Origin of the sequence: Marinococcus sp. PL1-022 (assembly GCF_033845285.1) — a bacterium.
Lineage (GTDB): Bacteria > Bacillota > Bacilli > Bacillales > Marinococcaceae > Marinococcus.
In genome coordinates, this window is record NZ_JAWXCX010000001.1 from 2,929,493 (window position 1) to 2,984,235 (window position 54,743).

The 54,743-nt window shown below is 47.6% G+C and carries 65 protein-coding genes (1 of these 65 cut by a window edge); 28 read left to right on the forward strand and 37 right to left on the reverse strand.

Annotated elements, in window-relative coordinates; translation table 11 throughout:
- Positions 1 to 261 carry the 3' portion of a sugar porter family MFS transporter gene (locus SIC45_RS14940; protein WP_319632768.1) on the forward strand. It extends 1,086 nt beyond the left edge of the window, so the window shows 261 of its 1,347 coding nt (coding positions 1,087-1,347); its start codon lies off the left edge, out of view; it ends in the stop codon at positions 259 to 261.
- A gap of 108 nt (positions 262 to 369) precedes the next feature.
- The gene (locus SIC45_RS14945) at positions 370 to 1,236 is read left to right on the forward strand and encodes an MBL fold metallo-hydrolase (protein WP_319632769.1); all 867 of its coding nucleotides are present in this window, start codon (positions 370 to 372) and stop codon (positions 1,234 to 1,236) included.
- A gap of 46 nt (positions 1,237 to 1,282) precedes the next feature.
- Here the strand turns inward: SIC45_RS14945 and pta are convergent, their stop codons facing one another.
- On the reverse strand, positions 1,283 to 2,287 hold the full coding sequence (gene pta / locus SIC45_RS14950) for a phosphate acetyltransferase (RefSeq protein WP_319632770.1): 1,005 nt from the start codon (positions 2,285 to 2,287) through the stop codon (positions 1,283 to 1,285).
- Positions 2,288 to 2,648: 361 nt separating this feature from the next.
- Between pta and hemQ the strand changes: the two genes are divergently transcribed.
- Complete coding sequence (gene hemQ / locus SIC45_RS14955; protein WP_298786614.1) at positions 2,649 to 3,398, forward strand: hydrogen peroxide-dependent heme synthase; 750 nt, start codon at positions 2,649 to 2,651, stop codon at positions 3,396 to 3,398.
- Between the two features lie 118 nt (positions 3,399 to 3,516).
- Here hemQ and SIC45_RS14960 read toward each other — a convergent pair whose 3' ends face one another.
- Both SIC45_RS14960 and kynU read right to left on the reverse strand, forming a co-directional pair.
- Positions 3,517 to 5,121: an FMN-binding glutamate synthase family protein gene (locus SIC45_RS14960; RefSeq protein ID WP_319632771.1), complete on the reverse strand. Its 1,605-nt coding sequence runs from the start codon at positions 5,119 to 5,121 to the stop codon at positions 3,517 to 3,519.
- Between the two features lie 36 nt (positions 5,122 to 5,157).
- Positions 5,158 to 6,429, reverse strand: coding sequence for a kynureninase (gene kynU, locus SIC45_RS14965; protein ID WP_319632772.1), 1,272 nt, complete (start codon positions 6,427 to 6,429; stop codon positions 5,158 to 5,160).
- Between the two features lie 256 nt (positions 6,430 to 6,685).
- On the opposite strand from kynU, the gene SIC45_RS14970 reads away from it, so the two are divergent.
- Positions 6,686 to 7,291: a trimeric intracellular cation channel family protein gene (locus SIC45_RS14970; protein WP_319632773.1), complete on the forward strand. Its 606-nt coding sequence runs from the start codon at positions 6,686 to 6,688 to the stop codon at positions 7,289 to 7,291.
- 30 nt (positions 7,292 to 7,321) lie between these two features.
- Here SIC45_RS14970 and SIC45_RS14975 read toward each other — a convergent pair whose 3' ends face one another.
- The 4 genes from SIC45_RS14975 to SIC45_RS14990 all read right to left on the reverse strand — a co-directional run bounded on the left by SIC45_RS14975 (position 7,322) and on the right by SIC45_RS14990 (position 10,022).
- Positions 7,322 to 7,651 (reverse strand): YnfA family protein, encoded by a 330-nt coding sequence (locus SIC45_RS14975; protein WP_298786622.1) that lies wholly within the window; start codon positions 7,649 to 7,651, stop codon positions 7,322 to 7,324.
- Between the two features lie 115 nt (positions 7,652 to 7,766).
- A complete protein-coding gene (locus SIC45_RS14980) occupies positions 7,767 to 8,924 on the reverse strand; it encodes a cation:proton antiporter (RefSeq protein ID WP_319632774.1) in 1,158 nt (385 codons plus the stop codon).
- Positions 8,925 to 8,929: 5 nt separating this feature from the next.
- Complete coding sequence (locus tag SIC45_RS14985) at positions 8,930 to 9,427, reverse strand: cation:proton antiporter regulatory subunit (RefSeq protein ID WP_298786626.1); 498 nt, start codon at positions 9,425 to 9,427, stop codon at positions 8,930 to 8,932.
- A gap of 28 nt (positions 9,428 to 9,455) precedes the next feature.
- Entirely contained in the window at positions 9,456 to 10,022 is a 567-nt protein-coding gene (locus SIC45_RS14990; protein ID WP_319632775.1) for an NADPH-dependent FMN reductase, read from the reverse strand.
- A 218-nt stretch (positions 10,023 to 10,240) separates the two neighbouring features.
- On the opposite strand from SIC45_RS14990, the gene SIC45_RS14995 reads away from it, so the two are divergent.
- Both SIC45_RS14995 and SIC45_RS15000 read left to right on the forward strand, forming a co-directional pair.
- Positions 10,241 to 11,539, forward strand: a complete 1,299-nt coding sequence (locus SIC45_RS14995) for an arsenic transporter (protein WP_319632776.1) — start codon at positions 10,241 to 10,243, stop codon at positions 11,537 to 11,539.
- A 262-nt stretch (positions 11,540 to 11,801) separates the two neighbouring features.
- The gene (locus tag SIC45_RS15000) at positions 11,802 to 12,083 is read left to right on the forward strand and encodes an iron-sulfur cluster biosynthesis family protein (protein WP_298786633.1); all 282 of its coding nucleotides are present in this window, start codon (positions 11,802 to 11,804) and stop codon (positions 12,081 to 12,083) included.
- Between the two features lie 276 nt (positions 12,084 to 12,359).
- Here the strand turns inward: SIC45_RS15000 and SIC45_RS15005 are convergent, their stop codons facing one another.
- The 4 genes from SIC45_RS15005 to SIC45_RS15020 all read right to left on the reverse strand — a co-directional run bounded on the left by SIC45_RS15005 (position 12,360) and on the right by SIC45_RS15020 (position 15,633).
- A complete protein-coding gene (locus SIC45_RS15005; protein WP_319632777.1) occupies positions 12,360 to 13,613 on the reverse strand; it encodes an MFS transporter in 1,254 nt (417 codons plus the stop codon).
- Positions 13,614 to 13,798: 185 nt separating this feature from the next.
- Positions 13,799 to 14,605 carry a ZIP family metal transporter gene (locus tag SIC45_RS15010; RefSeq protein WP_319632778.1) on the reverse strand — a complete coding sequence of 269 codons (807 nt, stop codon included), beginning with the start codon at positions 14,603 to 14,605 and terminating at the stop codon, positions 13,799 to 13,801.
- Between the two features lie 139 nt (positions 14,606 to 14,744).
- A complete protein-coding gene (locus SIC45_RS15015) occupies positions 14,745 to 15,092 on the reverse strand; it encodes a general stress protein (RefSeq protein ID WP_319632779.1) in 348 nt (115 codons plus the stop codon).
- A gap of 88 nt (positions 15,093 to 15,180) precedes the next feature.
- Positions 15,181 to 15,633 (reverse strand): hypothetical protein, encoded by a 453-nt coding sequence (locus SIC45_RS15020; protein WP_319632780.1) that lies wholly within the window; start codon positions 15,631 to 15,633, stop codon positions 15,181 to 15,183.
- A 283-nt stretch (positions 15,634 to 15,916) separates the two neighbouring features.
- Here SIC45_RS15020 and SIC45_RS16535 point away from each other — a divergent pair, with 283 nt between their 5' ends.
- Positions 15,917 to 16,237: an EAL domain-containing protein gene (locus SIC45_RS16535; protein WP_413645962.1), complete on the forward strand. Its 321-nt coding sequence runs from the start codon at positions 15,917 to 15,919 to the stop codon at positions 16,235 to 16,237.
- Between the two features lie 123 nt (positions 16,238 to 16,360).
- On the opposite strand, the gene SIC45_RS15025 is transcribed toward SIC45_RS16535, so the two are convergent.
- Complete coding sequence (locus SIC45_RS15025) at positions 16,361 to 16,621, reverse strand: metal-sensitive transcriptional regulator (protein ID WP_298786649.1); 261 nt, start codon at positions 16,619 to 16,621, stop codon at positions 16,361 to 16,363.
- Positions 16,622 to 16,832: 211 nt separating this feature from the next.
- Here SIC45_RS15025 and SIC45_RS15030 point away from each other — a divergent pair, with 211 nt between their 5' ends.
- A complete protein-coding gene (locus tag SIC45_RS15030) occupies positions 16,833 to 17,468 on the forward strand; it encodes a class I SAM-dependent methyltransferase (protein ID WP_319632781.1) in 636 nt (211 codons plus the stop codon).
- A gap of 19 nt (positions 17,469 to 17,487) precedes the next feature.
- Here the strand turns inward: SIC45_RS15030 and SIC45_RS15035 are convergent, their stop codons facing one another.
- The 9 genes from SIC45_RS15035 to SIC45_RS15070 all read right to left on the reverse strand — a co-directional run bounded on the left by SIC45_RS15035 (position 17,488) and on the right by SIC45_RS15070 (position 24,210).
- Positions 17,488 to 17,655, reverse strand: a complete 168-nt coding sequence (locus SIC45_RS15035; protein ID WP_319632782.1) for a hypothetical protein — start codon at positions 17,653 to 17,655, stop codon at positions 17,488 to 17,490.
- A 31-nt stretch (positions 17,656 to 17,686) separates the two neighbouring features.
- The gene (locus tag SIC45_RS15040; protein ID WP_319632783.1) at positions 17,687 to 18,235 is read right to left on the reverse strand and encodes a DUF2812 domain-containing protein; all 549 of its coding nucleotides are present in this window, start codon (positions 18,233 to 18,235) and stop codon (positions 17,687 to 17,689) included.
- A gap of 148 nt (positions 18,236 to 18,383) precedes the next feature.
- Positions 18,384 to 18,818, reverse strand: coding sequence for a MarR family transcriptional regulator (locus SIC45_RS15045; protein ID WP_319632784.1), 435 nt, complete (start codon positions 18,816 to 18,818; stop codon positions 18,384 to 18,386).
- A gap of 1 nt (position 18,819) precedes the next feature.
- Complete coding sequence (locus tag SIC45_RS15050) at positions 18,820 to 19,989, reverse strand: MFS transporter (protein WP_319632785.1); 1,170 nt, start codon at positions 19,987 to 19,989, stop codon at positions 18,820 to 18,822.
- A gap of 132 nt (positions 19,990 to 20,121) precedes the next feature.
- Positions 20,122 to 20,370: a hypothetical protein gene (locus SIC45_RS16540; RefSeq protein WP_413645964.1), complete on the reverse strand. Its 249-nt coding sequence runs from the start codon at positions 20,368 to 20,370 to the stop codon at positions 20,122 to 20,124.
- A 57-nt stretch (positions 20,371 to 20,427) separates the two neighbouring features.
- Positions 20,428 to 20,847 (reverse strand): DUF1992 domain-containing protein, encoded by a 420-nt coding sequence (locus tag SIC45_RS15055; protein ID WP_319632786.1) that lies wholly within the window; start codon positions 20,845 to 20,847, stop codon positions 20,428 to 20,430.
- 64 nt (positions 20,848 to 20,911) lie between these two features.
- Positions 20,912 to 21,979, reverse strand: coding sequence for an NAD(P)H-dependent flavin oxidoreductase (locus tag SIC45_RS15060; RefSeq protein ID WP_319632787.1), 1,068 nt, complete (start codon positions 21,977 to 21,979; stop codon positions 20,912 to 20,914).
- 156 nt (positions 21,980 to 22,135) lie between these two features.
- Positions 22,136 to 23,050, reverse strand: coding sequence for a methyl-accepting chemotaxis protein (locus tag SIC45_RS15065; RefSeq protein ID WP_319632788.1), 915 nt, complete (start codon positions 23,048 to 23,050; stop codon positions 22,136 to 22,138).
- A 131-nt stretch (positions 23,051 to 23,181) separates the two neighbouring features.
- Positions 23,182 to 24,210 carry a diguanylate cyclase gene (locus SIC45_RS15070; protein ID WP_319632789.1) on the reverse strand — a complete coding sequence of 343 codons (1,029 nt, stop codon included), beginning with the start codon at positions 24,208 to 24,210 and terminating at the stop codon, positions 23,182 to 23,184.
- Positions 24,211 to 24,456: 246 nt separating this feature from the next.
- Here SIC45_RS15070 and SIC45_RS15075 point away from each other — a divergent pair, with 246 nt between their 5' ends.
- The 10 genes from SIC45_RS15075 (at position 24,457) to SIC45_RS15120 (ending at position 31,471) form a co-directional block, all read left to right on the forward strand.
- Positions 24,457 to 24,987, forward strand: coding sequence for a TetR/AcrR family transcriptional regulator (locus tag SIC45_RS15075; RefSeq protein WP_319632790.1), 531 nt, complete (start codon positions 24,457 to 24,459; stop codon positions 24,985 to 24,987).
- The gene (locus SIC45_RS15080; RefSeq protein WP_319632791.1) at positions 24,987 to 25,298 is read left to right on the forward strand and encodes a multidrug efflux SMR transporter; all 312 of its coding nucleotides are present in this window, start codon (positions 24,987 to 24,989) and stop codon (positions 25,296 to 25,298) included. Before SIC45_RS15075 ends, SIC45_RS15080 begins: the two co-directional genes overlap by 1 nt.
- 15 nt (positions 25,299 to 25,313) lie before the next feature.
- Positions 25,314 to 25,679 (forward strand): multidrug efflux SMR transporter, encoded by a 366-nt coding sequence (locus SIC45_RS15085; protein WP_319632792.1) that lies wholly within the window; start codon positions 25,314 to 25,316, stop codon positions 25,677 to 25,679.
- A 202-nt stretch (positions 25,680 to 25,881) separates the two neighbouring features.
- Positions 25,882 to 26,886, forward strand: coding sequence for a DUF6612 family protein (locus SIC45_RS15090; RefSeq protein ID WP_319632793.1), 1,005 nt, complete (start codon positions 25,882 to 25,884; stop codon positions 26,884 to 26,886).
- A gap of 128 nt (positions 26,887 to 27,014) precedes the next feature.
- Entirely contained in the window at positions 27,015 to 27,755 is a 741-nt protein-coding gene (locus SIC45_RS15095) for a class D sortase (protein WP_319632794.1), read from the forward strand.
- 156 nt (positions 27,756 to 27,911) lie between these two features.
- A complete protein-coding gene (locus tag SIC45_RS15100; protein WP_298786682.1) occupies positions 27,912 to 28,217 on the forward strand; it encodes a PadR family transcriptional regulator in 306 nt (101 codons plus the stop codon).
- 17 nt (positions 28,218 to 28,234) lie between these two features.
- Positions 28,235 to 29,410, forward strand: a complete 1,176-nt coding sequence (gene chrA / locus SIC45_RS15105) for a chromate efflux transporter (RefSeq protein WP_319632795.1) — start codon at positions 28,235 to 28,237, stop codon at positions 29,408 to 29,410.
- Positions 29,411 to 29,534: 124 nt separating this feature from the next.
- On the forward strand, positions 29,535 to 30,461 hold the full coding sequence (locus SIC45_RS15110) for a prenyltransferase (RefSeq protein ID WP_319632796.1): 927 nt from the start codon (positions 29,535 to 29,537) through the stop codon (positions 30,459 to 30,461).
- 96 nt (positions 30,462 to 30,557) lie between these two features.
- Positions 30,558 to 30,749, forward strand: coding sequence for a YwbE family protein (locus SIC45_RS15115; protein ID WP_319632797.1), 192 nt, complete (start codon positions 30,558 to 30,560; stop codon positions 30,747 to 30,749).
- A 173-nt stretch (positions 30,750 to 30,922) separates the two neighbouring features.
- The gene (locus tag SIC45_RS15120) at positions 30,923 to 31,471 is read left to right on the forward strand and encodes a GNAT family N-acetyltransferase (protein WP_319632798.1); all 549 of its coding nucleotides are present in this window, start codon (positions 30,923 to 30,925) and stop codon (positions 31,469 to 31,471) included.
- Positions 31,472 to 31,606: 135 nt separating this feature from the next.
- On the opposite strand, the gene SIC45_RS15125 is transcribed toward SIC45_RS15120, so the two are convergent.
- On the reverse strand, positions 31,607 to 32,740 hold the full coding sequence (locus SIC45_RS15125; protein ID WP_319632799.1) for an alcohol dehydrogenase catalytic domain-containing protein: 1,134 nt from the start codon (positions 32,738 to 32,740) through the stop codon (positions 31,607 to 31,609).
- A gap of 92 nt (positions 32,741 to 32,832) precedes the next feature.
- Positions 32,833 to 33,891: a sulfotransferase gene (locus SIC45_RS15130; protein ID WP_319632800.1), complete on the reverse strand. Its 1,059-nt coding sequence runs from the start codon at positions 33,889 to 33,891 to the stop codon at positions 32,833 to 32,835.
- Between the two features lie 130 nt (positions 33,892 to 34,021).
- Here SIC45_RS15130 and SIC45_RS15135 point away from each other — a divergent pair, with 130 nt between their 5' ends.
- The 4 genes from SIC45_RS15135 to SIC45_RS15150 all read left to right on the forward strand — a co-directional run bounded on the left by SIC45_RS15135 (position 34,022) and on the right by SIC45_RS15150 (position 36,480).
- On the forward strand, positions 34,022 to 34,630 hold the full coding sequence (locus tag SIC45_RS15135) for a hypothetical protein (protein WP_319632801.1): 609 nt from the start codon (positions 34,022 to 34,024) through the stop codon (positions 34,628 to 34,630).
- A gap of 83 nt (positions 34,631 to 34,713) precedes the next feature.
- Positions 34,714 to 35,397 (forward strand): ribose-5-phosphate isomerase RpiA, encoded by a 684-nt coding sequence (gene rpiA, locus SIC45_RS15140; RefSeq protein WP_319632802.1) that lies wholly within the window; start codon positions 34,714 to 34,716, stop codon positions 35,395 to 35,397.
- A gap of 47 nt (positions 35,398 to 35,444) precedes the next feature.
- The gene (locus SIC45_RS15145; protein WP_319632803.1) at positions 35,445 to 35,981 is read left to right on the forward strand and encodes a macro domain-containing protein; all 537 of its coding nucleotides are present in this window, start codon (positions 35,445 to 35,447) and stop codon (positions 35,979 to 35,981) included.
- Between the two features lie 178 nt (positions 35,982 to 36,159).
- A complete protein-coding gene (locus SIC45_RS15150; protein WP_319632804.1) occupies positions 36,160 to 36,480 on the forward strand; it encodes a hypothetical protein in 321 nt (106 codons plus the stop codon).
- A 38-nt stretch (positions 36,481 to 36,518) separates the two neighbouring features.
- On the opposite strand, the gene SIC45_RS15155 is transcribed toward SIC45_RS15150, so the two are convergent.
- The 5 genes from SIC45_RS15155 to SIC45_RS15175 form a co-directional block, all read right to left on the reverse strand.
- The gene (locus tag SIC45_RS15155) at positions 36,519 to 37,418 is read right to left on the reverse strand and encodes a DUF5996 family protein (RefSeq protein ID WP_319632805.1); all 900 of its coding nucleotides are present in this window, start codon (positions 37,416 to 37,418) and stop codon (positions 36,519 to 36,521) included.
- 54 nt (positions 37,419 to 37,472) lie between these two features.
- Complete coding sequence (locus tag SIC45_RS15160) at positions 37,473 to 37,880, reverse strand: VOC family protein (RefSeq protein WP_319632806.1); 408 nt, start codon at positions 37,878 to 37,880, stop codon at positions 37,473 to 37,475.
- A gap of 22 nt (positions 37,881 to 37,902) precedes the next feature.
- Positions 37,903 to 38,328: a VOC family protein gene (locus SIC45_RS15165; RefSeq protein ID WP_319632807.1), complete on the reverse strand. Its 426-nt coding sequence runs from the start codon at positions 38,326 to 38,328 to the stop codon at positions 37,903 to 37,905.
- A gap of 55 nt (positions 38,329 to 38,383) precedes the next feature.
- Positions 38,384 to 39,184, reverse strand: a complete 801-nt coding sequence (locus tag SIC45_RS15170; RefSeq protein ID WP_319632808.1) for an AraC family transcriptional regulator — start codon at positions 39,182 to 39,184, stop codon at positions 38,384 to 38,386.
- A 159-nt stretch (positions 39,185 to 39,343) separates the two neighbouring features.
- A complete protein-coding gene (locus SIC45_RS15175; RefSeq protein WP_319632809.1) occupies positions 39,344 to 40,699 on the reverse strand; it encodes an aspartate aminotransferase family protein in 1,356 nt (451 codons plus the stop codon).
- A gap of 222 nt (positions 40,700 to 40,921) precedes the next feature.
- Between SIC45_RS15175 and SIC45_RS15180 the strand changes: the two genes are divergently transcribed.
- Complete coding sequence (locus SIC45_RS15180; protein WP_319632810.1) at positions 40,922 to 42,169, forward strand: MFS transporter; 1,248 nt, start codon at positions 40,922 to 40,924, stop codon at positions 42,167 to 42,169.
- On the opposite strand, the gene SIC45_RS15185 is transcribed toward SIC45_RS15180, so the two are convergent.
- The gene (locus SIC45_RS15185; RefSeq protein WP_319632811.1) at positions 42,157 to 42,462 is read right to left on the reverse strand and encodes a hypothetical protein; all 306 of its coding nucleotides are present in this window, start codon (positions 42,460 to 42,462) and stop codon (positions 42,157 to 42,159) included. The genes SIC45_RS15180 and SIC45_RS15185 overlap by 13 nt on opposite strands.
- A 399-nt stretch (positions 42,463 to 42,861) precedes the next feature.
- Between SIC45_RS15185 and SIC45_RS15190 the strand changes: the two genes are divergently transcribed.
- From SIC45_RS15190 to SIC45_RS15210, 5 genes are all read left to right on the forward strand, one after another.
- Entirely contained in the window at positions 42,862 to 45,042 is a 2,181-nt protein-coding gene (locus tag SIC45_RS15190; protein ID WP_319632981.1) for an ATP-dependent Clp protease ATP-binding subunit, read from the forward strand.
- A gap of 191 nt (positions 45,043 to 45,233) precedes the next feature.
- The gene (locus tag SIC45_RS15195; protein WP_298786718.1) at positions 45,234 to 46,283 is read left to right on the forward strand and encodes an NAD(P)/FAD-dependent oxidoreductase; all 1,050 of its coding nucleotides are present in this window, start codon (positions 45,234 to 45,236) and stop codon (positions 46,281 to 46,283) included.
- Positions 46,284 to 46,347: 64 nt separating this feature from the next.
- Positions 46,348 to 46,854 carry a GNAT family N-acetyltransferase gene (locus tag SIC45_RS15200; protein ID WP_319632812.1) on the forward strand — a complete coding sequence of 169 codons (507 nt, stop codon included), beginning with the start codon at positions 46,348 to 46,350 and terminating at the stop codon, positions 46,852 to 46,854.
- Positions 46,855 to 46,953: 99 nt separating this feature from the next.
- Positions 46,954 to 47,268, forward strand: coding sequence for a DUF3817 domain-containing protein (locus SIC45_RS15205; RefSeq protein WP_319632813.1), 315 nt, complete (start codon positions 46,954 to 46,956; stop codon positions 47,266 to 47,268).
- 144 nt (positions 47,269 to 47,412) lie between these two features.
- On the forward strand, positions 47,413 to 48,240 hold the full coding sequence (locus SIC45_RS15210) for a DUF368 domain-containing protein (RefSeq protein ID WP_319632814.1): 828 nt from the start codon (positions 47,413 to 47,415) through the stop codon (positions 48,238 to 48,240).
- A gap of 59 nt (positions 48,241 to 48,299) precedes the next feature.
- Here SIC45_RS15210 and SIC45_RS15215 read toward each other — a convergent pair whose 3' ends face one another.
- The 8 genes from SIC45_RS15215 to SIC45_RS15250 form a co-directional block, all read right to left on the reverse strand.
- A complete protein-coding gene (locus tag SIC45_RS15215) occupies positions 48,300 to 48,677 on the reverse strand; it encodes a DUF423 domain-containing protein (protein ID WP_298786726.1) in 378 nt (125 codons plus the stop codon).
- A gap of 19 nt (positions 48,678 to 48,696) precedes the next feature.
- A complete protein-coding gene (locus SIC45_RS15220) occupies positions 48,697 to 48,987 on the reverse strand; it encodes a DUF5327 family protein (protein WP_298786728.1) in 291 nt (96 codons plus the stop codon).
- A 180-nt stretch (positions 48,988 to 49,167) separates the two neighbouring features.
- Positions 49,168 to 50,637 carry a nicotinate phosphoribosyltransferase gene (locus tag SIC45_RS15225; RefSeq protein ID WP_319632815.1) on the reverse strand — a complete coding sequence of 490 codons (1,470 nt, stop codon included), beginning with the start codon at positions 50,635 to 50,637 and terminating at the stop codon, positions 49,168 to 49,170.
- Positions 50,638 to 50,815: 178 nt separating this feature from the next.
- The gene (locus tag SIC45_RS15230) at positions 50,816 to 51,001 is read right to left on the reverse strand and encodes a hypothetical protein (RefSeq protein WP_298786731.1); all 186 of its coding nucleotides are present in this window, start codon (positions 50,999 to 51,001) and stop codon (positions 50,816 to 50,818) included.
- A 117-nt stretch (positions 51,002 to 51,118) separates the two neighbouring features.
- Complete coding sequence (locus SIC45_RS15235; protein ID WP_022792987.1) at positions 51,119 to 51,376, reverse strand: MerR family transcriptional regulator; 258 nt, start codon at positions 51,374 to 51,376, stop codon at positions 51,119 to 51,121.
- Positions 51,377 to 51,420: 44 nt separating this feature from the next.
- On the reverse strand, positions 51,421 to 52,128 hold the full coding sequence (locus tag SIC45_RS15240) for an exonuclease domain-containing protein (protein ID WP_091615278.1): 708 nt from the start codon (positions 52,126 to 52,128) through the stop codon (positions 51,421 to 51,423).
- On the reverse strand, positions 52,129 to 53,142 hold the full coding sequence (locus SIC45_RS15245; RefSeq protein WP_319632816.1) for a DUF294 nucleotidyltransferase-like domain-containing protein: 1,014 nt from the start codon (positions 53,140 to 53,142) through the stop codon (positions 52,129 to 52,131). It lies immediately after the preceding gene.
- A 3-nt stretch (positions 53,143 to 53,145) separates the two neighbouring features.
- On the reverse strand, positions 53,146 to 54,426 hold the full coding sequence (locus SIC45_RS15250; RefSeq protein ID WP_319632817.1) for an ammonium transporter: 1,281 nt from the start codon (positions 54,424 to 54,426) through the stop codon (positions 53,146 to 53,148).
- Positions 54,427 to 54,743: the final 317 nt, after the last annotated feature.

Here is a 54,743-nt window from a genome sequence, read left to right on the forward strand (position 1 = left end):
CTTCCAGAGCTCTTCCCAATGAAAGCCCGCGGTGCAGCTACCGGCATTACAACGCTCGTACTGTCTCTGGCTAACTTAATTGTTTCCTTAACCTTCCCGATTTTATTAGGAGCCATAGGCATCAATTGGGTTTTCGTTATCTTCGCTTTCATGGGCGTGCTTGCCTTCTTATTCGTACTGCGGTTTATTCCGGAAACCAAAGGACGCAGTCTCGAAGATATCGAAAAAGATCTTCGCGGAGGATTATCCTCCAAATCGTAAAAGCTTTTTAGACGGGCGCTCCTCGGAGTGTCCGTCTTTTTTCTGGTTTTAATTATCAAGGGCACGGAAATACGTGTCATACATGCTTATTTCTGAAGGAGGAAAATGATGAGCGAAGAAACGAACGAAGAGCTGTATAATCCAATGGCGGACAAGTACCTGCCGATGACCTCGGTAAAAAGCGGCAAAGAGCATACCGTAGCCCAAGGAGTGCATGCTTATACAAATAAAATCGTTAATATCTGTACTATCGAACAGCATGATAATAATAACAACTGGGTGCTGGTTGATACCGGCATGCCTAAATCCTCGGATAAGGTGATTCAGGCTGTCGAGGATTTATACGGCACAAACAATAAACCAAACGCCATCATACTCACGCACGGTCATTTTGATCATGTGGGTACAGTGGTCGAGCTCGTTAAAAAATGGAATGTTCCCGTTTACGCCCACCCGGAGGAAATGCCTTATCTGACCGGAAAGAAAGCATATCCAAAGGCGGACAGCTCTGTAGACCGCGGACTCGTCGCGAAGATGTCGCCACGGTTTCCAAACGAGCCGGTCAACCTGGGAGATTTCGTGCAGCCGCTTCCGTCCGACGGTTCTGTCCCCGAGCTCGGCGAATGGAAATGGCTGCACACCCCCGGACACACGCCCGGGCACATTTCCCTGTTTCGTGAACACGACCGGACGCTCATTGCCGGTGATGCTTTTGTTACTGTAAAACAGGAGTCCCTTTCCCGTGTTACGACCCAAAAGCTTGAAATCCACGGCCCGCCGAAATATTTAACAATGGACTGGGTCGATGCTAAAAGCTCTGTTGAAAAATTAAACCAGCTCGAGCCAGCCGCTGCAATCACCGGCCATGGCATGCCGGTTCGCGGCAGCGCGCTGCAGGATGGACTGCAAAAGCTTGCAGATAACTTTGATACCGCAGCTGTACCAGAAACACAGACGCACGACACACGGCAGTAGCACAAAAAAGACCTTTCGGATGAATTCTCCGAAAGGTCTTTTTCATTTATGATTCTTTATTCGCTACTGCTTCGCGTTCGGTGATAGCCTGCTTGGCCGTAATAAGGGAAAGCTTGTACACATCGTCTATGCTGCACCCTCTTGAGAGATCATTCACCGGCTTATTCAGGCCCTGAAGAATCGGTCCGATAGCATCGTAGCCGCCGAGGCGCTGGGCGATCTTATAGCCAAGGTTTCCGGACTCCAGACTTGGGAAGATAAATATATTCGCCTCGCCGCGAAGCGGTGAATCCGGGGCTTTCTTTTGTGCTACCGCCGGCACAAACGCAGCATCAAACTGGAACTCTCCGTCAATGACGAGATCCGGGCGGGTCTGTTGGGCGGTTCTTGTCGCTTCGGATACCTTCTGCGTTTCCATGGAAGCAGCCGAACCCTTTGTAGAGAAGCTGAGCATCGCTACTTTTGGATCGATATCGAATGATTTTGCCGTTTCTGCAGTGGAAATGGCAATTTCTGCTAATTCATCAGCACTTGGAGATATATTAATGGCACAATCCGCAAATACGAACTTCTGATCCTCTTTCACCATAATAAATACACCAGACGTTTTTTGAATACCAGGCTTTGTTTTAATAATTTGAAGCGCCGGCCGCACGGTGTCGCCGGTAGAGTGAGCTGCACCACTGACAAGCCCGTCTGCAAAATCCATATATACAAGCATTGTGCCGAAGTAATTGACATCCGTCAGCTTTTCTTTGGCCGTCCGCTCTGTCTCTTTTCCTTTTCGGCGGGAGACAAAAGCGGCTACAAGCTCATCCATTTTTTCATACGTTTTCGGGTTGAAGATAGTAACGTTCTCGAGGGGGACGCCTAACCTCTGCGCCCTGGCTTCAATTTCCTGTTCGTCTCCGATAAGAATAGGGGTAATCACATTTCCTTCCCCGAGACGTGAGGCTGCCTGGACGACACGGTCATCATCGCCTTCCGGCAGTACGATAGAAGGATGTTCTTTTTTCACCTGATCATAGATGGACGCGAAAAGATCGCTCAACAAAATTCCTCCTCAAAATATTGTAAACAAGTGTATATCGTGTTGGTTTCATTGTAGTAGTTTTTCCGCGAATAAGCGAAGCACCTGCAGAGGGCCTTCGTCTATTCATTGTGAAAATAGCCGCACTGTTTTCATACATTAGCATACTCCTTCTGTCAGGAAAAATAAACCGGGACGAATAAATTCAATGATTTGTAAATTTTCACACTTTTGCCCCCCCTAACTCCTGACGCATAAGGGATAAACGTTTTTCGACAACGACCATCCACGTTTCACAAATTGCTCAATCATATTCGTTTTGGACACTTGTGTACTGTGGTATAGTGGGCAACGGAAGGTTTAGATGAAGGAGGTAATCATGATGAGCGAAGCTTCTAAAACACTGGACGGCTGGTATTGCCTGCATGACTTCCGCCACTTTAACTGGCATGCATGGAAGCAGGTGCCGAGCGAAGAGCGCGACCAGATGGTTAACGAATTCCATCGCATGATTGAAGAATTTCAGCAGGTGGAAGAGGCTGAACAGGGCAGCCATGCTTTATACACGATTGTCGGCCAAAAAGCCGATTTTGTTATCATGGTGCTCCGTGAAAGCATGAAAGAGATTCACGATATTGAACTTGCTTTCGATAAGTCCGGACTGGCAGCTTACACGACTCCTGCCTACTCCTACGTTTCCATCGTAGAGCTTGGAAACTATATGCCGCCGGAAGACGGAAGCGATCCTCTCGATAATCCATGGATCCGCGGCCGCATTTACCCTATCCTGCCAAAATGGGAGCATTTCTGCTTCTATCCAATGGATAAAAAGCGCGAAGGCGAAGACAACTGGTATTCGCTTCCGATTGATAAACGCCGCGAATTAATGAAAGCACATGGCATGACCGGCCGTCAGTACGCCGGAAAGGTAAAACAGATTATCACCGGGTCCACCGGCCTTGATGACTGGGAATGGGGAGTCACTTTATTTGCTCATGACGCCCTGCAGTTTAAAAAACTCGTATATGAAATGCGTTTTGACGAAGTCTCTGCCCGTTACGGCGATTTTGGAGCCTTTTATGTTGGAAACATTCTTGAGCCGGAAAAAATTCAGGCATACTTTTCTGTATAATAGAACAAACCGCCAAAGTGAGCATACACTTCGGCGGTTTTTTTAACTTTAAGCATGGGGCAGAAACCGTTTATTTCCCAGGAAATACTTCCACTCTCTGCGGAGCTTTAAAAATTTTTCAGGCTTTGCTTTGCGTTCTTTCTATTTTCCTCTCTACAATGTCTTCTACGGAATACGTACGACCATCCATATCTTTATAAATAAGGTTCTCCCGATTAAATTCCGTTGGCGAGTGAAGACCGGCCGCCACTGCTAAATTATGCATTCCTTCCCGCATGGAAATAATAAAATTGGTAACGCGGTAGGATTTTTCTTCAATATCAAGAGCCTCCTGCCGCTTCGGATCAGTCGTGGCCACCCCAACCGGGCACTCGTTTGAATGGCAAACCTGCGCCATGATACAGCCGACGCTGATCATAAATCCTCTCGCCACATGAATCAAATCCGCGCCAAGGGCTAGCGCTGTGACTGCCTTGTTCGGCGTTAACAGCTTCCCTGAGGCAATGATGGTGATTTTGTCTCTAATCCCCGCTTCAAGCAGCGCTTCCTCAAGCATCGGCAGCGCTGAAAAGAGCGGAAGGGCTACACTGTCCGCCATTTCCTTGTAGGAGGCTCCCGTGCCCCCCTCGCTCCCATCCAGCGTGATAAAATCGGGAAGAATTTCCGAGGTCCTCAGCTCCTCCGCCAGCTTGAAGGCATGCTGTCTTGAGCCGAGAGTGATTTTTATGCCGACCGGCTTTTCACTCAGCTGCCGCAGCTCTTCGAGAAAGGCCATCAGCTTTCCAGTGGTTTCAATATCTTTAAACCGGTTCGGGCTGTCTATCGTTTTCCACGGTTCCACATTCCGGACAGCGGCAATTTTTTCGGTAACCTTAGCTCCGTCCACGTGTCCGCCCCGCTGCTTAGCTCCCTGAGCCAGCTTGATCTCTACAGCTTTCACCTGGTCATAAGCTGCCTGTTCCTGAAACAGCTGCCGATTAAAATTACCGGCGCGGTCTCTTGCCCCGAACAGTCCCGGACCGATCTGCCACATAATGTCCGCTCCGCCCTTCAGATGGTAGTCCGACAGTCCACCTTCCCCTGTGTTCATCCAGGAGCCGGTAGCCCGGGCATTTCCCATGGACAATGCTTCAATCGCCCGGTCTCCGAGCGACCCATAGCTCATACCTGACTGGCCAATGAGCCCCTTCACGCGGAAGGGATGCCTGACGCCGCTATGTTTTCCAAGCGTAATTATGTCCTGCTCATCAAGCAGAAACGGATCGAACGATTCCTCCACCCGGTGCTCCTGCCTTGTAAACAGCCGTTCGTTGTCGATTTGGTATACTTTGGACGGAATGGCTTCCGCCTTCCGGTCCCGGCGCAGATCCTCTTCAAGCGTCGGATACATGTCGTTTACGATATAATAGCCATTCGTATTAAAGTCCTCTTTCGACCCGTAGCCAAGCATACGTGTTTTATATTTTCCGGCTTTTACTGTAGAAATGAACTGCTCTCTTGAAAAGGGTTTTCCCTCAAGATCGTTGTTAAACAAATACTGACGAAATTCCGGCCCCGTTTTTTCAATTAAATAACGCATTCTCCCGAGAACCGGGAAGTTTTTTAAAATAGCGTGCTGCCGCTGACTGCGGTCCTTAACATACATCCAGAGCACCAGTCCCGCCGGCACTAAAACGATAAAAGCAATTAACAGCCCCAATAGAACAATAATAGCTGTTTCCATTTCCGGACCTCCTCCCTTCACTTCCTCTGATCTTTGTCAGGCAATTGTCCCGCGTTCATTTGAAAACTGCAGGTACTCTTCATTATCTATGATTCTTTTCAGCGTCTCTACTGCCATCCGGACTTCTTCATACGTATTGTACAACGCCACCGGCGCAATCCGGATGTAGGCCGGCGCCCGGAAATCAGGCACGACGCCCTCCGCTTTCAACGCATTACAGATGCCGGCGGCATATTCATGCTTAAGAAGCACATGCCCGCCTCTTGCAGCCGGGTCTCTCGGACTTACCACCTTCAGGCCGATGCCAATACCAGCGTCAATCAAATCGATCATATATCCGGTTAACCGCAGAGACTTCGCCCGTATGCGTTCAATTCCTGCTTCCCCGAACATTTCCAGCGAACCGATCAGCGGAGCCATACTCAGTACATGCGGAGTCCCGATTTCGTAGGCCCCGGCTGATTCCTCCGGCTCGAGGGTATGCTTCATATCAAACTGCACGGCTTTTTTTGAACTGAACCAGCCAGCAAGCCCCGGCGATTCCCCGAAATGCTTTTCATGGACATAGAGCCCAGCAACAGCACCCGGTCCTCCGTTCAAATGCTTATAATTGCACCAAACAGCAAAATCAACGCCCCACTCGTGAAGCTCATGTGGTACAGATCCGACCGAGTGACAAAGATCGAGGCCGACCATAATGCCCCGGGCGTGTGCCTCTTTCGTTAACCGCTCCATATCGAGCACCTGGCCGCTGCGGTACAATACGCCCGGAAGAAACAATAGAGCCGTATCGTCACTCATTCTTTCAATAATCTCCTCTTCATCAAGCATTCCGTCCCGGTTCGGCACCAGAGCCAGTGCCTCTTCCCCCAGCCCCCGCAGATCCAGCTGGCTTTTTAATGCATAAATATCGGTAGGAAAAGCCGCATCATCCGCAAGTATTTTGTACCTTTTAGCAGTAGGCTGATAAAAGGTAGCAAGCATCTGGTGAATGTTTACGGTTGTCGAACCAGTGACAATCACCTCTGTCTCTTTAGCCCCTAGCAGCGGAGCCGAGGCTTGAGCCAGTTTTTCCGAGAGGTAGTACCAGGGATGGCTTCCGTTTGTCCATCCCTCAATACCCAGCTGTTTCCACATATCCATGATTTCCTGTACGCTTTTTTCCGCCCGCTCCGACAGCAGTCCGAGCGAATTTCCATCCAAATAAATCGTCTCTCCCATGTAGAATTCCCGGCGGTACTTTTGGAGTTCATCACCTTCATCCAGTTTTTTCGCGTAAGTCTTTGTATGTATGTTTTCTATATTCATAGCGTCCCTTCTTTTTATGTAAATGTTATTTTTCGCCTTTATTTTATATATGATTCCCCCGGCAGCTGAAACATTAACTGCTCTTTGCACCATTGTAACAGAAATATTCTGCCTCTCATTTTGTCAAAGCCACCGGGTTGCTATTTTTACAGTTACAGCTTATAATCATTCTCGGACTATAAGTGTACACACCGTCGCTGCCCTTCCGGCAGCGATTTTTGTATGAAGACGTATTAACCGGGAAAGGGGGAGCAGTATGACCTGGGATATGCTGACAGTGGTAGGCACCATCGCGTTTTCCATCAGTGGGGCAATTGTCGCTATGGAAGAAGACCTTGATATCTTTGGGGTTTTGTTTTTAGGATTTATCACAGCGTTTGGAGGAGGAGCGATTCGAAACATTCTGATCGGTGTCCCGGTATCGGAGCTGTGGAGCCAGGGGCTCTTTTTTCAGGTTTCCTTCTTTTCTATTCTGTTGTTTGTACTGTTTCCAAATATTTTAATGAAGCACTGGCACAGCTGGGGCTCCTTTTTTGACGCTATCGGCCTTGCTTCCTTTGCGATGCAGGGGGCCCTGTTTGCAGTAGAAATGGGACACCCGCTCAGCGCTGTCATCGTGGCAGCAGTACTCACAGGAAGTGGCGGCGGATTGATCCGTGACGTGCTGGCCAACCGAAAACCGATGGTGCTTCACTCGGAGGTCTACGCCCTGTGGGCGCTGGTCGGCGGCTTATTTATCGGTATGGGCTGGGTTACCGGCGGCTTTGGCCTGTTTTTGTTATTCGTTTTGCTCGTTTCCGGCCGGGTATGCTCCTACCGCTTTCAGTGGAAGCTCCCCCACCGTACAATTCCATCTATGTAAAGCTCTCCCGCCGGTCTCCGGCGGGCTTTTTTATGCTCCGCGGGGCGCCCAAAGCATAATACTTACGCCGACAATACAAAAAGCAGCCCCGACCCAATCGTATGTGTCCGGTCGCCAGCCATCGACCCACCAGCCCCAGAGCAGAGACATAATAATAAATATACCTCCATACGCTGCGTAAACTCTTCCAAACGCCGGAAACACCTGAAAAGCCGCAATGACCCCGTACATTACAAGCCCTGCTGCTCCGAACAGGCCGTAATAGACCGGGCGCGACTCTCTTATCCACTGCCACACCAGGTAGCCGCCGCCAATTTCCATTATTCCTGCCAGTATAAATAAAAGAATGCCTGTAAGCATATAAACCTCCTCCTTCTCCCGCTTTAACATACTGTAGAGATATTTAAAAATAAATGCACCGTAAAATTATGTAAAAAAAGACTGCTTTTCCGTGAGCAGCCCTTAAAGCTTCATTTTATACTGGTTTTTTGCCTCTTTTCTTTCCGTAAATGCTTGTGGCAAGTTCTGGTGCTTTCTGGAACAAATATACCCCCACCAGAGCCGAGAGAAGAATAAAGATACTGCTGAAGGTCCGCAGCGTACCTGTAGCAAGTGCCGCGACAATAATGGAGAACTCCCCGCGCTGGGTTAAAGATAAGCCTGCACGCAGCGCTACTTTGGATGACAGGCCGTACAGCTTTCCGCCCGCAAATCCGACGATAATTTTCGCAGCCACTGACCAGAAAAGCAGCACGAGAAGCATCGGAATCATCGGCACTCCTTCCCCGACCTCAATGGTAGTGCCGAAATAAACAAAAAACATTGGGAGCAGCAGATCCCGAAAGCGCACGACCAGACCTTCGAGTACATCGCTTCGTTTCACTTCAGCCAGGATAATTCCAGCCAGAAACGCGCCAAGTACCTCGGATAAATTCAGGTACAAAGCAATACCGCCGTACGTAAGCGCAATACCAAAAACGAAAAGAAGAAAAAAATCTTCATCCATATAGCGGTCCACAAATGAACGCAATTTTCGGAAAACAAATATACCAAGCAGGACCGCTCCTGCGACCAGTATAATAATTTGAACGAATGTCCATCCGAGCATGCCCAGAGTAACTCCACTGCCTACAGTCATGCTGACAAGCAATGCCACAAGCACCGGGGCGAATAAATCCTCGAAAATAAGAAGACCGAGTATGAATTCGGACTCGGGATTGACCATCCGCTTTGAATTCTCAAGCATTTTGGCTGTGATCGAGGAGCTTGTAGCATAGGCGACACCGCCTATGATTAGGGCTTCGAGCCACCCAAGCCCAAACGCCAGCGTTATACCTACGGTAACCCCGAAGCTGAGTATAATATCCAGAATCCCGGCCCGGAAAACCTTCGTTGCGACAAGGATAAGCTGCCGGACCGGAAACTCCATTCCCAGCATAAAAAACAGCAGGACAATACCAATTTCACCAGCAAAATACAGCAGGTGAGAATCTGCCAGCCAGCTGCTGACGACAATTCCAATTAATAGATAGATGATGACATCGGGGAACCGCATTTTAAAAGAGATCCATCCCCCGATAAAAAGTACGAGCAGCATCAATCCCGCAGCAAGCAGATCAGGCATTTCCGGCATAAGAATTATCCTTTCGCCTTACAAACTTCTTCAAAGCGCCCAATAATATCTTTTTTTCCGACAACGAGCAGGGTGTCCCCGGCCTGAATAATAAAATCATCCTCCGGCTTCGGAAGGATATCTTTATCCCTCATAATGCCGACAATAGAAACTCCTTCCGGTATCGACGTCTGGGCTTCTTCCACTGAGCGTGCATCCATCGGAGAGCCTTTTTTTACTTTGATCCAGTCAACAAGCATTTTCTTTCTTAACAGGCGGAAACGCTCAAAGCTTTCTTCATCCACCGGTTCATCATGAATACCAAGCAGACGGGCTCCCAGCTCCTTCGCTTCATCGGATGTGAATATAGTTGAAAAAAGCGCTTCGTCATCGTCCTCGTCTTCCACAAAATAAATCTCTCTTTTACCGCTGTGGTGTATGATCATGACCGTGGTAATGCCGTCCCGGTTTTCAAACGATACCCGTTTTCCTACCCCCGGCAGGTCATGTTCCCTGATTCTCATCTGTCATTCCTCCTGTGAGCCTTTTCTTTTATCCGTCAAAACGGTGCATCCAGCTATTAAACGCCTGCACAAACTGTTTTACGTGCCGCGTAGTTTTTTCATCCTCAAGCGTATCCAGCTCTTTGTTCATTTTTCCAGTCACCCCTGCCACCAGCATTTTCGGCCCGGGCATTACATAGGCCTCAGCGGCTGTAAGTGTCTGTCGGATCTGATACTGGGATAAGGCTGTGCCGCCGCCCCCGGGAGTCGCTCCGGCAAGCGCAAAGGCACGGTGAGTCAGAGCGGAATGAGCGGGCGGGCTCGACGCCCAGTCCAGCGCGTTCTTTACAACTCCCGGCATCCCATTATTGTATTCGGGAGTCACGATAATAACCCCGTCCGCGCGCATCATTGCGCGTTTTAATTCTACGACGGCTTCCGGGACTCCGGCTTCTTCTACATCGGCATCGTAAAGAGGGATGTAATGCAAAAATGCTTCTTCAACCTCCCAATGCTCCGGAAATTCCGCTTTCATTGAATCCATCAGCTTCCGGTTATAGGACTCCTTCCGCAGGCTCCCGCAGATCACCGTTACATTCATCTGTTTCTCTGTCATAAGCTTCACCGCCTTTGCCTTCATCTTCTAGCCTCATTATACATTTTTTCTGCTCTTTTACCCTAGCAATCACACTTTTTTCTAAAAGTATTGAATCGTGTTTTGACTTCTCTATATATTTATATTAGCATATGCTTATATAATAAATTCAGCAACTGCTCATTAAATTTAGAAAGAAACGGATGCCGCTTCTTTTTCGGCCCCGCCTGGAGGTATGTATGAACACTCTGCTCGCAGTTATTATTTTTCTTATCACACTCGTATTGGTTATTTGGCAGCCGAAAAATTTAAATATTGGCTGGTCTGCCTGCGGGGGAGCTATCATCGCTCTTATCGCAGGCGTGGTCAGCTTCGGGGATGTCGAAACCGTTATTGGAATTGTGTGGAATGCCACACTTGCCTTTGTTGCTATAATCATTATCAGCCTGATTCTCGACAAAATAGGGTTTTTTGAATGGGCTGCCCTGCACATGGCAAAAATTGCCGGAGGCAGCGGCCTGCGGATGTTTATTTACATAATTCTGCTCGGTGCCGTCGTCGCTGCACTTTTTGCCAATGACGGTGCCGCCCTTATACTGACACCTATCGTACTCGCAATGGTGAGAGCGCTCGAATTTAAGGAACGTATGATTCTCCCTTTCATTATGGCCAGTGGCTTTATCGCGGACACCGCTTCGCTGCCCCTGATTATCAGTAATCTCGTTAACATTGTTTCTGCCGACTTTTTCGGCATCGGCTTTGTTGAATACGCCACCCGGATGATTGTTCCGAATTTTTTCTCCATCGGGGCGAGTCTTCTCGTCCTCTATCTTTTTTTCCGCAAGGATCTTCCCGGGCGGTATGACGTCACAAAGGTTAAAAACCCGAAGGATGCGATCCAGGACATAAAAATGTTCCAGCTTTCCTGGGTGGTGCTCGCGGTTCTGCTCACCGGTTATTTTGTCAGCGAATTCGTAGCAGTCCCTGTCTCAGTTATTGCCGGTATTGTAGCCCTGTTCTTCCTATTGATGGCCCGCCGCAGCCCAGCTGTGGAAACGGGCAAAGTACTAAAAGGAGCCCCCTGGGATATTGTTTTCTTTTCGGTTGGAATGTATGTGGTAGTTTACGGCCTGCAGAACGCCGGGCTGACCGAGCAGCTGGCAGTCGTGATACAGGTTGCTGCTGATGAAGGGCTATTTGTCGGTACCCTTTCGATGGGCTTTATCGCCGCTCTCTTATCTTCTGTGATGAATAACATGCCAACCGTGATGATCGACGCTCTGGCTATTTCAGAAACGACTGTCTCCGGCACCATACGCGAAGGCCTTATTTACGCCAATGTGATCGGAAGCGATCTGGGGCCGAAAATCACACCGATCGGCTCACTGGCCACCCTGCTGTGGCTTCATGTGCTGCGGCAGTTCGGCTTCCATATTTCCTGGGCGTATTACTTTAAGGTCGGTATCATTCTGACCATTCCAACGCTTTTTATTACTCTTACCGGTCTGTATGTATGGCTGTTAATCATTGGCGGCTGAGCGGAACCGGCCCGTCATTTCCCGGGAAATATGGAACCTTCTGCATTCGGGACATTGGTACCGCCAGGCTTCCTGTATGAATTAGTTGAATAACAGTCATATTGTTGTTACCCTTGGCAGAGTTGCAAATGATAATTATCCAGCGCCCGGCTCCGGCAGTTTACACTTACGGAGAGCAGGGAATGTATTCAGCAGTTTGCAGAGATAGAAAAAAAGGTATAGATATACTCTATACAGGTTTAAAAATTAAGGAGGCTCACCCTTGGAAATTACAAACGGTGCTAAAGCAGTACTAGAACCGCTGATGGAAGAAAACAACATGGACCACCTCCGCGTGGCAGTTGAAGAAATGGAAGAATCCTCTCAAATTGGTCTTGTTCTTCAGGATCCACAGGAAGACGATCAGGTGGTAGAAGCAAACGGCATTAAAGTAGCAGTGGACAACCGCGTTACAGATTTAATGCAGGATGTTACGCTCGACACGCAGGAAAACGAAGACGGCGAAACACAGCTCGTCATGGCCGGCCTTCCTGAAACTGAATAAACAAGCACCATCGAAACAGCTCTGCTTAACCAGCAGGGCTGTTTTTTTGTTTTCGGAGCCGTTTTTTGCCGTTCCGGGCCGAAAATTCGGCTTACTTCATTAACTATTTATAGCCTGGAACATTTAATATCTGTTACTTTCCGCACACGCTGCACTTCCAGACATAAAAAAACTGTTACTCTTGTTTAATGTGCAAAGAGTTCCTGCTCCTATTCTAAATGAAAAAATCCGCGGACTTATAGGTCCGCGGAATAAAGTATTTCAGGCATAAAACAGTCAGGAAGGCTTCGGGGATAAAAGCGCAAAAACCAAAGCCGTGGCTGGCAGAAGCATCATAAGCCATAATATGGCCGTATAATTATTAAACCAGTCGTAAAAAATACCAAACGGCAGCGGCCCAAGAGCGGAGCCAATAACCATCACTGTCTGAGCAATACCTTTAATACTGCCTAAATGCCTGGGACCAAAATAGTTAGGCCATACAATACTTAACACAATACGCTCAAAGCCGTTCGCTATGCCCCACAGCACTCCAAAAAGAACAGCGCCTGTCCAGGAGTTAATTGCCAGAAGCACCAGCAGTGAAACAATATGTACCCCAAACGTCATCGCAAGCACGTAATGCACTGCAATGCGGTCCACAAGATACCCTACAGCAAATGTCACCGGAAAACCGACAAATGCCATTAATGAAAGCACCAGCGCTGCAAGCGAAATCGAAAGCCCTTTTCCTTCCACGATAGATACTAAATGGAAGGTGACCCCTGTGTTTACAATCGCCGGTACGCTGACACAAAAAAGAATAAGCCAGAACACTTTGGTCCTGCGTGCTTCCTGAAGCGTCCAATTTTTTTCCTGTACAGCTGCTCGCTGAGTCCGGCTCTCTTCCCGGGCTCCTGATTCTCTTCCATCGGGGTTCTGGCCGACGTCCTGCGGCTGGTTCCGCACCATCAAAAAGACCAGAGGCACAAAAACAATAAGCAACAGTGCCGCCCAAATTAACCACGTGTCCCGCCAGCCGACCGTGTGAATCAGCCATGTATTCAACGGAGGCAGGGAAGCCGCACCGACAAACCCGCCAATCGCCATGACGCTTAAGGCCCGGCCGCGCTTTTGCACAAACCACTGCGGCACAAGCGTATTGGGAATCAGAGTCAGCGATCCCTGTCCAAACAGCCGAATGGCGAAAAAACCGATAAACATCATGACAGCACCTGTTAAAAAGGCATTCCAAACACAAGCCAGTGCCAACAGAATGCCCGCGGCTCCCATTACCAGACGCTGACCAAGACGATCAATCGCGCGGCCGACGAAAAAAAGAGTAATACCGGCAGCCAGCGTACCAACAGAATAAATACCAGAAACAAAGGAACGTGAATACGAAAAATCCTCAATATAGTAATCAATAAAAATAGAAATCGAATACGTCTGGCCCGGTCCGGAAAAAAACATACTTAACGCGGACAATGCCACAATTGCCCACCCGTAAAAAATAGGACCCGACCCATTTTTCGGTTTATCAGCCCACATATCAAAGCTCCTTTTTCAGCATTTCCTTCAGAAATTACCAATGAAATTCAGACTCCCGGTCCGGGTGCTCATTTATGCTACTTTATCACAAAGAGGCGCACCGGTTTTATCCCTAATTCATTAAAAACAGTCCTCCAGATAAAAAAAGCTGAAGCAGAAAAACCTCTCTGCTTCAGCTGAATTATTTATCCTAAAGCTACATCCAATATCATCATGACACTGAAGCCGATCATCAGGCTGAAGGTAGCGAGCCGTATATTGCCCTTTTCCTGCGAGCCTGGGATAACTTCCTTAGCAACAACAAATATCATCGCTCCTGCTGCAAAACTGAGAGCAAACGGAAGCAGCGGCTCAATAATGATAACCGCGGCAGCACCAATCACTGCTGCCACCGGTTCTACAAAGCCGGACAGCTGACCGTAAAAGAAGCTTTTCTTTTTCGATAGTCCGTCCCGCCGAAGCGGCATCGATACTGCTGTGCCCTCCGGAAAATTTTGAATACCGATACCAAGCGCAAGTGCTACTGCCCCTGCGAGCGTGGAGCTGGTGAATTCCGAAGCCAGTGCCCCGAATGCTACACCTACAGCGAGTCCTTCCGGAATATTGTGCAGGGTAATCGAAAACACAAGCATTGTGGTCCGGTGCTTGGCATACTTGTCTTTTATTTCCGTAAAATACGTATCTTCATTCATCATGGGAATGACCCTGTCGAGCAGCAACAGAAAAACACCACCAAGTAAAAAACCAATAACAGCTGGAATATAAGGTATCTGTCCCTGCTCCTCCGCCATATCAATGCCTGGTGAAAGCAACGACCAGAAGCTCGCAGCAATCATAACCCCGCCGGCAAATGCAAGCATACTATCCATCAGCTTCTGGTTGTTTCTGTTCGTGAAAAACACAACCGCAGCACCTGCTGCAGTCATGCCCCAGGTAAAAAAAGAGCCGATCAGCGCCTGCAGCGTGGGAGGGAGCTCCGCAAACCACTCCATATTATAATCTCCTTTTTACTCTATTAAAAAAAGTTTCCCTAAGGAAAGTCTAACGCTATTCTATTCCTTCCTGTAAAAGCTTGTCAATCGATAAACTTAGAGCCGCCTCCTTCTGGAGTGCGGCTCTACTCTTTTATTGTTAAATAATCGTATTGACGCCTTCAGTATCTGTCACAATGAGAAGGATTTTTCCTTCATCGAGTTCATCCTCATACTCATGGGCTTCTTCCTGGGATAATCCAATTTCCTGCAGTTTGTTCCGGAGCTCATCGCCCTTTTTGCTGAACATATTTCCTACCGCATTTTTTAACCCTTCTTCTTTCATCCCGACAGTGTTGGCATTCGCATTCTCCGCGATACGGCCGGTGCGGTCGTTATCGTGGGTCATAACGTACACGTTTTTTTTATCAATACCCTTTTCAGCCAGACGCTGAACATCCTGCTGCAGTGCTTCGTCATCAGTGTATTCTCTAACGAACGGTTTCATAAAAAACCTCCCTTTATTTTTTATTGTCATCCTCATAGACCATTCTGTCTTTATTTAAACCGTTCTCCGGCAAACCACCTTGTTTCGCCTAGAGAGCATGGGGTTCCATATAATCCAGAAATTTTGTTTCAAATAAATGCACATTATAGTTCACCAGGCCTACGACTGTTTTTGTAATAAAAGAATCTTCGTTTGTTTCTCCCGGCTCGTACCTGGATTTAATAATTCCGTATTCTTTGAATGTATCATTGTGAATGGTTTTTAAATCCTCTCTCGCCTTTTCCAGATCTTTTACGGTGTAAGTAACCTTTGATCCTGCCTCGCAGCAGTCCGGAAATCTTCCGCGGAGTAATTCTGCCGAGCGTTCCATAATGTTTAAGATAATCGCTGATTTATGCTTTTGAGATTCCATCGTTTCAGGCTGAAGCTTTTCAACATCCTTCATATGGTATTTCTCCTGAATGATAATATCATCTAAAAAAAGAATAATCGCATGGATCTTGTCTGAGATAAATACTACTTCACGGTCCTGTTCCTGCATTGTGAAGCCACCTTTATTAATTTTTAGTTTAACCTTATGCCAATTGCCCTAAAATCTATACCCTTTTTATCCCGAGGTCATACCGTAAATTAGGAAAACGGAACATTTCCTTTACATTTTTGTTGGCATATTTACTTCTTATTACGCGTACTGAAAAATATCATACGTGCATAAATAAATGCGACTGGTTTGTCTGGCGCTAGTGTGTTCGTTCATGCGGCCGGGGCTTGCTGCTTAAAGAAATGTCCGCCTGTATTAACCGCCCTCTTCAAAAAAAAGATCTATTAGCCCGGGTGATTTCGGCCCCGGTTATTCATCACCTGGATATATAAAGGATTTCTCTCTCGATACGCTCAAAATTGATAAAACATTTATTAAGGACATGAACGGAGTTTCACGTGAAACAGCTATTGTAGTAATTGTCCTACACCTGTCAGCACAGTTGGATTTTCACGTTATCACGAAAGGAATTGAAGCCCCTCAGCAATTAAATTTTTTGTGGCAGAAAAAATGTCATGAATATCAGGGGCCCTTATACAGCCCGCCTGTTACCAAAAATGAATTATTTAAAATGTATAAGAAAAACGACAATATTTTATATTAAAAAATCCACGCTCTTCATGGAAGAACGCGGATTTTAGTCATTAATTGATTTGATCTATTCTCTTTGTCAGTATACGCCCAATAGCTTCTTTTGTTTCTTTCAAAATTTCAATAACACTGTTCATTATCTGCTTTTAACCAGCAGATTAACAGCTTCCTGGATCAGTTCTTCGCTGTCTTCCCCTTTTTCTATCTGCTCACGCACGCATTCCTCGAGATTCGTACTCACTACCAGACCGATCGCACGATCAAGCGCTGTACGTGCAGCGTTCATCTGGGAAACAAGCTCTTTGCAGTCCTTTTCTTCTTCCATCATCCGAAGAACGCCACGAACCTGCCCCTCTACCCGTTTTACCCGGTTTTTCATTTGATCATTATATTCCATGAAAGGCTCCTCCTTTCAATTAGAGTATTTATTTGTCTTCCCTTTATTTTCCCCTTTACCCTCACGGGTATATGAAAAATATAAACGATGCTTTCCTATTTGTCAAATGGACATCAGATACTGCGTCCCGTGAAATCCTTCCGCCTTGCAATCCCCCTCCTTCTTTTTATATGATGAGAGGATCAAACTATACAGACAGCGGTGACTATACGTGTTAAAAGACACAGGAGAGCGAATAATCCCTTCAGAAATGAAACCAACCAACGGTATGCTGCTTGAGCATCTGGCCCGCTATTATTTCGCCATGCCGTACGCCAGGGGGCGCGTGCTTGATATTGCCTGCGGGGTCGGCTACGGGGCCCAGATGACAGCTAAAGGGAAAAAACGGGAGGTAGACCATGTGATCGGCGTCGACATTGACGCTGAAGCGATCGCCTTTGCCCAAAAGCACTATTATCATCCCCAGCTTTCCTTCCAGACAGGAGATGCTCTTGATGAGAAACTGTCCATGCAGATAGGCACATTCGATACGATTGTCTCCTTTGAAACCATCGAACACGTACCCGATGACCTTATCTTTATGAAACGCATGTACGCCCTGCTCCGCCCTGGCGGTACGCTCATCGTTTCTACGCCCTTCGGCCGGGGAAGGCACAAGCCCAGCAACTCCCCTTTCCATTACCACCAGTTAACGCCAGAGGAATGGGAAGAGCTCTTATCAAGCGAAGAATGGCCGTGGGAAAATCTGCAGCTGTACTATCAGCAGGGAGTAGCCTTCGAACGTCCCGCCCGTACGGGGGTTCACTACCCTCTCGGCATTGCTGTATGTATCAAACCAAAAGCGTGAATACAACAAGATCCCGTGCCTATTTTGGCCGGGATCTTTTTCTGATTTCATTTCTTTCACGCAGTATTGCCAGCTCTGTCACAAGCTTTTTCTGATCTTCATATGAGATGTTTCCTTCAAGCATTGATTGAATTTCCTTAAATCGTTCTTGATCCTCTTCATTCAAATAACGAAGCTCTTCTTCCATGAAGGCCGTCCTTTCATGTACAGGATAAATATCATTCTGTGCCGGTACTGACAATCTGCTTTGCCTGGGTAATGACAGCAAGCGTCCGGATCCACCGGATCAAGGTAAAGGCTACAATTCCTGTGAACAATGAAAGCATAAAAAATGCGAAATTCACCGCTACACCCGGCAGGTTCAAATCAGTTATCACTAAAAGCAGAAATACTATAAACAAAAGAGCGCTTACTGCAGCTGTAATCCCCCATCTCCTGCACTTTTTCCGGTACTCCTCCAAAAAATAAAGCGTCCAGTGGTCCTGAAAGGACGAAGCATCTTTCTCCCCTTCAAATATGTGGAGTACTGGGGAGGAACACAGAAGTATCCATTCCTCTTCAGAAATTTTCCGCAGTCCCTGATAATCTTTCGACATGATAAACTGATATTCCTTTTCTTCCTCCCTTACTTCCGATAAAGAATAGCCGAGCAGAGAACAGTCCTGAACCTGCCATCCTTTTTGGCGCTGCTCCTTCAAACGATTTTTCTCTTTATCGTAGGTGTTGAAAGGCATAAAAGAAAATAAAAATTTGGTTTCTCTTCGCAAGTAACTATACACCTCCTATATATGGAATACACACGGCTGAAAATTGGCAGAAGTAGATGATGAAGGGCAGTGAATGCCGGGGGAATAATAAAATTATACAAAGTAGATATCATTATGCTACCATGAGCGTCCTGCTGTCACAAACCCTCTACCCGGGCTCGACTTCGGCCCTCGCCCCATCTGCCGCTTTTTCCATAAGCCTGAGCAGCGTTTGCTTTTCTTCCGCTGTAAACTCTTTTGTCATAATATCTGTCCATTCCCGCATCGCTTCTGAAATCTCCTCTTCTATTTTCCAGGCCGCTTCAGTAAGAAAAACAATCTTTTCCCTCCGGTCCAGTACACTCTCTTTTCGGTAAAGGTACCCTTTTTCTTCGAGGCGTTTTATAGCGCGCGTAATTGTAGCTTTATCCATCACTATCTGCCTCGTGATGTACTCCTGAGGTACATTTTCCTGGTCATATAACGTTAAAAGTACAAGCACTTCTGTATTCCCCAAACCAAAATGATTGAATCGTTTATCAATATACTGGTGAGTGTAACGCTGAATGATAGCCGCCCATTTACCAACGGAATAAATATTCATATTATTGCTCCTCCTCCGAAGCTTTACGTTTCCCGAAAGTTTTAAACAGAAAAACCAGAGCTGCCACGACAAGTGCCGTGATGCCGGAGAAAGCGTATATGAATTGATTGGTTCCGATCGAGCCGCCTGCCAGACGGCCGACAAAATCCAGTACGAGCGGCGACATAAACTGTCCGAAATACATGAAGCTCTGCACCACCGCCATTGCCAAAGACATCTGGACAGCGCTTGAGACCTTCGTCACACGGTCAAAAATCAGCGGAATAACTGTGCCAAGTCCAATACCTATCAAAATGATGCCAAGCGTAATTAATACAGCCTGACCGCCAAAAGCGATGAGAACAAAACCGATGCCGGTTACAGCCAGCTGCAGAGGCACGGTCCATCTTCCGAGCCGGCTGGTGATGCTGCCAAGCATGGAGCCTGCTGCAAACCCTCCTACGTTTAACGAAGCAATCATTACACCAGCAAGGGAAGCAGAGGCAATATTGTTTTCCTGCAGAAAGATTGCCATATTCGTCGGAATGGAATAAAAGAATAAGAACACAATAAACATACCGCCGGCAAGAGCAAATATAGGCTTTTCCACTCCCCGCGATGAGCTGCCCTCTGACGCTGATACTGCTTCGGGCCTCTGTTTCGGAAGAAAAAGAAGCACAAGCACGAGCACCAGCAGAGCCAGGCCGTAAACAGCAAATGTCAGCCTCCATAAAATACCCGCCAGTATGCCTGCAAGTACGATAGAGATAATACCGCCCAGCTGATTGGAGGCGCTCACTCTTCCCATCATCACTGTTTTTTCTTTACCTTCATAAAAATCCGGGATCAGGCTCGTCGATATCGGCATGATCAGCCCGACGGCAATACCGAGCACCGCTCTTGAAACGAGCAGCAGCCAAAGCGTTGGAGCAAAAGCTCCGCCCAAGCCTCCAATGACATACAGGATGAGCCCGGCAGCTAAAACAGATTTTTTGGACACTCGTTTCGTGAGCCGGCTTGAGATAAAAGTAAATGGAATGATAAATAATGCGTGCAGGGTATTAATTAATTTGATTGAGGTTTCGTTGGCCTCCGGAAAAGCTTCAGAAATAGAACCGAGCGCCGGGGATATAGTAGCTCCCGCCATAACGGTGATCAATGAAATAGATAGAATAGCCAGCTTTTGAGACACTTTGATTACTCCTTTTTGTATATTTTACTCTATCCACCATATAAATAATTAGTTGCTTGTGCAACTAACAGGCCTCACATATTCCCCTGCCACCAAAAAAAACAGGCGGCTGCCTGCTTTTACGTGTTTCCGTTATAAAATAATGGTGGCGGTCGAGACCATATTATAGAGATGCTCATCTGATACTTGAAGAAACAGCCCTTTGTTTCGAAAGTGAACAGCAAGCAAAAATAAAAAGAAAATATTAACAATGATACTCCCGAGTCCATTGCCTACCGCAATATCAGCATTGATAATCACACTGTCTGAAATAGTTGCGGTCAATTCAGGAAGAGAGGCAGCAACGGCCAGCAGACGGTGATTAGAAGAAAAGCATAGAATGCTGTGTTCTAAACTGACGTTTCACGTGGAACTGCCGCACGTTTTTTCCGTTAACGTTTAACGCCAGCGTTCGTACTGCCTGTGAAGACTTTCTTTCTCTATTAAACATTTTTGCAGACTTGGCGCTGGGCAAAGCTGATTGTAGCGGCGGACTTTTTTATTGATTTTACTGATTTCTTTTTTTATACGGCGGTCAGGGATTGCTTCCTCCGTCTGCTGTTTCAGCACCTGCCCGAGGTCCTCCCGGATTTCCCGCTGCAGCCGGACCCATGAAGGCACAAATCCGTTTCGCTTTAAAAGAGTGTCAAAGGTATCGCTTTGCAGATACTCCTTTGGCAGTGGTTTGCCACGACCCGGCAGATTGTCAAACCCACCCTTCTTTTCGTGCTCCCGAATCAATTCACCAACAGGGTCGCGATACGTTAGTCCTTCTTTTTCCCCGGCCAGCCTCTCGTTGTAATCCTTCGATAACGCCATTCATTCTGCTCCTTTGCTTTTTTTGATATTTTTATTTTAACAAACAGAGCATAAACAGGTCTTTTTAAAGGCTTTCCCATGCTTCCTCTGCCTCTTGCATAAGACGCTTAATCATGACACCTGCCGGCTCACGTACGCTCAAACGTGTTCCCTGGCCGCTCCAAAGGGACATGAATGCAGGCTCGTTTTGTCTGGCCGATTCTTTTCGAATCGGCTGTGTCAGTATATTTTGAATTGGATACGGTGGCCAATTGTACCCGAGCGCCTCCAACTGTATCATCATTTTATTTGTAATTCCTCTGGCCGGCTTGCCGCTGAAGATGGAGGTAACGGCGGTTTCTGTTTCTTTACTCATTAATACCGCCTGTTGATGGGCCTGCGGGGCTCCGCTCTCACTGCTTGTTAAAAAAGCGGTTCCCATCTGCACCGCTCCCGCGCCCAGGGCATGCGCCGCCAAAATACCACGTCCATCCATAATCCCCCCAGCTGCAATCACAGGAATGTCAACCTCGTCCACGACCTGGGGCACTAAAGCCATCGTTCCGATCATCGCTTTCCCGAAGGACTCTGCAAAGGTTCCACGGTGCCCGCCGGCTTCACTCCCCTGAGCCACTACCGCATCCATACCTGCCTGCTCATTTTGAACAGCTTCTTCAACGGTAGTGGCAGTGCCGATCAAAAAGACACCGTGGGCCTTCAACCGCTCAATATGGGGAGCAGGAGGAATTCCAAAGGTGAAGCTGCAGACCGTAATCTCTTCTTCTATAATAATTTCAAGCTGTTCTTCAAAGAAAGAAGGCAGCTTATCCGGCATCGATTGAGCGGCCAATTTTAATTTTTTATGAATCAGAGAGAGCTTTTCATTGGCAGCCTGAACATCTTCGGCGACCACTTCCGGAGTTTCCGGCACAAAAAGATTCACTGCAAATGACCCCGATGTCTGCTTTTTCACAAGTTGAACAGTAGAGCGAAGACTCTCTGCGGTCATATATCCGGCTCCTATAGTCCCAAGCCCGCCAGCTTTTGTGACTTCTGCCACCAGCTCCGGAGTGGTGACCCCGCCGGCCATTCCGGCTTGAATAATCGGCTGTTCGATTTGAAGACGCATAAGTAATTCAGAACGTACCGCCATATGTGCTCTCTCCTTTACTACAATATTTAATACAATTAATTGGAAATGTATTTATTATATCATGGCATAAATTTCATGCGATTCTTTTGAACTAAATCTAAAGTTTTACATTTATTTTACGCAAATAAAAAAGCAGGGACGCGGGTCCGCTGCTTTTTATAAAATATGCCGGAATTGTTTCGCTCTTTCTTCCAGACCTCTCGCTGCTGCGCCAATATGTTCGAACTCTTTTACAGCATGCTTAATATGTTCCTGGCTGTTTTCCATTCCTTTTTGGGAACGAATCGTCCCCTCGCTAATTTTACTCACTTCTCCAGTTATTCCCTCGACATGGCTGTTTACTTCCTGGATAGAGGAATGAGCCCTTGTTGCAAGCTTCCGGACTTCCTCTGCCACTACTGTAAATCCACGGCCGTGCTCCCCGGCTCTTGCAGCTTCAATCGCTGCGTTTAAAGCCAGCATATTAGTCTGGTCAGCGATTTCACGGATCGTTTTTACGATCCCCCGAATAGAATCCGCCTGCTGCTCCAATGATTCCAGAATCGCAAGATTGTTATTTGCCTCTTCTACTACCTGCCGGGAGTTTTCAGTAATCTCCCGGCCTTTTGTCCTCCCGTCTTCTGCTCTCTTTAACAGCTCCTCAGACATGTGCTGCACCGAGTCTGACACCTTTGTCATTTCGTCTTCCCGGAGGGTAATATCTGTCGCTGCCTTCAACACCGCGTGTACGTTTCCAGCGTCATCCAGCACCGGCATGTACGTGGCTTCAAGCCTTACCAGCTTACCGCTTCGCGTCATCCGCTGTATTTTATCCTGAAATGATTTTCCCGCGCGCAGCTCCTGCCAAAACCTTTCATAATCCCGGCTCGAGGCAAAATCCGGGGTACAGAACTGCCGGTGATGCATGCCTGCCATATCTTCTTCATGATACTCCATCGCCGCAGCAAAATGGTGGTTTGCCCACAGCACCCTTCCATTAAGATCAAACTCAATGAGGGCGAGCGACTGTTCGAGCGCACGTAAAACCTGGAACGAATCTAAAACCTGGTCGTTATTTTTTGTTTTTTGCATGGCGAATACCTCTCTAGTTCTTTTTTATTATTTATCATTAATACTTTATACCCAATGGGCTATTTTAAAAACACTTTTTCTAATACATATTTATAAAAAAGGCCCAATTATTACTAAACAATAAAAAAGACCTATTTTATAAGGTCTTTTTTAGAATACATACACGTCTGGTTACGACCCTGATTTTTTGCCTGATACAAAGCGTCATCTGCCTGCTTAAACAGCTCTCTTTCCTCTACAGCCGTTTCAGGAAATATAGAAGCCCCGGTCGACACAGTAATATACAATGTCTCTCCATCCGTGAGGAAAGGATATTTTTCCACCCTCCTGCGTATTCGTTCAGCGGTAGCGGCTGCTTTGGGTGCTGGACAGTTAGACAATATAATAGTAAATTCTTCTCCGCCTTTGCGGTACACCGAATCCTCCGGCCGGACCATTTCAAGAAGCACAGTGCCAAGCTGTCTTAAAATATCATCTCCGGCTGCATGGCCGTAACGGTCATTAATATCCTTAAAATGATCAATATCGATAATGAGCAGCGAGACCGCCTGCTTCATTTTCGAAGCCTGCCCGAGATTTTTTGTTAACGAATAGGCAAAGCTTCTCGGATTATCAAGGCCGGTGAGCGGGTCTTTTAAAGACTCTGTACGATACTTGTGAAGCAGCTGATTGGAATAAGTCAGACGCTTTACCATATATACTGCTGCAAAAGCTCCGGTAAACGACACAAGCCAATAGCTGAGTACCACTTCCGTGTAAAGATTCACAGTATTCAGCTGGTATATCATAATAATGAGAAAGTAAATATTGGAGCATAAAAGCATATAAAATGCTGCAAGCCACGGATTTCGTACCAGCCGGGCGACAAAAATATACGCCGCCGTGCTGAAAACAATCATGCTGAGCGGGTATAAAACAATCACTCCTCCACCGATGGCAATACGTGAAAACGAAATAATGGCCGCAGCCGTTACTGCAGGTATCCATCCGCCAAACAAAGCGCTGAGCATAATTGGGATATGACGCAGGTCGATCAGGGTGTATTCGTTAACCCTGATGCCAAATCCGATTAACACCATGCCGAGCACTCCAAACAGTATGCCGGTAAACAGCCTCACCCTTATAGAGGCTGCACGCGAAAAGGAATGCTCCCGAAACACCTGGTAATAAAAAAAAGGAATGTCACTAAAATGGTTAAGTTAACGAAAAGTTGACTAAACACAACGGCCCTCCTCCCACCATTCAGGCCCCCGTCCGCGCTTCTGCGCTCCGCGGTTCAATCTTTTTTTTGTATGACCCTTACACCGGTTATGGATCAGCTGGCTTCTTCCTCGTCTTTTGTCCATTCCTCTGGTACAATTCTTACTATACCGTCCAGACTGTTAACTAATAAAGGAGAATCAACAATGAGTAAACGACTGGAAATTATGCACTCTGCTGCCCGCATCATTCGCCGGGACGGCTTTAACCGCCTTACTCTGCAGGCTGTGGCTGACGAAGCAAAGGTGAGTAAAGGCGGTCTGCTTTATCATTTTCCAAATAAAGAACGGCTCATATATGAGATGAACGCTTATGCGCTTGCCCGGTTTCATGAATTAATCGAAGAAAAGCGAAGCGATTCAGGCAGCTACATTAAAGCTTACGCGGAAGCAACGCTCGAAGAGCTTCGATCGGGAAGCAACTTTTTAATAAATGCGAGCCTGCTGGCCACCCTTGCTGATCACAAAGAGGTGCTCGATCTTTGGAAGGAGTACAACGAACGCTGGCAGATGCTTTTTGCTTCCGACGCTTTTCACACCGATGACGCCTCGATGGTCCGGCTGTTAAGTGACGGGATTTGGTTTTCACATATTTTTGAAATTAATACGATACCCCTTTCACAGGCTGAACGTCTGCTTCAAAATCTTTTGAGACGCTTTGATGAAGGAAAAGCATAATGGTTTATGTGCTCATTATCATCTCTGTAATATGCGAAGTATTTGCTTCCTCCATGCTCAAGCTTTCGTATGGCTTTACCAGGCTGCTTCCGTCTCTTGGCTTTGCAGCTGGTATGGGCGTTGCTTTTTACCTCCTGGCGCTCGTCCTCCAAACCCTTCCGCTCGGAGTCGTTTATGCCACGTGGAGCGGCCTTGGCACCATTTTAACTACCTGCATCGGCGTTTTTTATTTTAGGGAAAAGATGAATAAAACGAACACTTTAGGTATTGTCTGCCTGGTAATTGGACTTCTGATGATGAATTTAGGATGAAGGAAGGAATAAATTATGCGTGCTGTTGTTCTGCTGTTTGCTGCGATTTTATTTGAGGTTATTGCTTCTACGTCCTTGAAGCTTTCCGAAGGTTTTACCATCCTCATTCCCTCTCTGACCGTTTTTATAGCATTTATCGGGGCTTTTTTCTTTCTGAGTCTCGCCTTAAAATCAATTCCGTTATCTGTAGCTTATGCTGTATGGGCAGGGCTTGGTACGGCTTTAACAGCCATCGCGGGCATTTTGCTTTTTCAGGAATCATTTGGATGGATGAAAGCTGCCGGCTTATTTTTAGTCATTTCCGGACTCATTCTTCTTCATGTGAAAAATAGCCGCCGGCCGAAAAAAAGCAGATACTTCCCCCGGGCCCGGCACGCTTAAGCTTCCACCGGTTTTTTTAAGCCTGAAGCCTCTATACATTATGGCTGTCTGGGCTTTTTTTCTCACATTTTTTCACAAATTTTTAAAAAATGCGTTTATTCCAGACATTTATAAGGTAAAATTACCATAGAATACCAGAAGCCAGTGGTTTACCACATAAGCTTTTGCTGAATACATGAAAGACAAGAAAGGAAGAATAATGATGAAAAAATGGATAACAGGAAGCAGTGCTGGTTTTTTAGCTCTCGGAGTAATTGCCGTACCCGCCCAGGCAGAAGAAATGAATGCAGGGGACATTCTGCAGGAGTCGAATGAAACTATGGCTGAGCTCGACAGCTATTCTGCCACTACCGAAATTTCACAGGAAATCACAAATGCCGCCGGTGAAGGAGAAACAATGACGAACAGCTCCACATCGCAGCAGGACATTACAATGGATCCTTTCGCTCTTCACCAGACAACTAATACAGTCGACCCGGTCAGCGGTGAAGAAGTATCCACAGAAATGTACTGGACAGAAGACGGCTACTATGTAGAAATGCCGGATGGCAGCTGGACGATGATGCCCGGTGACATGATGGGCGATATGGAAGCGATGACGACAAACCCGGGCATGCATATGGGAGCTTCGGAATCCTTTGCTGATGAAATGGACGTAGAAGAAACAGATAACTACTATGTGCTCACCTACGAAGGAAGCGGTAAAGAGATAGAAGAAGCGGCCAGTAAAATGATGCAGTCGGACATGGCCAGCGGCATGGCTAATGAGGAAATGATGGAAGAAACCTGGAGCATGATCGACATTCAGGATGTATCCATGAGCCTGACCGTGGATAAGGAAACTCATCACATGAGAGCGAGCACCATTAATATGGATGCTTCCTATGATATGGAAGAAATTACTACAGATATGAGTCTGACAGCTGATTCCACCTACTCCAGCTTCAACAGCGTCGGTGATATTACTGTACCGGAGGAAGTCATGAATGAGGCTGTACCGATGGATGAAATGGAAGGCATGGACGGAATGAACGGTATGGAAGACATGCCTGAAGAAGGTATGGCTGAAGACGGGGCTTCAATGGAAGAAGGCGGAGAAATGCCTGAAACAGCAAGCGCCCAGCCTGCCTATATGGCTGGCGGTCTGGCCCTGGCTGGTCTGGCCGGCGGAGCCCTGCTTTGGACAAGACGCCGCCAACAGGCATAATAATCTTTCGGTCACGCAGCCTTCACCTCCCTGGTGAAGGTTGTTTTTTTCTCCACCAGCCGTGTATTATGGAAATAATAGTTATGTCTATTGTGGTCTGTTACGTCCCTTTACTGGAGTGAGCATATATGGAAAAAGTATTTATTGCGATGATTGTTATCGGCCTGAGTATTACCGGGTACTTCGGATACCAGTGGTTTGATGCCAGAGCAGGAGTAGATAAAATTTCCACCAACGAAGAAGACGTTATCTCTGATTCTGCGAATGAATCTGCGGAAGCTCCGGACGATAACAATTCCGAAGAGCAGGGCGATTCTTCCAGCGTGGAAGCTTCCGGGGAACCAGAAGCCTATACGCTGCCTGAAGGAAATGACACAGACAAGGGCTCCAGCGAGGCTTCCTCCTCCGACAGCAGCAAAGATTCGGCAGTGATGAGCGATGAAATAGACCAATGGGAGAAAGGCGAAAATGTAGCCAAATTAAAAATCCCGGAGCTTGGAAACTCGTATTCCGTCTACTGGGGTACAGATGATGAATCGCTTGACCAGGGCGTTGGCATGTATGTCAGCGAATGGACCACCACTCCTGACGAGTCCCGCCACACGGTGCTAAGCGGTCACCGTGACACGGTTTTCACCGGTCTTGACGAGCTTGAAGACGGGGACTCTCTTATAGTCGAGTATGAAAATACCCAGTATGTTTACCGGCTGCAGAAAACATGGGTGACAGACGCTGAGGACCGCTCTGTCATTGTAGACAAAGACGAACCAACGCTTACGCTCACCACCTGCTATCCATTTGACTATATCGGAAGCGCTCCTGACCGTTATATTGTAGAAGCAGAACTCGAACAGACAAACAGTCTTTAAGCAGCAAAAACGGCTCCGATGGCTTGCCTACGGAGCCGTTTTTTCATTTTTTGGCAGGATTTCAACTTTATTTCCCCCCCTCTTGCTATAATAAAAAATAATTGTTATTCTTTCGATATCGGATTTCGATATCGAAATCCGAAAGGATGATCGGTCATGGAAGATAAAACGCTTCGTAAGCTTTTTTTAGGATTTATTCACATCCACATCCTGCACCACGCCTCCGAGCACCCCGTTTACGGGCAATGGATGCTTGAGGAGCTGCAGGAACACGGCTATTCCATGAGTGCAGGCACTCTTTATCCCATTCTTCATGCTATGGAAAATGACGGTCTTTTACACAAAGAAAATAAAAATGTGAACGGAAAAATCCGCAAATATTATACCACCACAGATAAAGGAGCCGGAATTTTGCAGGAGGCCCGTGTGAAAGCTTATGAATTGTTTAAAGAAATCAAGTAAAGACGGGAGAGAACGCTATGGGAAAAACTTTGGGCCAAAAATGGCTGGAAATATTTTTGATTTCCACACGGCTGGGATTGACCTCTTTTGGCGGCCCTATCGCCCATTTAGGCTATTTTCATGAAGAATACGTGCGACGCAGAAATTGGCTCGACGAGAAGAGCTATGCGGATCTGGTCGCCCTGTGTCAGTTTCTTCCAGGCCCCGCCAGCAGTCAGGTCGGTATCGGGATAGGCATTATCCGGGGTGGGCTCGTGGGAGGTTTTATTTCCTTTCTTGGATTCACCCTTCCTTCCGTTATTGCTTTAGTAATCTTTGCCCTTGTACTTGAAGGCCTCGACGTCAGCGATGCCGGCTGGCTTCAGGGGCTGAAAATTGTCGCTGTGGCAGTTGTTGCCCATGCGATATGGGGCATGGCCCAAAAGCTCACACCTGATCTTCAGCGGCGCACCATTGCCCTGCTCGCCATGAGTGGTACTCTTTTATGGCAGACCTCTCTTGCACAGGTGCTTGTCATACTGGCAGCGGGCGGAGCTGGGTGGGTGCTGTACCGCTCAGTCCAGGAGGCAGATCATACGGCGGTCCTCGAAACCGTATCGCGCAAAACAGGTGCTTTCTGCCTGACACTCTTTTTTGTTCTGCTCGCTGCACTGCCGCTTATGCGGGAGTGGACCGGTTCTACCTTCGTAGCCATGTTTGACAGCTTCTACCGGGCTGGCTCACTCGTATTCGGCGGCGGGCACGTTGTCCTTCCTCTACTGGAACGGGAGTTTGTCCCGACCGGATGGATGAGTGAAGAGACGTTTCTCGCGGGCTACGGGGCGGCCCAGGCTGTACCGGGGCCTTTATTTACCTTCGCTTCCTACCTGGGCACTGTCCTCTCCGGCTGGCAGGGGGCCCTGGTCGCCTCAGCAGGCATCTTTTTGCCGGCTTTTCTTTTAATTATCGGAGCACTGCCGTTTTGGTCCCTGCTTCGTAAAAATACTCATATGAAAGGCGTGTTGACCGGTGTAAACGCTGCTGTTGTAGGTATTCTTTTAGCTGCCTTTTATAATCCAATCTGGACCTCCTCCATTACGTCCTCACTGGATTTTGTATTAGCTGCTTTTCTATTCACAATGCTTGCCTTCTGGAAGCTTCCGCCCTGGGTAGTCGTTCTCAGCGGCGCAGCCGCAGGCGCTGTTCTCTTATAGAGCAGCGTCTTTTTTACTGCTTTCTGCCAGCTCCTCTCCCCTGGACACTGTACGAAACCGTCAGGAAATGGGATACTGGTACCAGAAAATTGAAACCATCAGGAATCAGAAGGGAAAGATGTGGATGGCCAATCAGTTCGCCGGGACGCTGCGCAGTGCGTGGATGCTTGTTCGTGCCATTGCTGTTATATCTTCAAGCATCGCTACGATTGTCTCTACGATGCTGCCGCTTTTTTTATACTCGTCTCTTTCAGCTTCTTATTTAACAGCTATTTTCATTCTTCTGGCCATTGGCGCTTTTCTTATTCACGGGCTTCTCACCCACGCTTTTAATGATTATGCTGACTATCTTTCAGGCACGGATGAGCACAGTCCTGCTATTCTTTCCGGAGGCAGCCGCGTGCTGCAGACTAATGCCATGTCATTAAAATCGTTATGGCTGGTGGGGAAATGGCTCGCTATCGCATTGATGGGCATCGCCGTGCTTTGCTTTATCCTTGGGTATATTAAAGTAGGCGTGCTCCTTCTTATCGGCGTCTGGGCAGCGGCCTCTTATTCCCTGCCTCCGCTCAGCCTCAGCTATAAGCCATTTCTCGGGGAATGGCTCAGTCTGTTTCCATCCATATTTTTGCTCGGCCTCGGCGGGGCATGGCTCGCGCTTGGCACCATTCCGGAATGGGCTTTGCAGAACGCATTTATAAATGCCATGATCTGTCTGGCCTGGGTGATGGTCCATCATATCCCGGACCGTGATGCGGACATGCAGGCCTCTCCCGAAAAGCGCACCACAGTAGTCTGGTTTACCCGCAAATTTGGTTCACCTTACGCTCATATGCCTGCCGTATGCTATTTAGTGATATCAGGGCTCACCATTTTTTGGCTCGGCAGTGACCGTCTGTTGGCAGCAGCGGGACTGGCTGTACTTATGGCAGTATCTCTTATTCTTGTCAGCCGAATGGATAACTCCAATCCCGAGCACGTCTCGGCTGTAGAAAAGACCCTTTTGCTGATTGCCATGATAAGTGCCGGCTGGCTAGGTATTTTTATTTAAACCGGTGGTGCAGCGATGCGGGAACGAGAATTTATTATTTCCTCTTTTCCATCGTCTGCTATAATAAAGCATCACCCTTGAAAGGAAGGACATAATATGGACGGCACAAAACGTAAAGATGTTACCCTAGGAGCAGAAGTGGATATTGTTTTAAAAAAAGACCAGCGGAGCGGGACGCTGACCCGGGGTATCGTTAAAGATTTACTCACTAATTCCCCGAGCCATCCGCACGGCATTAAAGTCAGGCTTGAGGACGGCCAGGTAGGACGCGTCAAACATATTCATTAAATTCGCAGCATCCTAAAGCTCCTCTCTCTGCTCAAAGAGACGAGGGCTTTTTTCATTTTAGAAAAACACGTTTTATTATATTAATATAATAAAATTAAAGCATCTTCTTTTCGTTTTAAACGGGAGCGCTATAGAAAATAGAATATTTCTGTATGAGCAACAGGAGGTATAGAATGGAGCTTCAGCAAAAAAGCAGAGGAACGGAGCGTTTAATTCTTCGTCCGCTGCACCCGGATGACTTTGAAAGCTACAGGCAGGCACTCTCCGAACGGAAACCCTCCCAGCATTTATACGATCCCGGGAGACCGGAAATCAGCCGTTTAACTAAACCAAAATTCATGGATATGATTCAGCAGAGAAAAAAGATGAAAGAAACGGACAGCACTTATGTATACGATATTTTTCATAAAGACGGAAATCACCTGGGCCATGCTGATATTACTACGTTAATACGTGAAGAATTCCAATGGGGCATGCTCGGCTATATGATTCATAACCAGCACTGGAATCGGGGCTTTGGAAAAGAAGCCGTACAGGAGATTCTATGCGCTGCCTTTGAAGATCTGCACTTTCACCGGATAGAAGCTCACATTAATATCGATAATTATCCCTCCATCTCTCTTGCAGAAAAAGCTGGGATGACATACGAGTGTGTGCGCCGGAGATTTATTCACGAAAACGGGGCATGGACAGATAATCTGGTCTACTATAAAAATGCATAATACAATGTTTCACGTGAAACATTGTATTTTCACCCTGATAAGCAATATTAAAAAATCAGTGATCATTTTTTTAACATAATAAATGCGGAGCCTTGTAATTTTTACAGGCTCCGCATTTATTATATTAGAATTATTTTATGGCTTTAAAATCACTTTAATATTGCCATCTTCTTTTTCATCAAAGATGCGATAGCCTTCAACTGCATCCTCCAAAGGAATTGGATGGGTAATAATGTCCGTTGGATCGAATAGTTTGTTTTCAATCATCCGGTAAAGGCTTGGCATCATATGAATGACCGGAGCCTGTCCCATTGTAAGGGCCACGTTTCTTGTGAAGAAGTCACCGATTGGGAATCCATTGGCTTCGGTGCCGTAAACGCCCGTCAGCTGCACGACTCCGTTTTTCTTCACAGACTGGGAAGCTGTCACAATTGGACTGATGGTGCCAAACTGGTTGTCGCTTTCGGAGCCAAATGCTGTATCCGGCGGTACGGTGCCATCCATGCCTACACAGTCAACGACTACATCTGCCCCGCCTTTCGTGTCTTCATGAAGCAGTTTGCCTATTTCTTTTGTCTCGCTGAAGTTATACGTCTCCACATTGTTTGTTCTTCTCGCATGCTCGAGACGGTGCGGCACCTGATCGACAGCGATGACGCGGGAAGCGCCTTTCATCCATGCAAACTTCTGAGCCATTAAACCGATCGGCCCGCAGCCTAAAATAATGATCGTATCCCCATAAGTCGCTCCGCTGTTTTCAATGCTCCAGAACGCAGTCGGCACGACGTCTGAAAGAAACAATACGCTTTCGTCCTTCAGTTCACTGTCCTCCGGCACTTTAAAGGAGGTAAAGTCAGCATACGGTACACGCAGGTACTCGGCCTGACCGCCCGGAAAGTTCCCGAAATCCTCAGAGAATCCGAACAATCCGCCCATTTCGGCGTGTGGGTTGGAATTGTCGCATTGGCTTTCCATCTGATGGGTGCAGTAATAGCATTCCCCGCACCCAATATTAAATGGAATAACAACGCGGTCTCCTTTTTTCAACGTTTTTACATCAGGACCGACCTCTTCTACGATCCCCATCGGCTCATGGCCGACAACGTAATCCTCCGGCGTCGGAATACCGCCTTTATATAAATGCAAGTCCGATCCACAAATACCACTGGCTGTAATGCGCACAATCATGTCATCGCTGCGTTCAATTTTCGGGTCTGCAACTTCTTTGACTTCCATGTGTTCTTTGCCTTGAATCGTTACTGCCTTCATTATTTTAGACCAGCCTTTCATTATTTTAATCTGTGTCTGGAGTTACTGGTTTAAAATACTCTTTCCGATTATGCGCATTTGTAAACGCCTGGTTACGCATAGCCTAAATAACGAAGTGCCGGCCCTGTCGCTTCCTCCAGCGCAGATCTCTTCTCTACCGGGAGCTCCGGCCACGTGTCCGGCTTGGGATTAATTTGTGCGACACTTTTTTTTATCCATTGCTCGTTTGCTTCCTTTGACGCAGAGGGCGGATTTATAAATGTAATCAGGCGCTCGAGCTCTCTTTCCGGTGTTTCCAGCAGGTCTTCATACCGAAGCCAGTGCTGCTGAGTCCCGGGCAGTCCTTCGATCACACGACCTGCATGCAGCAGTGACTTTGAAATCCAGGACCCGAGCTCCTTGTACGGCATGTCCATCTGGCGCAGCTGTTCAATCTCAAAATAATCCGGATGCAGCCACCGGTAGGAGCCAAGCCTTTCAGCCTCCTTGGAGGGATCCGAGGGATCAGCGCCTGTTTCTTCCATCGCCTTTAAAATAGCTTTTCCCATCTTCATCGTCTGAAAACGGTTAAAAGCCACAGCAATTTCCCGGGGGTCCCGGTATAAAAAAACAAATTTGGCCTTCGGGAACATGTCTATTAAGTATTCAACTGCGTCTGTGGAAAATCCGGAACGTTCCACGCATGTGTCACCATCAAACCGCCGCTGCATCCACTCAAACAGGCGTCGGTACTGCCCCGGCAGCGAATCTTCCGGGAATGCCGGTACCACTGCTTCAAGCTCCTGGTACAGCTTGTCCGGTTCATTGGTCAGGTGAGGAAGGGTGATGGAGGCAATAGCCGGCAGCCCCGTTTTTTCGTTAAATAAAGTATTTTCCGTTCTTTCATAGAGTATTTCTTTATTGTGTAATCCTTTCTTTTCGTACGGAGCCAGCCGTACTGGCTCCTTTTGGGCGAGCAGCTCCCAGAAGTCACTGCCTGTCCATGTTTGTTTTTCGAATCCCTTCCATTCTTCACCGCTGATCCCAAAATTATAATGAACAGAAAGAATCAATTCAGACAGACTCACAAGTGCAGGGTGAAGACGAATGCAGTTGGAAACAGCTGTGGAGCCGCTCCTCCCGGTCGAAATGATAAATACTGGTTCCGTCATTGAATACACTCCTTTTAGTCGCAATATATTTTATCTTTTCTCTACCCTCTTTTACCGTAATTATGACGTCTTGTTTTTCTTTTGGATTATTTTGGTACAATAGCAGGAAATGGAAAAAGGAGGCTCCCCTATGCTTTTTCATTATCATCACTGGACGCCTTACGTAGAACAAACTGAATCATTTTACGCACGACTGGGATTTCGCGTCTCCCAGCGCATTGGAAAATACAATGGCAGCTATCAATCCTTTGACCCTCCGCTGAATTGGGATGACTTCCGCGGCAGGCCAATCATATTCCGTATTATTGAAATGCGCAGAGGCGCCGTCAATATTACATTTGGCCAGGGAAAGCGGGTCATGTTTGACCATATCGGCTACCTGGTAGATGAAAGCCGGCTCGAACGTATTTGCCACCGCGCTGAGACCGCGGGACTGCGTATTCAGCGCGGAGAAAAAAGAACCTTTATTTCCACCAGTCATTCGTTCCGGGTCGAGCTGCAGACACACCAGGAGGCGGTTGACGAGATTGACAGTTCCTTCCGGCTCCAGAGCCTCAGCATTGAAACTACTGCGGACGGTCTTGAGCAGGAAATCAATCAGCTGCTTCACCCTAACCCTTCCGGCGTACAATCTCTGATCACTCACCGTCATGCTCTTCATTCAGCCAGAATACCAGCCCCTGCTTTTAAAGAAGCTGTCGACCCAAACGGGGTCAGGCTCATTTCTGACGGGAGCTGAAGCTGCAGAACACAGTTCTCAGGTTTGGCGGGACACAGAAAAGGAAATAGCCTGCTTAAATACATCCTAAAGGAGCTTTTTTTATGTCCAGGGCACAGCAAAAACAAGATGCAGCAGCAAAGGCTGTCGAGTATATTCCAGATAATTCTATTGTCGGCTTGGGCTCCGGATCCACTATGTACTGGGTCATGCAGAAGCTTGGAGAACTTGTCCAGCAGGGAATGCACCTCCGGGGTATTCCTTCCTCCCCTGCTACAGAGCAGTGGGCAAAGGAATTTAACGTACCGCTCGTATACTTCTCGAGCGACATGACGAAAGCAGATATAGCCCTTGACGGGGCAGACGAGATCGACCCTGACTTTCATATGACTAAGGGAGGGGGTGGTTCCCTATTAAGGGAAAAAATTATTGCCGACGCAGCAGGTAAGCTGGTTATTGCTGTGGATCAAAGCAAAATTGTCCAACAGCTTGGCTCCTTTCCACTGCCAGTCGAAATCACGCCCTTTGGATGGCAGAAAGCAGCACGTGATATTCAATCGCTGGGCTGTGATCCCGTTCTTCGCCGCGACCACGGCGACCCATTTGAAACAGACAACGGCAACTACGTGCTCGATTGTGATTTTCAGCTGATCGAACGGCCAGAGGAGCTGCATCACCAGCTGATTCAGCTGGTCGGCGTCGTAGAAACAGGTTTATTTGCTGATATGGCAGATATCGTCATTGCAGGCACGGACGGCGGAGCTGAAACGTTCGAAAAGAAACGGTAAAGCGACCCTTATAATTCCATTAAAAAACCCGGGAGGCGTTAGCTTTTATGCAGACAAAATATCAGGGGATCACCATCGAATCTGTCAAAGGCGATATTACAAAGCAGGACGATCTCGCAGCTGTAGTCAATGCCGCCAACGCTCAGCTTTTAACCGGTGGAGGGGTTGCCGGTGCCATTTACCGGGCTGCCGGTCCAGAGCTTGGCGAGGCGTGCAAACCGCTGGCCCCTATTTCTCCCGGGGAGGCAGTGATTACGAAGGGATTTGAAATGCCAAACAATTATATTATTCACTGCCTCGGGCCAGTTTACGGGGTCGACAAGCCTTCTGACGAACTTCTTCGTGCCTGCTACCTTAACGCCCTACAGCGGGCCGAGGACAAGGGCATTACAAGTATTGGGTTCCCGGCCCTTTCCACTGGGGCCTTTGGCTACCCGCTTGATCAGGCGCTTGAAGACTTTATGCCTGCCTTTTTGGACCAGCTTTCCCAGGCTGCTTCTGTTCAGCATATCCGGTTTGTACTGTTTAGTGATAAAGATGCTGCTTCCTACGAAAAATACATTCAGGAGGCCGTTTCCACTTAAGCCTGCCAGGGTCCGGGGTCTACAGCAGTGGATACCTATTTTGCCCGGCTTATGATTCACGACTATTCAACTGCAAAGGCATGGATCCAACTTTTGGTTTGAATTTGCTTCTGTTGGTTACGTTTCATTTCAGGGAGGGAATGTAGAAGCATACCTTCAACTGAAAGGAGATTCATCTATGAAAAAATTCTTTTCCGTCATCGGACTCGCAGCTTTATTTATTACAGGAGCAGCAGTCCCGGCGCAGGCTTCTGAAACCCCAACGACTGTTCAGCAGGAGCAGAAGCAGGAATTCACCCCTTATGAAGCACTCCAGACAGTACGCGATCAGGAAGGCACAGACGCAGAATTAAAAATCGATCAATACCCTTCGGTCAGCGAAAGCGGCCAGGCTTTTTACCAGGTACAGGCACTGGACCTTTCCCTTATTGAACAGGGCGACGACGGACTGCTCCAGACGTACCGTGTATATGAAGACGGCCGCGTTCTTACCGTATAAACATCAACCCCGTGCAGCAGGAGCCGCACGGGGTTTCTCTATTGAATGGTTGGAGGCTTTTTCATCAAAAGCGGACGGTAAAAGTATTCCTGGTCCCTCCATCCGAGTTCTTCATGCAGTAAAGCAAATGTGGTATGGAAAAACCTCTGTATTGCCTTTTCGTCAAAGTCATTTGTAAGTGGCAGAAAATATTCGCTCGCGTGCTGATCATAATAAGCGTCTTCAGGCTCAAGCGCCGGACTGTTTAAATCCTTCTGCTGAAAAGGGTATGGCAGAACGAAAAAAGCAGGCACAGCTGTCTCATCATCACCTAGCCAAAATCCAAATTCGATAAACTGTTCGTCAAAAGCAGCCTTTTCAATCGTTTTGTCTTCCGGAAAAGGCTCCGGAATATTTTCCACGATGAGTGTCGAGACGTCGAAGGTGCCCCAGAATAACCCCGGTTTGATTTTACGGCACCTGAGCGGCCCGATAAAAGCCAATTCCTCCCGATACGCTGCCTGCATCATTTTAAGCCCCTTCATGGCGGCCTCTGCATCGTACCGTTTGTGCACCTGGTCTTCCGGGAACGATACTGTCACCGGCATTTCCTGTGGTTTGGGATGAATGTGCACGTGAATCCCTGCCTGGTGAAGACAGCTGAAAATCCATTCGTAATACGTTTGAATGGACGTGCCGTCCTCAAGCCTTCTAGTTTCCAGCGCGTCCTCCACTGCTACCAAAAGCCGGCTGTTCCGAATGTCTATTTCAAGCTCAAATGCTTTGTGCTCTTTAACAAGCATGCCTGTAGAGAATCCATTCCGGGTAACCTCAAGCATCACATGCTCCCACTGCGGCTCCTGCGGCGCTGTTTCAAGCCGTATCTTCCCGAGAATCTGGGAGAGAAGCTGCAGGGTTAGCTTTGTTTCCTTCCATTCCTGAAAAGGCATGATTTCCATAAAAGCTGCTCCTTTCTTCCGGAGGAGACTGTTGTTGCTACTGATGTCTTGCTGCTACACTGCGTTTTCATCCATATACATGACCTCCCAGAGATGACCATCAATATCCTGAAAGCTCCACCCGTACATAAACCCTCCGTCCATCGGTTCGTTGGAGGGACGCCCTCCTGCATCCAGCGCCTTTTGGACAATCTCATTGACTTCTTCTTTGCTGTCTGCAGAAATGGCCAGAATCGCTTCTGCCTCCCTGCTGGTATCCGCGACATTTTTACTGGTAAAGGTTTGAAAAAACGCTTCCTGGAGCAGCATGACATACATACCGCTTCCAAGTATCATGCACGCCGCATTTTCATCCGTGAAGCGCTTATCAAACGAAAAGCCGATCGTTTGGAAAAACTCCATCGAAGCCTCAAGGTTTTTAACCGGAATGTTTACAAATATTTGCTTTGTCTGCAAAGCCATTGCATCTGCCCCTCCTTTTTAGTCACTTCTCTTCTTCGTAAGCAACCACGTGCCACACCACACCAAACTGGTCCTTCAACTGCCCGTAAGCCGGGCTGAAAAACGTTTCTGCCATCGGCATGATTACTTCCCCGCCGGCTTCGAGAGCGTGAAATGCTTGTGCTGCCGAGGAAGCGTCACTCATGCTGAGTGCGATCGACACCAGACTTCCCGACGCTTCCAGATCGGGGCTCTCAGGAAAGGTATCTGAGAGCATCAGCTCCATATTACCGATTTTTAAATAAGCATGCATAATGAGTTCTTCAGCTCCAGGTGGTATTTCCATTCCTTCGACCTCTGCATAGGTCTGGCTTCCAATAACTTTTGCCTCCAGGGCTTTTTCGTAAAAAGCGACCGCCTCCCGAGCCTTTCCGTTAAAAGTGAGGTACGGATTCATTCCGGTAATCATCGAACTCCCTCCTCTATTTCATGATTACCTTCACTATAGCACGGCTGCTTCTACCCTATTTCTTTTCGATTGCTGTTCCAGCCTGGCGCTTTAGAAAATTATTCATTAACAGCGACAATGATATGAGAATGGGAGGATCATCGAGGCGCGGCGGGTATAAATAAACGTCTCTTTTTTCTTCTGCAAGCGACCCGTCTATATGACACGGCTCTTTTGAGCGTGTGCGAAGCGTGTGATGAGGGATAAGAACATCGGTCGCCTTCATTTTCCAGGCTACTGATGTCGCCATCACATAATACACACCCGGCTTCACTCCGGAGATACAGTATTCTTCCGAGGCATCGCACAATGTGCCATGCAGCGGCACGCCCTCCGGTATCGGCCGGGGGAACAGTCCGATCAACACAAAGCCTTCAAAAGGGTTTTCACTGTAAATATTGCCTTTGACACATGTTTCCGCCGAAGAAAAAACCGGCTCTGCCCAATGGCGGGCCTTTCTTAACGAGGACAAAGATTCCTCTGTAGGAGCAGCTGATGCACGAAAAACTCCCGGCGTCATTCCTACCCTCGAGGCAAAGCTTGTGGTGAACGTTCCTACGCTTTGCTGGCCGATCTCCATTCCAATGTCACGTATAGGAAGAGCTGTTTCAAGCAGCAGCTCCTTTGCCCTCTGCAGCCGGAGAGCAGACAGGTAATACAGCGGCGGCACCCCGACACTCCTTTTAAACAGGCGCGAAAAATGATACGGACTATAGGCAGCCTGAGCGGCCAGTTCGGCAAGATCCAGCGGTTCGTGAAGGTGTTCATGCATGTACGTAATGGCGTCATGAACAGCCGGCGAATATGAGTGCTCCATCACCTTACCTCCTGCCCTTCGGCCCGTTATTAAATACATTCCAGTTGAAACGAAAGATTCCTGATATTAATTATATCAGAAAGCGCTTTCATAAAGGGTTAAAAATTGAAATTCGGCTGCAAAAATGCCCCCGCCCAAAGGCAGAGGCAAGTCTGTATTTTATGCGGGATTCACCGCAGCTTTTACGTGCTTTTTCAGAGTCGTAATGAGCAGCTGAAGATCTTTATCTTCGATGTTCAGCGGCGGGGAAAGGGTTAAAACATTGTTATGGTGCCTGGCAATATCAGATGTCTTTCCAACAATGACTCCGTCTTTTTTGCAGCCTGCAAGAATTTGCTTCACGAGCTTTTCCGGTGCCGCCTTTTTAGTCGTTTTGTCTTCGACAACTTCAATGCCGGCCAAAAGTCCACGTCCACGTACCTGTCCTACGTAGGGAAGGTCTTCCAGCTCCTTTAACGCCTCCAGGAGCTCCCTCCCCTTTCTCTCCGATCGTTCAACCAGCTTTTCCCGCTCCATGATTTCCAGGTTTTTCACTGCTGCTGCGCAGGCTGCTGGGTGGCCGCCGAACGTGTTCACATGGCGGAAGTGGTCGTAGGCTTCACTGCCGGTAAATGCCTGGTACATATCCTTTCGCACGGCGGTTACAGACAGCGGCATATATCCGCTTGTGATGCCCTTCGCCATCGTTACAATATCCGGCTTTACATCTGCGTGCATAAATCCAAATCGCTTCCCGGTCCGTCCAAAGCCACAAATAACTTCGTCGCTGATTAAAAGAACGCCGTATCGGTCACAGATGTCCCGGACCCGTTTCATATAGGAGGCTTCTGGAATCAGCACCCCGCCGCCGGTTATGATTGGCTCCATAATAACCGCCGCTACCGATTCTTCCGCCTCCCACAAAATAGCCTGCTCAATTTCATCTGCACAAGCCAGGCTGTACTCCTCATCGCTCTGGCCTTCCGGCTTCCGGTACGGGTCCGGCGGCGTTACATGCACAAATCCCGGCGGCAGCGGCTCGTAACGGTATTTCCGCTGCGTCTGTCCTCCTGCCGCCATTGTGGCAAGCGTGCTTCCGTGATAGGTGCGGTAGCGTGATATAGTTTTATAACGACTGCCTTCACCTATTTGCTGAAAATATTGACGCACCAGCTTCAAAGCAGTCTCATTTGCTTCCGATCCACTGTTGGAAAAGAAGTACATGTAGCCGTCACCGAGCCATTCATCAAGCTTTGCGGTCAGCTGCACAGCTGGAGTGTGACTCTGTGTTAAAGGATAGAATGGAAGCTTCAGCATCTGTTCATACGAAGCATCAGCAATTTCTTTCCGTCCGTATCCGACATTTACGCACCAGAGACCAGCCATGCCATCAAGGTACTCCCTGCCGTCCACGTCTGTCACATACGAACCGTCCGCTTTCTCTACAACCATTCCTCCTCCCGGGCTATAAGGCCTCATGGCATGCCAGATGCTTTCCTCATCTCTTTTCTTCATCTCTTCCGGTTCCCAAGTCATCAAAGTCACCCTTTCCCTTAAAATGTCAGCGCATACAAAATGCTGTCTACCGTGATCTTCTCACGTCCGCCCTGAAAAGAAAAGACTCAGGGAAAAGGGAGCTTAAAGCCAGAGTCCGTGATTTTCATGTTTTAAAAGATGCAGGAGACACATTGATAATATTTCCATATTTAGGTATTATCTTTTTTATACTTCATTATTATTGGAAAAGAGAGATCTGCGTTGACTAAATTCCAAGGACTCCACACAAACATTAAAATACGTCTTATTACTGATTTTTCTATGGAATTTGTATTGATGGCCATTCTTCCGTTTATGGCAGTGTATTTCAGCAGTCATCTTGGAGCCGGCACCGCCGGGCTTTTGCTCGCATTTACTATGGCCGCTGGCATCGGAATTGGTTTATGGACCGGGCATTTATCGGACGTCATCGGCCGAAAGCGTATTATTGTTACTGCTCAGGGGCTGCAGGTATTAAGCCTTGGTGTTATGGCACTGGCAAGCTCTCCCTTATTTGAATCTGTATGGCTTACATTTGCAGCTTTTCTTACCGCTAACGCTTGTTTTAATGCCGCCGATCCACCATCCGAAGCGATGATTATCGATTACAGCTCTGAAGCAGAACGCCCTTACGTTTACCAGATTGCCTACTGGCTTGGTAATGTAGCTTACGCCTTTGGGGCAGTTATTGGCGGACTGTTTTTCGAAAGCGGGCGCTTTTATTTATTTGTTGCTTTATTTCTCGTGAGCATATGTATTTGGTATGTCGTTGCCTTTAAATTAAAGGAAAAACAACAGACCGCTTCGTTTCCAGAAAAATCCTCCCGGAAGGTTCAGGTACCACTCACTATATGGAAGCGGTACGCAGCCGTAATGAAAGACCGCCGCTTTCTTTTCTTTTTGATAGGGACCGTGTGTATTGCCAGCCTGGAATTTCAGCTGGATAAATACGTGGCCGTGCGTCTGGACGAACAATTTCATATGGTGCTGGGAGGGTTTGAACTCACGGGCGTACGAATGTTCAGCCTTATCATGTTCATTAACACCCTCGGCGTTGTATTCTTTACTATGCCGGTTTCGGCCCGGGTTTCTTCCCTCGATTATAAAAAAGTTCTGGCCGCCGGTCTCGGCATTTATACTGTCGCCTTTGGTTTTTTCGGATTCAGCACTTCGTTTTTAGTCCTCCTGCTGGCTGCTGCAGCCTTTACTTTGGGGGAGATCATTTATATTCCCGTCCGCCAGACGATCCTCGCCGGCATCGTTCACGATGATTCACGCGGTTCTTATATGGCAATGGAATCAATGATGTATAATACCGCTCTTCTTCTCAGCAGTTTTATGCTTACAGCAAGTGCCGTCATTCCTGCTGCTGGAATGTCGACACTGTTCATACTCCTGGGAGCTGTTGGCTTTATCAGCTACCGGCTCTGCCTTCCATTAAAAAAGAGCAGACAAGCTTATGCTTCCTGATCCCCGTGCCTTCGAATCATTATCCGCTCATTTTTCGGCCGGTGCAGCTGGACTGTAAGCGAGGGGATATCCACACGGAGCAGTGTCCACCGGAACAGCTTTACCTTCAGCTCTCCGGCCACGGTCACTGCTTCCACCGGATTCCCGTTTTCAACTTTTCGTCCTCCCTCCACCGAATGCACGCGCCCAACAGAAAACGTTCTTCTCGGCACCGGGCGGCTTTCTCCAAACAAATGACGGGGTTCTGATAGCCTATACGTTTTGGCGGCTGAACGCTTTTTATTGTTTCTCATTTGGCACCGTCCCTTCTGAAAAGCTTTGTTTCTTTTCCTTTCCCTTTTTCCCAGATAATCCTTCACTGCTTTTACCTTCCCCCACTCGATATTTTTTATTGGTCAGAAATGTTTAGACTTTCGCAAAAACGTTAATACATTCTTTACTGTTTCTCACAATTAATGATCAAGCATATTTCTTGAATTTCTCTTCTCCATTTCCTACTATAGTGGTGTAAATCAATTGGTCAGAGAAAATCAAATTTATTTCTTGCATTATACAGAAAGCGGGTATATAATACTGTTACAAGGTCAAAGATAGTCAAAGTCAACGAAATAATTCTGACCTTACGAAGATAAATATGAACGATGCACACGTCAAAAATACTACTTTAAAATAAGGAGGTTCGGTTCAGTATGATGAGATGTGAACATTGCGAACAGCGTCCAGCACGCATTGAACTGAACATGAATGTTAATGGAAGTCATCAAAAAATGCACCTGTGTGAACGGTGCTATAGAGAAATCCGTCAAAGCATGAATCAGCCATCCGGCCAGGGCGGCTCCGGCGGCTCCCAGTCCCCATTTGACCAATTCTTCAACAATATGATGGGCGGCGGAGCAGAACAAGGCTCCAGCCAGGGTCAGGAACAGGCTCAGTCTGGCGGCGGCCAGAGCGGCGGCCTTCTTGACGATTTAGGTAAAAACCTGTCTGACGTTGCACGCGCCGGACTCATTGACCCGGTCATCGGCCGCGATAAAGAAGTCGAACGAGTCATTGAAACATTGAACCGCCGCAATAAAAACAATCCGGTTCTGATCGGTGAACCGGGTGTCGGTAAGACAGCCATTGCCGAAGGCCTCGCCCTCCGCATTTCAGAAGGCGACGTACCAAACAAACTGAAAAACAAGAGCATCTACCTGCTCGACGTCACCTCCCTCGTAGCAAATACCGGGGTGCGCGGACAGTTTGAAGAACGCATGAAACAGCTGCTGAAAGAGCTGCAGGAACGTCAGGACGTCATCGTCTTTATTGATGAGGTTCACCAAATCGTTGGTGCAGGTTCGGCAGAAGGCTCTTCAGACGCCGGCAATATTATGAAACCGGCACTGGCCCGCGGAGAAATTCAATTGATCGGTGCAACTACGCTTGCGGAATACCGTAAAATTGAAAAGGATGCAGCACTTGAACGCCGCTTTCAGCCGGTCATGGTGAACGAACCAAACCTCGAAGACAGTGTAGCGATCCTAAAAGGGCTGCAGGCAAACTATGAAAAATTCCATCATGTAGCTTTTACTGATGAAGCGCTTGAAGCCTGCGTTAATTTATCCAACCGCTACGTACAGGACCGGTTCCTGCCGGACAAAGCAATCGATTTAATGGATGAAGCAGGCTCCAAAATAAATCTCGCTCACAGCGACGATGACAGCGAATCCCTGCAAAGCCGCCTCGAACAGATTGCTGCGGAAAAAGAGCGTGCTACTCAGCAGGAGGATTACGAACAAGCAGCTAAGCTTCGTGATGAAGAGGCCAAGCTGCAGGAGCAGGTTAAGGAAGCCGAACAAAACGGCAATATTCAAAAAGAAACGCCAACCGTTGATGTAGAAACGATCCAGATGATCGTGGAAAATAAAACAGGCATTCCGGTTCGCCGCCTCCAGCGTGATGAACAAAAGAAAATGCGCGATCTGCCTGAACGTCTGAATGCAAATGTGATCGGACAGGAAGAAGCAGTAAGTAAAGTCGCGCGCTCGATCCGCAGAAATCGTGCCGGTCTTCGCCGCGGCAGCCGTCCAATTGGGTCCTTCCTGTTTGTCGGCCCAACCGGCGTCGGGAAAACAGAGCTGTCCAAAACCCTCGCTTCTGAAATGTTTGGCGACCCTGAAGCAATGATCCGCCTCGACATGAGTGAGTATATGGAAAAACATTCTGTTTCCAAGCTTATCGGTTCACCACCGGGATATGTCGGACACGATGAAGCCGGCCAGCTGACAGAAAAAGTGCGTCGGAAGCCATACAGCATCATTCTTCTGGACGAAATTGAAAAAGCTCACCCTGATGTGCAGCATATGTTCCTGCAGATCATGGAAGACGGCCGCCTGACTGACAGTCAGGGACGCAAGGTCAGCTTTAAGGATACAGTCATCATTATGACTTCAAACGCCGGCTCGCAAATGAAGCGCGTGACGGTAGGCTTTGGAGACAAAGACCAGGTAGAACCAAAAATCATGGAATCCCTCAGCGATTATTTCCGTCCGGAATTCCTGAACCGTTTCGACAGCATTGTAAGCTTCAAAGAACTGGCTCGCGAAGATCTTGTTACCATCGTAGACCTCATGCTCAAAGACATCTTAGAGGCAGCCAGCGAGCAGGGACTGGATGTTACCGTTTCTGAGGATGCAAAACGCATGCTGGCCGATCAAGGCTATGATCCTTCGTTCGGTGCCCGCCCTCTTCGCCGCGTAATCGAAGAAAAAGTAGAAGACGGCATTGCTGATCTCATGCTTGAAGAGGAGGATGTGCAAAGCATTACTATCACGGTGAACGACAATGAGATCCAGGTAGCCAATGCACAAACATCCGCCTCCGCCAAAGAATAATTCTATAAAGGAAAGCCCTGCGGCAGCTGCTGCAGGGCTTTTTTTATACTTAAGAACATCTATGATGAACCCTTTTGTTCCACGTGGAACATTTTTTGTTTTCAAAGCTATTTACCATCTTCCTTTTACTTTTGTACAAAAAGAGCGTACAATGTAATTGATAACGATTATCACTAAAGGAGCTGGACACCTTGTCTGACTTTCACATACATGATGTTACTATTATCGGCGGCGGCCCTGCTGGTTTATATACTGCTTTTTACTGCGGGATGCGGGCGCTCGACACCCATATCATCGAAGCGCAGCCAGACCTGGGCGGAAAAATTCACGCCTACCCTGAAAAAATTGTCTGGGATGTTGGCGGCCTGCCTCCTTCCTCCGGAAAACAGCTGATGGATCAGCTGGTGGCACAGGCAGAAACGTTCCACCCGGCAATTACTACAAACGAAAAAATTATTCACGTGGAAAAGGATGAGGCCGGACTTTTCCGTCTTGAGGCAGAAACAGGCGGCATCTATTATTCCCGTACGGTTATTGTTGCTGTAGGCCACGGCATTCTTCATGCCCAAAAGCTCGACATCGAAGGCGCAGAAAAATTTGAGCTTTCGAATCTGCATTATACCGTTCAGCAGCTTGAGCGATTCCGTGACCAGAAGGTCATGATTTCCGGAGGCGGCAACTCTGCCGTCGATTGGGCTAACGCTCTCTGCCCGATCGCAAGCGAAGTCACAGTTGTGCACCGGCGCGATGAGTTCGGCGGTCATGAACGGCACGTTCAGGAAATGAAAGACTCCGATGTAAATGTACAGACGCCTTTTGCTCTTTCGGGTCTTCACAGCAACGACGAAGGCACAGCTATCGAAAGGGTGCTCTGCACAAATCTTGAGACCAACGAAAGCATGGAAAAAGAAGTGGATGCTGTCATCGTGAACCACGGTTTCCAGATGGAGTTCGAGCTTCTTGAAAACCTGCAGCTGCAGACAGAAGAAAATAAAATCCTCGTAAACGAGCAGATGGGTACTAATATCGAAGGTTTATTTGCTGCTGGCGATATTACCAATCACCAGGGAAAGGTCCATCTGATTGCCGGTGCGTTTGTGGAGGGCGCTTCAGCTGCGAACAGCGTCAAGCAGTTTCTTGAGCCCGGGGCCGGTGCAAAAGCTATGGTATCCTCCCACAACGAGCGGTTCGCAGAAAAAAATCAGGAAATTCAAAAGAATCTTCTTTCCAAACAGCTGTAAAACAGCCGTTTGAATGCTTTAGGAAAACACTGACGGCCATCAATTAATCAAAGAGGTGAAAGCGTTGCGACTCCCCCGCTCTACAGAACGTCTTTCATTTCGTGCCATGCAGCATCAAGACCACCGGCTGCTGAAAAATATTTTCCAGAATAAAGACGTCATGCGCTATTATGCCGCGTTAAAATCCGAAAAAGAGATCGACGAATGGATCCATTGGAACAAAAGTCACTATCTATCATACGGAGTCGGAATGTGGATTGTGGAAGACCGGCAAACCCAGCGCTTTGTCGGCCAGTGCGGGCTGGTCCCCGAAAAAATAGAAGGCAGCGTTTCTATTGAACTTGGATACCTGTTCACGCCGGAGAACTGGGGGTACGGCTATGCGTCTGAATCCGCTGCTATGGTCCGGGATTTCGCGTTTTATTCGCTCGCTATCCCCACGCTTATATCAATTATCGATCCTGAAAATACCCCTTCTATCAAAGTAGCTGAGAATATCGGGATGACTTATCAGCGTCCTGTGAAACGATGGAGCCGCTCCTTCAGCTTGTATGCTGCGGCCCGCACCTGAGTCAACTGTCACAATTCGTCCATTGTACCGGGCCTTCCCCTATGCTATGTTAACGTTATATTCATATCGTGATTTTGACATTAGAAAGGAAGGCCGTGCATGAATTCTCTCCAATCGCTCAGATGGGCCGGTATCATTGAAGGAATCTCATTTCTGCTTTTGCTCTTTATCGCTATGCCTTTAAAATACGGGGCGGGTTTTGACATGGCTGTTACTGTCGTCGGCGCTGCCCACGGCGGGTTGTTCGTCCTGTATGTAGCTATTGCTTTGTTTGTATGGGTACAGAAACGCTGGCCGTTTCTGCGTATGCTTATTGCCGTTATTGTATCCGTCATTCCGTTTGGCCCGTTTGTGTTTGAACGCAGCCTGCGGCGTGAAGAAAATGAAAAGCTTGAGCCGGGCGCCGTTTTTTAAACCGAACCTTTCGTTCGGTTTTTTTCATGAGCAGCCTGCGGCTTATAGTAATTTCTTTCAAAACATGATATAAAGAATTGATGCTGTGAAAAATTTGCAGTTTTTACATAAACCAATTTTGATGAACGAGGAGTCCCGATGTACATGATTGAATGGAAAAATATTTTACGCGGCCTGGCCATGGGAGCAAGTGACGTTATCCCGGGCGTAAGCGGCGGCACTCTGGCGCTGATCCTTGGTATTTACTACCGTCTGTTGTCTGCCATCAGCCTGCTTTTTTCACGCCAGTGGAAGCAGCAGCTTGGCTTTTTGATCCCTCTCGGTATAGGGATGGGGACAGCTATCCTGTCACTTGCCCACCTGCTTGAATGGCTGCTTGCCGAACACCCGCAGCCAACGTTTTTCTTCTTTTTTGGATTAATTCTCGGTACGATTCCTTTTATTTTATACAAAGTGAATTACAAAACCAATTTTAAAAAGCATCATTACGTCATTTTGCTGATCGCAGCCGTCATTGTCCTGCTCTCAGGTCTTTTTCAGGGGGACGAGGAGGCAGCTGTAATTGCCACCGGCAGTGCAGGAAGCTTTGCCACCTTGTTTTTCTCAGGATGGCTTGCCAGCACAGCGATGATTCTTCCAGGCATCAGCGGTTCGTTTGTGCTCGTGATTATTGGCGTTTACCAGACCGTCATCAACGCTTTAACAGAATTTAACCTGCCCGTGCTTTTCACCTTCGGCGTTGGCGTGCTCGTAGGGATCGCCATTATGAGTAAGCTGCTGCGTTATCTGCTGCGTGCTCATACTGTCGGGACGTACGCAGTGATTACCGGCCTGCTCCTTGGGTCGCTTTACGTTATATTTCCCGGCTTGAATGACGGCGTGATTGCGTTTATCCTCAGCCTGGTGATGTTTGCCGCCGGCCTCGTTCTGGCCCTTTTCCTCGGCCGGATTGACCGTACAAGAGCAGTGTAATCCCAATAAATAAAACAGAAAGGCCGACCGCGATAAAAAACTCCCGCAGTCGGCCTTTTTTAGGCTTTCAGCACGTAAATAATTAAACAAATCCACCCGGCAATAAAGGCCACTCCACCTAAAGGAGTTACGGCTCCCAGCCAGGAAATGCCGGAGAGCGACAGCACATACAGGCTTCCGGAAAATAAAACAATTCCCGCAAACAAAAGCCATCCGGACCAGCCCAACAGCGCTGAGCCTCCGCCCGTGTAAGCCGCTACAGCGCCAATAGCGATCAGTCCCAGCGAATGATACATATGATACTGCGCTCCGGTGTTATACGTTTCAATCATCCGGTTCGACAGCCGGCTCTCCAGGCCGTGGGCTCCGAACGCCCCAATGCCTACTGCCAAAGCAGCATTTACTGCCCCTAACACAATGAGTACTTTCCACAGCATGCCTAAGTCTCCTTCTTAATTAAAAATCCAGTAAATTACCTTCCGTTGACGGAATTTCTTTTTCCTCTTCGGCTGTTTCCCGGCGTGCCACTGGTGCTGCAGACGCTTCCGGCGCTGGAGCTGCTGCTTTTGGTTCTGCAGCCGGGCGCTTCGTTTCACCGGCCTTTGAAGAAAGCAGAATATCGCAATAGTTTCGGAGCGTTCTTGCATGCTCCTGCAGCGCCCGTTCGTCTCCCTTTTCCCCCTGCTCCGCAAGCTGGAGCAGTTCTTCTTCCATTTTTTCAATTACGGTCTGAACAGATATCTGCATAAGCTCTGCCCTCCCTTTCTCTGCTTCAAAGCATTCAAACTTGGAATCCTGTCAAATTATATCATAGGTCCAGCCCGAAGCCCTATGTTTGTCCTTATTGTCACAAGACGTTCGCAACTTTCCCGTATGAAGCACAAAAAGCTGCCGGACCGAAAAAACCGGCACGGCAGGAGGCCTCCTTTATTGACTAAATTCGTTTTGGATTTCGTGCATCTTCTGCACTTTATTTTCCCAGCATTTCGGACTTAAATCGACCGGGTATTCTTCGGGGTTTAATGACCGTTTATATTCTTCCCATAAGAGCGGCAGATTCGATTGCATATAAGCCTGGATATCTTTCATGGTTGGCAGACTGTATACCAGTCTTCCGTCTTGGAAGATGGTTTCATGAAGATTCACCGCTTTAAAGTTCTGTACTTTTTTACTGATATACGTGTGAACGGGGTGGAACATGTGCAGCTCCTCCTGCTCGTTTGGCTCTTCATCGGAAAGCGTAATGTAATCCCCCTCCGAGCGTTTGTTTTCGGTATTTATTATCCGATAGACATTTTTTACACCCGGCGTAGTCATTTTCTCCAGGTTGCCCGATTTTTTTGCTCCAATTTTCATCGTGTCGCGCATGCTGCCATCATTGTTCTCAATCGCCACAAGCTTGTATACCGCTCCGAGAGCAGGCTGGTCATACCCGGTGATAAGCTTTGTGCCGATACCCCACGTATCAATTTCTGCTCCCTGGGATTTTAAATTGGTAATCGTATATTCATCCAGGTCCCCGGAGGCGATAATCTGGGTGTCGGTAAAGCCGGCCTCATCGAGCATTCTTCTTGCCTCCTTCGACAGGTAGGCCAGGTCCCCGCTATCAAGACGCACACCTTTAAAACGAATATTGTCACCCATCTCTTTTGCGACCTTGATAGCATTAGGTACTCCGGAGCGCAGAGTGTCATACGTGTCCACTAAAAACACACAATCCGTATGGTGCTCGGCATACATTTTAAAGGCTTCATATTCCGTTTCACATGCCTGTACCATGGAATGTGCATGTGTGCCCGCTGTAGGAAGCCCGAATACTTTTCCGGCCCTGACGTTGCTAGTTACTTCAAAACCGCCGACAAAGGCCGCTCTGCTTCCCCACAGCCCGGCGTCAAGCTCCTGGGCCCGGCGCAGTCCGAAATCCATCGCGCGCCCGTTGCCTCCCGTCACCTGCTTGATGCGGGCTGCTTTCGTAGCAATCAGTGTCTGGTAGTTCACCATGTTTAACAGCGCGGTTTCAATCAGCTGGGCTTCCCCGAGCGGGGCTTCCACTTTGATCATCGGCTCATTGCCGAAGACAAGCTCGCCTTCTTTCATCGCATAAACACTGCCGGTAAACCGGAGCTCCGCTAAGTAGGAAAGAAAATCTTCTCCGTAGCCTGCTTCTTCCCGCAGATAAGTAAGGTCCTCTTCCGTCATCCCGAAATTTTCCAAAAAATGTACAACCCGTTCCAGTCCGGCAAATACACCGAACCCATTGCCAAACGGGAGATCCCGAAAATACAGATCAAATACGGCCTTTCGGGTATGCATGCCGCTGCGCCAATACGTTTCCACCATATTCACCTGATACAGATCGGTGTGCAGCGATAAACTGTCATCTTCATAGCGTGTCATTCCAGTCCCCCCTTTTAGAATCCTATTGCTTGTACTTTCCTGATCCAATTCTACACTACTTGTATCTTTTCACTTCTTCTTTCCTTTGAAACTCATTTCCATTCCGGTTCTACCCCGGGTTACCTATATTTAAAAAAGAGCCCGCCCTAAAATCAGGTGCGGACTCTTATACGTGTGTTTACTTCTCTACAAGCTCATAGCCGTAGGCTTCGATCTTCGTGTAGTCTTCTTCGTCAACCACCCAGTACTGACCTTCATTATTGCGGACAATGACTTCCTTTTCCGATGCGTCTTCCCGGGCGTTCTCAAGCTCGTCGAATTTTTTCGCCGGTACTTGAATATCCTCTACGATGATAAATGACATGAATAAAACACCTCCGTTGTTTCGAAAGTGTTCCCGTTCACTTCTTTATTCAAACAGATATAAAGAATTTTTTTAAAAAGGGGACTTTTTTATTAATCCACATTCTGCAGTGATTTTTCAGCTTGAATTCTTATCCCGGACGGAGAGCACGGCTTTGATGCCGGCAATATTTAGCCCCTGATCGATAAGCTCTTTGATTTCCTGACACCGATCAATATCATTCATCGAAAACAGGCGCTGGTTCCCCTGATTCCGCTCTGGATTGATCAACCCCTGTTCTTCGTAGTAACGGATTTGGCGAGCTGACAATGATGTGATTTCTTGTACCACGCTAATGGGAAAACAAGCAGCGTTACGAGGAATATTACCCTTCACCGCACCCTCCTCCTTTATAAATTTTTTCAGCCTGCCGCAGGGGGCTACCTCCGGCGGTGGCTGAGATGTGCATACACGTCCTGAAGCGTTTCATAGCCAAGCTCCTGGACCGTCTGGATGGAGCGTGTCCAGAGCTCGGCAGCCATAATGGCATCGCCAAGGGCATTGTGCCTGCCTTTTATCGGAATGTCATAATAGTTGCAGCAGTCATCGAGCGAACGAAATTCAAAGTCCGGCGCAGCGATACTGAACACAAACGAAGTATCCAGCAGGCGATGCTGAAGGTTTGTACCCATCGTCCGATACGTATACTTCTGCAGAAACTTTCGTTCATGGGAGGCGTGATGGGCTACGAGTATGTCTGCCTGAGCAAACTGATAGAACTGCTCGAGGGCTTCGCTGATCGACTGACCGTCTGCTTCCAGTTCTTCGGCAGTTAAGCCGGTAACTTCGCTTACCTCCGGAGACACCGCCTCCGGTTCATGTACAAGCGTATAAAAGGCATCGTCGCGGACCAGCCGGTTGTGTTTAATTTTAATAGCCCCCATCGACAATATCTTATCTCCGGCATCCGCGTTAAAGCCCGAGGTTTCCAGATCAAGGACGGTGACGTTCAGCGAAGACAGCGATTTCTGCAGAGGCTGTTCTGCTTTTACGTCTTTTTGAAGCTGACGCATAAAAGACTGATGCTGCGGATTCGTGGAGTCCAGGCCGCCAAATCGACTCGAAATACTGCGCATCCATTGGAACATTTAAAAATCACCCGACTCCATGATTTTTTTTGTATGCTGAAACAGGTGCTTTCCTTCTTTTAATGCAGACTTCAGCTCGGACTTCTGGGTTTTCGAGAGCTCCTGCACCGGCACGTAATGAACGTCCTCATAGACGTTTTGTTTCCTGGAGAATGAAGCCCGCAGCTCCAGCAAATTTTTAAAATGCACATCCTTGCCCTTCACATAGGAATGCTTTTCCGATACCTGCCGGATACGTTCGATTGTAGAAGAAGCATGAATGCCTTCATAAATGGCGAGCAGGCGCAGGGCATGAACGTATGGGAAAAACCCGACATCTTTAATGTGCATCGAGCCTGCGTACTGCCCTTTTTCTTCCGGGAGAAGCTGCCCGAAAGCGTTGAGCCCTTTGTGCAGATAGGCGGTGTTTTCCGATAACCGTTTTAGCACCTCTCTCCGGCCGGCCTGTTCAAAGACATGCTGCTTTACGTCCTCAAGAAGTTCATCTTCTCCCACAAGCGTCCTGGCATCGATAAAGGTGAGCAGATGGCGGAAAGGACCCCATTCATCGGCTTCAATCCAGCCGTCCACCTGCTTTTTCCACCCTTCCACCCCGTGGCACCAGCGTTTATGGGAAGCCATAACCAGCCCTTCACAGCGCGGGTACCCAACGATCGCCATTCCTTCACGTATTTCCGCTCCCAGACCGAGAAAATAATCCTGAAGTTCGTCATCTGTTCCTTCAAAAACAATACCGTGATCCTGATCACTGAATTTTGCCTGTTCCTGTCTTCCCGCACTTCCCATAAGAAAAAAAGCAAAGTGAGCAGGAAGTTCTCCCCGCTCACTCTGATGATGATGAACAGCAAGAGTAACCGTTTCTGAAATCCACGTATCGTGGGCTTCATTAAGCTTTACTGGCTCTCCCGCCAAGTCGTCCATCTTCTCTTCTTTGTCTTTTTTTATTTCTTCATAGCTCTTAAAGGAAGGTTCTGCTGAAAATCCCTGTGTTTGTGAGAATGAAGAATTTGACATATTTTATGCTCCTGTTCTTTCCGAAGAATTGTCTGTAGTAGGCTGCACGTTTTCCGGATAACCGTATGCACCGTGCTCACTCATATCAAGACCCATAATTTCTTCTTCCTCCGATACGCGCAGTCCGCCGATAATCGATTTCGTAATTAAGAGCAGAATGTACGAAGCAATAAATGCAAACAGCCCGCACGCTACGACACTGATAATTTGTACACCAAGCTGAGTTAACCCGCCGCCGTAAAACAACCCGGCACGGCCGCCGTTCATTTCAGCAAGCTGTGGTGTGGCAAAGAAGCCGGTGGAAATCGTACCCCAGGCGCCGGCCATACCATGCACTGAAAGGGCAAAAATCGGATCGTCGATGTTGCGCTTTTCAAAGAAACGAACGCTGAAGAAGCAGAGCATACCGCCAATTGCGCCGATAACCACGGAAGCCCATGGAGCCACAAATGCGCAGGAGGCCGTAATTGCTACAAGACCTGCAAGTGCTCCGTTAAGCATGCTTGGTACGTCTGCTTTTCCAAGCACCGCCCAGGCAATCAGAAGTGCTGCAAAAGCACCCGCTGCAGCGGCAAGCTGCGTATTCATAGAAACGTAGCCAAAGAATCCGTCTGCTACTCCAAATGTACTGGCTCCGTTAAAGCCGAACCAGCCGACCCACAGCAGTAGTACACCTAAAGCAGTGAAGACCTGGTTGTGGCCTGGAAGATTGTTAACTGAACCATCTTTATTGTATTTCCCAATACGCGGCTTAAGTAAAATCGTTGCCGCAAGAGCGCCCATTGCACCAGTAAGGTGGACTACTGTGGAACCGGCAAAGTCCTGTTTGCCAAGGCCGGAAATCCAGCCGCCGCCCCAGATCCAGTGTGCAACTACCGGATATACAATGGCAGAGAATAATATAGCGAATACTACGTAAGCAGCAAGCTTTGCACGTTCAGCGAACCCGCCAAAAGCAATCGTAAGGGCAATCGCCGCAAATGCCAGCTGGAAGATAAAGTCAACGGCAGGAGTTAAACCGTCTGCAGTGCTTGCATCCCCATAAAAGAAGTTCGACAGTCCAATAATGCCTCCGACATCGTTACCGTAGATAAAACCGTACCCGACAGCCCAGAAGACAAGCGAGGAAATTCCCAGTGTAAAGATTGTTTTTCCTGCAATGTGACCCGCGTTTTTCATCCGGGTCGAACCTGCTTCCAATAGAATAAATCCACCCTGCATAAGAATAACTAAAATAAATCCAATCATAACCCAAAGGTTATCAAGCAATACTATCGGATCCACATTTTTTCCCCCTCTGTTATTATCGTGCAAGATTCATGTGAACTTAGTTAACATCTTGCGTTAAATAGTATTTTACCGTTTAAATTTTCAGAATCTAGTATTATGTAAGATAATCTAACACAAAAATATCACCTTTATTGTTCAAAAATTCGAAAAACCAGTGATATATAAGGAGTTCAAAAGTTTTATTTTTTTACGAAATATTTTTGCTTTCATGATTTTTGAAAGCGTTATCGTAAAATAACAGCCTTTTTTGTGCCAGTACCTTTTCCCAAAAAATAATAAAGACGATAAAATTAATTATCGTCCCAGCTGTT

Excerpts from the sequence above, each read along its gene's own strand:
- SIC45_RS14945 (WP_319632769.1), top strand. The coding sequence starts at position 370 with ATGAGCGAAGAAACGAACGAAGAGCTGTATAATCCAATGGCGGACAAG.
- hemQ (WP_298786614.1), top strand. The coding sequence starts at position 2,649 with ATGAGCGAAGCTTCTAAAACACTGGACGGCTGGTATTGCCTGCATGAC.
- SIC45_RS14960 (WP_319632771.1), bottom strand. The coding sequence starts at position 5,121 with ATGGAAACAGCTATTATTGTTCTATTGGGGCTGTTAATTGCTTTTATC.
- kynU (WP_319632772.1), bottom strand. The coding sequence starts at position 6,429 with ATGAATATAGAAAACATACATACAAAGACTTACGCGAAAAAACTGGAT.
- SIC45_RS14970 (WP_319632773.1), top strand. The coding sequence starts at position 6,686 with ATGACCTGGGATATGCTGACAGTGGTAGGCACCATCGCGTTTTCCATC.
- SIC45_RS14975 (WP_298786622.1), bottom strand. The coding sequence starts at position 7,651 with ATGCTTACAGGCATTCTTTTATTTATACTGGCAGGAATAATGGAAATT.
- SIC45_RS14980 (WP_319632774.1), bottom strand. The coding sequence starts at position 8,924 with ATGCCGGAAATGCCTGATCTGCTTGCTGCGGGATTGATGCTGCTCGTA.
- SIC45_RS14985 (WP_298786626.1), bottom strand. The coding sequence starts at position 9,427 with ATGAGAATCAGGGAACATGACCTGCCGGGGGTAGGAAAACGGGTATCG.
- SIC45_RS14990 (WP_319632775.1), bottom strand. The coding sequence starts at position 10,022 with ATGACAGAGAAACAGATGAATGTAACGGTGATCTGCGGGAGCCTGCGG.
- SIC45_RS14995 (WP_319632776.1), top strand. The coding sequence starts at position 10,241 with ATGAACACTCTGCTCGCAGTTATTATTTTTCTTATCACACTCGTATTG.
- SIC45_RS15005 (WP_319632777.1), bottom strand. The coding sequence starts at position 13,613 with ATGTGGGCTGATAAACCGAAAAATGGGTCGGGTCCTATTTTTTACGGG.
- SIC45_RS15010 (WP_319632778.1), bottom strand. The coding sequence starts at position 14,605 with ATGGAGTGGTTTGCGGAGCTCCCTCCCACGCTGCAGGCGCTGATCGGC.
- SIC45_RS15015 (WP_319632779.1), bottom strand. The coding sequence starts at position 15,092 with ATGAAACCGTTCGTTAGAGAATACACTGATGACGAAGCACTGCAGCAG.
- SIC45_RS15020 (WP_319632780.1), bottom strand. The coding sequence starts at position 15,633 with ATGCAGGAACAGGACCGTGAAGTAGTATTTATCTCAGACAAGATCCAT.
- SIC45_RS15025 (WP_298786649.1), bottom strand. The coding sequence starts at position 16,621 with ATGGAATATAATGATCAAATGAAAAACCGGGTAAAACGGGTAGAGGGG.
- SIC45_RS15035 (WP_319632782.1), bottom strand. The coding sequence starts at position 17,655 with ATGGAAGAAGAGCTTCGTTATTTGAATGAAGAGGATCAAGAACGATTT.
- SIC45_RS15045 (WP_319632784.1), bottom strand. The coding sequence starts at position 18,818 with ATGAATATTTATTCCGTTGGTAAATGGGCGGCTATCATTCAGCGTTAC.
- SIC45_RS15055 (WP_319632786.1), bottom strand. The coding sequence starts at position 20,847 with ATGGCGTTATCGAAGGATTACAACGAGAGGCTGGCCGGGGAAAAAGAA.
- SIC45_RS15060 (WP_319632787.1), bottom strand. The coding sequence starts at position 21,979 with ATGGCGGTACGTTCTGAATTACTTATGCGTCTTCAAATCGAACAGCCG.
- SIC45_RS15065 (WP_319632788.1), bottom strand. The coding sequence starts at position 23,050 with ATGCAAAAAACAAAAAATAACGACCAGGTTTTAGATTCGTTCCAGGTT.
- SIC45_RS15075 (WP_319632790.1), top strand. The coding sequence starts at position 24,457 with ATGAGTAAACGACTGGAAATTATGCACTCTGCTGCCCGCATCATTCGC.
- SIC45_RS15080 (WP_319632791.1), top strand. The coding sequence starts at position 24,987 with ATGGTTTATGTGCTCATTATCATCTCTGTAATATGCGAAGTATTTGCT.
- SIC45_RS15085 (WP_319632792.1), top strand. The coding sequence starts at position 25,314 with ATGCGTGCTGTTGTTCTGCTGTTTGCTGCGATTTTATTTGAGGTTATT.
- SIC45_RS15090 (WP_319632793.1), top strand. The coding sequence starts at position 25,882 with ATGAAAAAATGGATAACAGGAAGCAGTGCTGGTTTTTTAGCTCTCGGA.
- SIC45_RS15095 (WP_319632794.1), top strand. The coding sequence starts at position 27,015 with ATGGAAAAAGTATTTATTGCGATGATTGTTATCGGCCTGAGTATTACC.
- SIC45_RS15100 (WP_298786682.1), top strand. The coding sequence starts at position 27,912 with ATGGAAGATAAAACGCTTCGTAAGCTTTTTTTAGGATTTATTCACATC.
- chrA (WP_319632795.1), top strand. The coding sequence starts at position 28,235 with ATGGGAAAAACTTTGGGCCAAAAATGGCTGGAAATATTTTTGATTTCC.
- SIC45_RS15110 (WP_319632796.1), top strand. The coding sequence starts at position 29,535 with ATGGCCAATCAGTTCGCCGGGACGCTGCGCAGTGCGTGGATGCTTGTT.
- SIC45_RS15115 (WP_319632797.1), top strand. The coding sequence starts at position 30,558 with ATGGACGGCACAAAACGTAAAGATGTTACCCTAGGAGCAGAAGTGGAT.
- SIC45_RS15120 (WP_319632798.1), top strand. The coding sequence starts at position 30,923 with ATGGAGCTTCAGCAAAAAAGCAGAGGAACGGAGCGTTTAATTCTTCGT.
- SIC45_RS15125 (WP_319632799.1), bottom strand. The coding sequence starts at position 32,740 with ATGAAGGCAGTAACGATTCAAGGCAAAGAACACATGGAAGTCAAAGAA.
- SIC45_RS15130 (WP_319632800.1), bottom strand. The coding sequence starts at position 33,891 with ATGACGGAACCAGTATTTATCATTTCGACCGGGAGGAGCGGCTCCACA.
- SIC45_RS15135 (WP_319632801.1), top strand. The coding sequence starts at position 34,022 with ATGCTTTTTCATTATCATCACTGGACGCCTTACGTAGAACAAACTGAA.
- rpiA (WP_319632802.1), top strand. The coding sequence starts at position 34,714 with ATGTCCAGGGCACAGCAAAAACAAGATGCAGCAGCAAAGGCTGTCGAG.
- SIC45_RS15145 (WP_319632803.1), top strand. The coding sequence starts at position 35,445 with ATGCAGACAAAATATCAGGGGATCACCATCGAATCTGTCAAAGGCGAT.
- SIC45_RS15150 (WP_319632804.1), top strand. The coding sequence starts at position 36,160 with ATGAAAAAATTCTTTTCCGTCATCGGACTCGCAGCTTTATTTATTACA.
- SIC45_RS15155 (WP_319632805.1), bottom strand. The coding sequence starts at position 37,418 with ATGGAAATCATGCCTTTTCAGGAATGGAAGGAAACAAAGCTAACCCTG.
- SIC45_RS15160 (WP_319632806.1), bottom strand. The coding sequence starts at position 37,880 with ATGGCTTTGCAGACAAAGCAAATATTTGTAAACATTCCGGTTAAAAAC.
- SIC45_RS15165 (WP_319632807.1), bottom strand. The coding sequence starts at position 38,328 with ATGATTACCGGAATGAATCCGTACCTCACTTTTAACGGAAAGGCTCGG.
- SIC45_RS15170 (WP_319632808.1), bottom strand. The coding sequence starts at position 39,184 with ATGGAGCACTCATATTCGCCGGCTGTTCATGACGCCATTACGTACATG.
- SIC45_RS15175 (WP_319632809.1), bottom strand. The coding sequence starts at position 40,699 with ATGACTTGGGAACCGGAAGAGATGAAGAAAAGAGATGAGGAAAGCATC.
- SIC45_RS15185 (WP_319632811.1), bottom strand. The coding sequence starts at position 42,462 with ATGAGAAACAATAAAAAGCGTTCAGCCGCCAAAACGTATAGGCTATCA.
- SIC45_RS15190 (WP_319632981.1), top strand. The coding sequence starts at position 42,862 with ATGAGATGTGAACATTGCGAACAGCGTCCAGCACGCATTGAACTGAAC.
- SIC45_RS15205 (WP_319632813.1), top strand. The coding sequence starts at position 46,954 with ATGAATTCTCTCCAATCGCTCAGATGGGCCGGTATCATTGAAGGAATC.
- SIC45_RS15210 (WP_319632814.1), top strand. The coding sequence starts at position 47,413 with ATGATTGAATGGAAAAATATTTTACGCGGCCTGGCCATGGGAGCAAGT.
- SIC45_RS15215 (WP_298786726.1), bottom strand. The coding sequence starts at position 48,677 with ATGCTGTGGAAAGTACTCATTGTGTTAGGGGCAGTAAATGCTGCTTTG.
- SIC45_RS15220 (WP_298786728.1), bottom strand. The coding sequence starts at position 48,987 with ATGCAGATATCTGTTCAGACCGTAATTGAAAAAATGGAAGAAGAACTG.
- SIC45_RS15225 (WP_319632815.1), bottom strand. The coding sequence starts at position 50,637 with ATGACACGCTATGAAGATGACAGTTTATCGCTGCACACCGATCTGTAT.
- SIC45_RS15230 (WP_298786731.1), bottom strand. The coding sequence starts at position 51,001 with ATGTCATTTATCATCGTAGAGGATATTCAAGTACCGGCGAAAAAATTC.
- SIC45_RS15240 (WP_091615278.1), bottom strand. The coding sequence starts at position 52,128 with ATGTTCCAATGGATGCGCAGTATTTCGAGTCGATTTGGCGGCCTGGAC.
- SIC45_RS15245 (WP_319632816.1), bottom strand. The coding sequence starts at position 53,142 with ATGTCAAATTCTTCATTCTCACAAACACAGGGATTTTCAGCAGAACCT.